The sequence below is a fragment of the Arthrobacter sp. 10T416 genome, from assembly GCF_056394165.1.
This window is the reverse complement of the sequence record NZ_JBFTHI010000001.1, coordinates 1-57671: the sequence shown is the minus strand read 5'-3', so window position 1 is coordinate 57671 and position 57671 is coordinate 1. Positions and strand designations below refer to the sequence as shown.

46 protein-coding genes (1 of these 46 running past the window's edge) are annotated in these 57671 nt (G+C 68.3%); 19 read left to right on the top strand and 27 right to left on the bottom strand.

All coding sequences use genetic code 11. The annotated features are described in order from the left end of the window. The 3 genes from AC1DBE_RS00230 to AC1DBE_RS00220 form a co-directional block, all read right to left on the bottom strand. Positions 1–275, bottom strand: the 5' end (the start) of a protein-coding gene (locus tag AC1DBE_RS00230; protein ID WP_476878800.1) for an alkaline phosphatase family protein. The gene continues 904 nt to the left of window position 1, outside the view; only the first 275 of its 1179 coding nucleotides appear in the window; the start codon lies at positions 273–275; the stop codon falls past the left edge of the window. Positions 276–366: 91 nt separating this feature from the next. Further along, positions 367–1110 carry a DUF5998 family protein gene (locus AC1DBE_RS00225; protein WP_476878801.1) on the bottom strand — a complete coding sequence of 248 codons (744 nt, stop codon included), beginning with the start codon at positions 1108–1110 and terminating at the stop codon, positions 367–369. Between the two features lie 33 nt (positions 1111–1143). Next, the gene (locus AC1DBE_RS00220) at positions 1144–3852 is read right to left on the bottom strand and encodes a bifunctional acetate--CoA ligase family protein/GNAT family N-acetyltransferase (protein ID WP_476969267.1); all 2709 of its coding nucleotides are present in this window, start codon (positions 3850–3852) and stop codon (positions 1144–1146) included. Between the two features lie 67 nt (positions 3853–3919). Between AC1DBE_RS00220 and AC1DBE_RS00215 the strand changes: the two genes are divergently transcribed. Further along, positions 3920–6442 (top strand): DNA gyrase/topoisomerase IV subunit A, encoded by a 2523-nt coding sequence (locus AC1DBE_RS00215; protein ID WP_476969266.1) that lies wholly within the window; start codon positions 3920–3922, stop codon positions 6440–6442. Between the two features lie 746 nt (positions 6443–7188). On the opposite strand, the gene AC1DBE_RS00210 is transcribed toward AC1DBE_RS00215, so the two are convergent. Continuing rightward, positions 7189–7572, bottom strand: coding sequence for a VOC family protein (locus AC1DBE_RS00210; RefSeq protein ID WP_476878804.1), 384 nt, complete (start codon positions 7570–7572; stop codon positions 7189–7191). Between the two features lie 64 nt (positions 7573–7636). Here AC1DBE_RS00210 and AC1DBE_RS00205 point away from each other — a divergent pair, with 64 nt between their 5' ends. Continuing rightward, entirely contained in the window at positions 7637–8155 is a 519-nt protein-coding gene (locus tag AC1DBE_RS00205) for a DinB family protein (RefSeq protein ID WP_476969265.1), read from the top strand. 97 nt (positions 8156–8252) lie between these two features. On the opposite strand, the gene cydD is transcribed toward AC1DBE_RS00205, so the two are convergent. Genes cydD through AC1DBE_RS00190 form a run of 3 tightly spaced genes read right to left on the bottom strand, consistent with a single transcriptional unit; the run spans position 8253 to position 14406 of the window. Continuing rightward, positions 8253–11717, bottom strand: coding sequence for a thiol reductant ABC exporter subunit CydD (gene cydD / locus AC1DBE_RS00200; protein ID WP_476969264.1), 3465 nt, complete (start codon positions 11715–11717; stop codon positions 8253–8255). Positions 11718–11723: 6 nt separating this feature from the next. After that, positions 11724–12773 carry a cytochrome d ubiquinol oxidase subunit II gene (gene cydB, locus AC1DBE_RS00195; protein WP_476969263.1) on the bottom strand — a complete coding sequence of 350 codons (1050 nt, stop codon included), beginning with the start codon at positions 12771–12773 and terminating at the stop codon, positions 11724–11726. A gap of 34 nt (positions 12774–12807) precedes the next feature. Continuing rightward, positions 12808–14406 carry a cytochrome ubiquinol oxidase subunit I gene (locus tag AC1DBE_RS00190; RefSeq protein WP_476969262.1) on the bottom strand — a complete coding sequence of 533 codons (1599 nt, stop codon included), beginning with the start codon at positions 14404–14406 and terminating at the stop codon, positions 12808–12810. 311 nt (positions 14407–14717) lie between these two features. Here AC1DBE_RS00190 and AC1DBE_RS00185 point away from each other — a divergent pair, with 311 nt between their 5' ends. Next, positions 14718–15104: a BlaI/MecI/CopY family transcriptional regulator gene (locus AC1DBE_RS00185; RefSeq protein WP_476969261.1), complete on the top strand. Its 387-nt coding sequence runs from the start codon at positions 14718–14720 to the stop codon at positions 15102–15104. A 6-nt stretch (positions 15105–15110) separates the two neighbouring features. Continuing rightward, positions 15111–16097: a M56 family metallopeptidase gene (locus tag AC1DBE_RS00180; RefSeq protein WP_476903458.1), complete on the top strand. Its 987-nt coding sequence runs from the start codon at positions 15111–15113 to the stop codon at positions 16095–16097. 7 nt (positions 16098–16104) lie between these two features. Here AC1DBE_RS00180 and AC1DBE_RS00175 read toward each other — a convergent pair whose 3' ends face one another. Further along, the gene (locus AC1DBE_RS00175) at positions 16105–18213 is read right to left on the bottom strand and encodes a DNA gyrase/topoisomerase IV subunit B (protein ID WP_476969260.1); all 2109 of its coding nucleotides are present in this window, start codon (positions 18211–18213) and stop codon (positions 16105–16107) included. A 216-nt stretch (positions 18214–18429) separates the two neighbouring features. Here AC1DBE_RS00175 and AC1DBE_RS00170 point away from each other — a divergent pair, with 216 nt between their 5' ends. After that, complete coding sequence (locus tag AC1DBE_RS00170) at positions 18430–18651, top strand: DUF7455 domain-containing protein (RefSeq protein ID WP_476878812.1); 222 nt, start codon at positions 18430–18432, stop codon at positions 18649–18651. A gap of 192 nt (positions 18652–18843) precedes the next feature. On the opposite strand, the gene AC1DBE_RS00165 is transcribed toward AC1DBE_RS00170, so the two are convergent. From AC1DBE_RS00165 to AC1DBE_RS00150, 4 genes are all read right to left on the bottom strand, one after another. After that, entirely contained in the window at positions 18844–20178 is a 1335-nt protein-coding gene (locus tag AC1DBE_RS00165) for an RNA polymerase sigma factor (RefSeq protein WP_476969259.1), read from the bottom strand. 268 nt (positions 20179–20446) lie between these two features. Beyond that, on the bottom strand, positions 20447–21763 hold the full coding sequence (locus AC1DBE_RS00160) for a DUF4192 family protein (protein WP_476969258.1): 1317 nt from the start codon (positions 21761–21763) through the stop codon (positions 20447–20449). Positions 21764–21890: 127 nt separating this feature from the next. Further along, complete coding sequence (locus tag AC1DBE_RS00155) at positions 21891–23222, bottom strand: MFS transporter (RefSeq protein ID WP_476969257.1); 1332 nt, start codon at positions 23220–23222, stop codon at positions 21891–21893. A gap of 34 nt (positions 23223–23256) precedes the next feature. Next, positions 23257–24195, bottom strand: coding sequence for a proteasome assembly chaperone family protein (locus AC1DBE_RS00150; RefSeq protein WP_476969256.1), 939 nt, complete (start codon positions 24193–24195; stop codon positions 23257–23259). Between the two features lie 308 nt (positions 24196–24503). On the opposite strand from AC1DBE_RS00150, the gene AC1DBE_RS00145 reads away from it, so the two are divergent. The 5 genes from AC1DBE_RS00145 (at position 24504) to AC1DBE_RS00125 (ending at position 30653) form a co-directional block, all read left to right on the top strand. After that, positions 24504–26030 carry a leucyl aminopeptidase gene (locus AC1DBE_RS00145; RefSeq protein ID WP_476969255.1) on the top strand — a complete coding sequence of 509 codons (1527 nt, stop codon included), beginning with the start codon at positions 24504–24506 and terminating at the stop codon, positions 26028–26030. 267 nt (positions 26031–26297) lie between these two features. After that, positions 26298–27683: a dihydrolipoyl dehydrogenase gene (lpdA, locus tag AC1DBE_RS00140; RefSeq protein ID WP_476903460.1), complete on the top strand. Its 1386-nt coding sequence runs from the start codon at positions 26298–26300 to the stop codon at positions 27681–27683. 119 nt (positions 27684–27802) lie between these two features. Further along, positions 27803–29578, top strand: coding sequence for a 2-oxoglutarate dehydrogenase, E2 component, dihydrolipoamide succinyltransferase (sucB, locus tag AC1DBE_RS00135; protein ID WP_476969254.1), 1776 nt, complete (start codon positions 27803–27805; stop codon positions 29576–29578). 165 nt (positions 29579–29743) lie between these two features. Beyond that, positions 29744–30094, top strand: coding sequence for a hypothetical protein (locus tag AC1DBE_RS00130; RefSeq protein WP_476879660.1), 351 nt, complete (start codon positions 29744–29746; stop codon positions 30092–30094). 130 nt (positions 30095–30224) lie between these two features. Then, a complete protein-coding gene (locus tag AC1DBE_RS00125; protein WP_476879659.1) occupies positions 30225–30653 on the top strand; it encodes an OsmC family protein in 429 nt (142 codons plus the stop codon). Between the two features lie 70 nt (positions 30654–30723). Here AC1DBE_RS00125 and AC1DBE_RS00120 read toward each other — a convergent pair whose 3' ends face one another. Next, positions 30724–34308, bottom strand: a complete 3585-nt coding sequence (locus tag AC1DBE_RS00120) for a S41 family peptidase (RefSeq protein WP_476969253.1) — start codon at positions 34306–34308, stop codon at positions 30724–30726. Between the two features lie 74 nt (positions 34309–34382). Here AC1DBE_RS00120 and AC1DBE_RS00115 point away from each other — a divergent pair, with 74 nt between their 5' ends. Then, positions 34383–35276 (top strand): TIGR01777 family oxidoreductase, encoded by an 894-nt coding sequence (locus AC1DBE_RS00115; RefSeq protein WP_476969252.1) that lies wholly within the window; start codon positions 34383–34385, stop codon positions 35274–35276. Here the strand turns inward: AC1DBE_RS00115 and AC1DBE_RS00110 are convergent. Then, positions 35273–37192: a protein kinase domain-containing protein gene (locus AC1DBE_RS00110; RefSeq protein ID WP_476903462.1), complete on the bottom strand. Its 1920-nt coding sequence runs from the start codon at positions 37190–37192 to the stop codon at positions 35273–35275. The two genes, AC1DBE_RS00115 and AC1DBE_RS00110, sit on opposite strands and share 4 nt — an antisense overlap. Before the next feature lie 107 nt (positions 37193–37299). Here AC1DBE_RS00110 and lipB point away from each other — a divergent pair, with 107 nt between their 5' ends. The 4 genes from lipB (at position 37300) to AC1DBE_RS00090 (ending at position 40379) form a co-directional block, all read left to right on the top strand. Next, positions 37300–37968 carry a lipoyl(octanoyl) transferase LipB gene (gene lipB, locus AC1DBE_RS00105; protein WP_476879494.1) on the top strand — a complete coding sequence of 223 codons (669 nt, stop codon included), beginning with the start codon at positions 37300–37302 and terminating at the stop codon, positions 37966–37968. After that, positions 37965–38972 (top strand): lipoyl synthase, encoded by a 1008-nt coding sequence (gene lipA, locus AC1DBE_RS00100; protein WP_476903463.1) that lies wholly within the window; start codon positions 37965–37967, stop codon positions 38970–38972. The genes lipB and lipA overlap by 4 nt, the downstream gene beginning before the upstream one ends. An 89-nt stretch (positions 38973–39061) precedes the next feature. Next, on the top strand, positions 39062–39823 hold the full coding sequence (locus AC1DBE_RS00095) for a DUF4191 domain-containing protein (RefSeq protein ID WP_476879492.1): 762 nt from the start codon (positions 39062–39064) through the stop codon (positions 39821–39823). 193 nt (positions 39824–40016) lie between these two features. Continuing rightward, the gene (locus AC1DBE_RS00090; RefSeq protein WP_476879491.1) at positions 40017–40379 is read left to right on the top strand and encodes a DUF3817 domain-containing protein; all 363 of its coding nucleotides are present in this window, start codon (positions 40017–40019) and stop codon (positions 40377–40379) included. A 976-nt stretch (positions 40380–41355) separates the two neighbouring features. Here the strand turns inward: AC1DBE_RS00090 and AC1DBE_RS00085 are convergent. Then, positions 41356–41793, bottom strand: coding sequence for an RDD family protein (locus AC1DBE_RS00085; protein ID WP_476969251.1), 438 nt, complete (start codon positions 41791–41793; stop codon positions 41356–41358). Between the two features lie 404 nt (positions 41794–42197). On the opposite strand from AC1DBE_RS00085, the gene glnA (AC1DBE_RS00080) reads away from it, so the two are divergent. Beyond that, positions 42198–43622: a type I glutamate--ammonia ligase gene (gene glnA, locus AC1DBE_RS00080; protein ID WP_476969250.1), complete on the top strand. Its 1425-nt coding sequence runs from the start codon at positions 42198–42200 to the stop codon at positions 43620–43622. A 156-nt stretch (positions 43623–43778) separates the two neighbouring features. Here the strand turns inward: glnA (AC1DBE_RS00080) and AC1DBE_RS00075 are convergent, their stop codons facing one another. From AC1DBE_RS00075 to glnA (AC1DBE_RS00040), 8 genes are all read right to left on the bottom strand, one after another. Next, positions 43779–43979 carry an AsnC family protein gene (locus AC1DBE_RS00075; RefSeq protein WP_476969249.1) on the bottom strand — a complete coding sequence of 67 codons (201 nt, stop codon included), beginning with the start codon at positions 43977–43979 and terminating at the stop codon, positions 43779–43781. 56 nt (positions 43980–44035) lie between these two features. After that, the gene (locus AC1DBE_RS00070) at positions 44036–44677 is read right to left on the bottom strand and encodes an MBL fold metallo-hydrolase (protein WP_476969248.1); all 642 of its coding nucleotides are present in this window, start codon (positions 44675–44677) and stop codon (positions 44036–44038) included. 153 nt (positions 44678–44830) lie between these two features. Beyond that, on the bottom strand, positions 44831–45358 hold the full coding sequence (locus AC1DBE_RS00065; RefSeq protein WP_476969247.1) for a DinB family protein: 528 nt from the start codon (positions 45356–45358) through the stop codon (positions 44831–44833). A gap of 24 nt (positions 45359–45382) precedes the next feature. After that, positions 45383–45898 carry a GNAT family N-acetyltransferase gene (locus tag AC1DBE_RS00060; protein ID WP_476969246.1) on the bottom strand — a complete coding sequence of 172 codons (516 nt, stop codon included), beginning with the start codon at positions 45896–45898 and terminating at the stop codon, positions 45383–45385. A 62-nt stretch (positions 45899–45960) separates the two neighbouring features. Then, positions 45961–46710: an amino acid ABC transporter ATP-binding protein gene (locus AC1DBE_RS00055; RefSeq protein ID WP_476969245.1), complete on the bottom strand. Its 750-nt coding sequence runs from the start codon at positions 46708–46710 to the stop codon at positions 45961–45963. Then, positions 46707–48164 (bottom strand): amino acid ABC transporter substrate-binding protein/permease, encoded by a 1458-nt coding sequence (locus AC1DBE_RS00050; RefSeq protein ID WP_476969656.1) that lies wholly within the window; start codon positions 48162–48164, stop codon positions 46707–46709. Before AC1DBE_RS00050 ends, AC1DBE_RS00055 begins: the two co-directional genes overlap by 4 nt. Positions 48165–48365: 201 nt before the next feature. After that, positions 48366–51377, bottom strand: coding sequence for a bifunctional [glutamine synthetase] adenylyltransferase/[glutamine synthetase]-adenylyl-L-tyrosine phosphorylase (locus tag AC1DBE_RS00045; protein WP_476969244.1), 3012 nt, complete (start codon positions 51375–51377; stop codon positions 48366–48368). A gap of 9 nt (positions 51378–51386) precedes the next feature. Continuing rightward, positions 51387–52727: a type I glutamate--ammonia ligase gene (glnA, locus tag AC1DBE_RS00040; protein WP_138769615.1), complete on the bottom strand. Its 1341-nt coding sequence runs from the start codon at positions 52725–52727 to the stop codon at positions 51387–51389. Between the two features lie 275 nt (positions 52728–53002). Here glnA (AC1DBE_RS00040) and panB point away from each other — a divergent pair, with 275 nt between their 5' ends. Next, the gene (panB, locus tag AC1DBE_RS00035) at positions 53003–53938 is read left to right on the top strand and encodes a 3-methyl-2-oxobutanoate hydroxymethyltransferase (RefSeq protein WP_476969243.1); all 936 of its coding nucleotides are present in this window, start codon (positions 53003–53005) and stop codon (positions 53936–53938) included. Positions 53939–53977: 39 nt separating this feature from the next. Here panB and AC1DBE_RS00030 read toward each other — a convergent pair whose 3' ends face one another. Together AC1DBE_RS00030 and AC1DBE_RS00025 are read right to left on the bottom strand one after the other, a co-directional pair. After that, positions 53978–54550 (bottom strand): YceI family protein, encoded by a 573-nt coding sequence (locus AC1DBE_RS00030; protein ID WP_476969242.1) that lies wholly within the window; start codon positions 54548–54550, stop codon positions 53978–53980. A gap of 80 nt (positions 54551–54630) precedes the next feature. After that, on the bottom strand, positions 54631–54795 hold the full coding sequence (locus AC1DBE_RS00025; protein ID WP_476878710.1) for an SPOR domain-containing protein: 165 nt from the start codon (positions 54793–54795) through the stop codon (positions 54631–54633). 74 nt (positions 54796–54869) lie between these two features. On the opposite strand from AC1DBE_RS00025, the gene map reads away from it, so the two are divergent. Together map and ppgK are read left to right on the top strand one after the other, a co-directional pair. Continuing rightward, positions 54870–55748 (top strand): type I methionyl aminopeptidase, encoded by an 879-nt coding sequence (gene map / locus AC1DBE_RS00020; RefSeq protein ID WP_476969241.1) that lies wholly within the window; start codon positions 54870–54872, stop codon positions 55746–55748. A gap of 53 nt (positions 55749–55801) precedes the next feature. Next, positions 55802–56605: a polyphosphate--glucose phosphotransferase gene (ppgK, locus tag AC1DBE_RS00015; RefSeq protein WP_476878708.1), complete on the top strand. Its 804-nt coding sequence runs from the start codon at positions 55802–55804 to the stop codon at positions 56603–56605. Positions 56606–56673: 68 nt separating this feature from the next. Here the strand turns inward: ppgK and nrdR are convergent, their stop codons facing one another. Continuing rightward, complete coding sequence (gene nrdR / locus AC1DBE_RS00010; protein WP_476878707.1) at positions 56674–57165, bottom strand: transcriptional regulator NrdR; 492 nt, start codon at positions 57163–57165, stop codon at positions 56674–56676. Between the two features lie 179 nt (positions 57166–57344). Beyond that, a partial coding sequence (locus tag AC1DBE_RS00005) for a histidinol dehydrogenase (RefSeq protein ID WP_476969240.1) occupies positions 57345–57671 on the bottom strand: 327 nt, incomplete at its 5' end.

Genomic DNA, 57671 nt, shown 5'->3' with positions numbered 1-57671 from the left:
CTGGCCAGCGATGCGGCCGTGGTGGTCGGGAACGCGGCGTCCAGTGCCACCGGCACGGGCCCCTGGCCGGCCTGCAGGACCGAGCGCAGGAACGGGGTGTGTGCGGACTTCTGCTTCAGGAGCTGGCGGCCCAGGCCGTCGGCCAGGACCACACACACGTGCTTCGCGGCGGGCAGGTTCAGCCGGTTCTCCAGACCAGGTACGCCGAGGCTGGCCGCGGCACTGCTGAGCACCTCCGCGATGGACCGCTCGCCGTAGGCCGGGGCAGCGGGCATCCCGTCGGAACCGCCGGGCGTCCAGCCGGACGGGGCGGAAGAGGCGGACGGGGCGGATTGCTGGGAATCGGAAGCGCGGACCTGCACCATCTCAGCGCTGGTGGCCGCGGCTGAGTCGGTTTCCGAACACACCGGAGCGGGCCCGCTGCGGCAGCGCGGAGACGCCGTGCGGGGCGGGGGCGGTGGATCCGGTGTTCACGGCCCGCAGCGCCCGGGCGAAGAGCTTCGCGTCCTGGACGGCCTGCAGACCGTCCGCTTCGGCGCTGATCCGAAGGACAATGTCCTCCTGCGCGATGGTGCCGCTGTAGCCGTGGTCGGCCTCGCACTGCGGGTCCCCGCAGCTGGCCGGTCCCATGTCGAGGCGCTGCCCGCCGGACCAGGCGATGGACAGCGTCAGTTCGCGGACCGGGTCCGAGGGCTTGTAGTCCTGCGGCTGGGCGTAGACATAGCTGAGCACCACGGAGCGGATCTGCGTCACCGGGACCGACTCGGTGGAGACCTGCGCGACGGTCTGCTCGCCCGCCTCATCAAGCTGCTGGTCATCGACGTGGGTAATGACCAGCATGTCGTCGGTGAGGACCAGCACGGTGATGTGCCGGCGCACCTCGGCGCGGTCGAAGTGGGTCTCAAGGTGGACCAGGTGGGCCACGCAGTCCCGGCCATCCAGGGCGTCCGCGACGACGTCGGCCACCAGGCGGGGGTAGAAACCGGCCTGCTGAAGGGCACCTTCCAGGCTCTGGCCCTGCGCGCTGTGGTCGTGCAGGCCGTGGTGCTGCGAGCCGGGGCGGCCCGAAACGGACGCCTGGGGCTGGGATGCGGGAGGCTGGGAGGTCATGGCTTCCATTTTCACAGATCGGCTGGGGACACGCTAACTGCGCATGGCACGCCGGGCGGTGTCGGTGCGCTGGGCGGCGTTGGCAATCCGGACGTCGGCCGCCAGGATCACCGCACCGTCCGGGCCGGCCAGGACGGGGTTGAAGTCCACCAGGGCGATCTCCGGGTGGTTGTCCTTGAGCCGGGTCAGCCGGGCGGCGAGGTCCTCGAGCGCGGCGGTGTCGACGGCGGGCAGGCCCTGGTAGCCGAAGAGTTTGCGCGAGGCCCGCGGGGCACGGATGAAGTCGTGCACGTCCGAGCCGGACAGCGGCGGGACGCGGTGGGCCCAGTCATCGAGCAGGTTGACGGCGTCGCCGGCCAGCCCGAAGGACACCACCGGCCCCAGGAGCGGGTCCTCGATGGCTCGGAACGTGCAGGCCTGTCCCACCGGCGCCATCGACTGGACCTCCAGCGACGGTGACCCGTAGCGCTGCAGGGACTTGCGCATGTGGGCGATGTTGCGGCGCAGCGAATCGGCGTCCTGGATATCCAGGCGCACCCCGCCCAGGTCCAGCCGGTGCCGCAGCGCCGGGTCCGTAGTCTTCAGCGCCACCGGCCAGCCGAGGCGCTCAGCGGCGGCAACGGCGTCGTCGTCCGTCTCGAAACCCTCGGACGGCAGCACCCGGATGCCATAGCGGCCCAGCAGGCTCGCGGCGGCGGCGGGCTCCAGCCGGACGAGTTGTTCGCCGTCCACCGGACGGAGCAGTTCCTCGAGTTCCTCGTGGGCTCCCTCCGGGTCGCACCCCTCGGGCTCCACAAACAGTCCCTGGTCACGGACCACCCATTCGGCGTACCGGACCACCGCGGCGAGGGCGGCGACGGCGGCGCCCGGGTTGGAGTAGCAGGGCACCCCGGCGGCAGTCTCCAGCGCGGCGTCGTCGGCGGCCGCTCCGACCATGCCCTCCACGTAGATGGACGGGTCCAGGAGGCCGGTGAAGGCGGCCACCACCGGCTTGCCGGCGGCCGCCGAGCACTCGGCCAGGACCGCGCCGATCTTCTCCACGGTCAGTCCGCGAGCCGGCAGCAGCGCCACCACCACGGCGTGGACCGATTCGATGGTCAGCGTCTCCTGGAGGCTGCGCCGCAGGGCCGGCAGCGCGCGGGACATGCCGGTGTCCAGATCGACGTCGGCCACGACGCGTTCGACGCCCAGCCCGGCCGCGGCCGCGTTGTCCGCCACCACCTTGCCAAGCGCTCCGGAGTTGCTGAACACGGCGACGCCGGGCCCTTTGGGCAGGGGCTGGCTGGAGACGATCTGGGCGACGTCCATAAGCTGTTCGATGGTCCCGACCCGGATCACTCCGGCCTGCCGCATCATGGCGTCCAGGGCCTCGGACGGCGCCTGCGTGGTGCGCACGGCGTGGCCCGGCGGCAGGTTCAGGCCCATGGCATCGGACTTTGCCACAATCACGGGCTTGGTCCGGGCGAGGCGGCGGGCCAACCGCGAGAACTTACGCGGGTTGCCGATCGATTCGAGGTAGAGCCCCACGGCGGTGGTGTCGGCGTCGTCCTCCCAGAACTGCATCATGTCGTTGCCGGAGACGTCGGCGCGGTTGCCCGCCGAGAGGAACGTGGAGATGCCGACCCGGCGGCGGCTGGACGCGGCGTAGAGCGAGACGCCGATGGCCGCGGACTGGCTGAACAGGCCGAGGCCGCCGCGGCGGGCCAGCGCCGGCGCCATGGAGGCGTTCAGGGAGACGGCCGGGTTAGTGTTGACGATCCCGAGGGAGGAGGGGCCGATGACGCGCATGCCGTTGGCCCGGGCCTGCCGGACCAGTTCGCGCTGCCGGGCCAGGCCGCGTTCGCCGTCTTCGGCGTAGCCGGCCGAGGCGACCACAATCCCCTTAACCCCGGCGGCACCGCATTCCTGGACCACCTTGGGAACCTCGTCGTACGGGACCGCGATGATGGCGAGGTTGACCGGGCCCGGAACCTCGGAGAGTTTGGCGAAGGAGAGCATGCCGGCCAGTTCCAGGGCCTCGGGGTTGATGGCGTAGACCGGTCCGGTGAAGCCGCCCTCGATGATGTGCTCCAGCAGCTGGTAACCCACGGTCCCCCATTTGCGGCTGGCGCCGATGACCGCCACCGAGGACGGGGCGAGGAGCTCCTGGATGCTCCGCGCCTCGGCACGGTGCTCACGGGACTCCATCACGGCCCGGGATTTGTCGGTGGGGTCGATGTTGAACTCCAGGCTGACCACGCCGTCGTCGAAATGCCGTTTGACGTCATAGCCGGCGTCGGAGAACACCATCAGCATCTTGCGGTTCTCCGGGAGGACCTCGGCGCTGAATTTGCGGATGCCGTTCTCCCGGGCGGCGGCGGCCAGGTGTTCGAGCAGGATGGAGCCGATGCCGCGGCCCTGGTGCGCATCGGCGATGTTGAAGGCCACCTCGGCCTCTTCGGGATCGTCGAGCCGGTCGTAGCGGCCGATCCCGATGATGTCGCCGCCGATGGTGATGACCAGGGCTACCCGGTCCTTGTAGTCGACCTCGGTGAAGCGCTTGAGTTCCTTGGCCGAAAGCTTGGATTTGAACGCGAAGAAGCGCATGTAGATGGACTTTTGGGACTGCCCGACATGGAAGGACTGCACGGCATCGGCGTCGTCGGGGTGGATGGGGCGCAGGTGCGCCGTACCGCCGTCGCGCAAGACGACATCGGCTTCCCAATGTTCCGGATATACGCCGCCTACGGGCTGATCCACCATAGGCTTAGCCTAGCCATAAACTTACGCAGTACCCGTTTAGCACCCCGCAGAAGGACCCACTCGCCTCATGGCACGCCGCCAAACCACGTCCCCGGCCGGGGAAGCAGACCAGGACTACACCGAGAACATCGTCGACATCGACGTCACTTCCGAAATGGAAGGTTCGTTCCTGGAGTACGCCTATTCGGTCATCTACTCCCGGGCCCTGCCCGATGCCCGGGACGGCCTCAAGCCCGTGCAGCGGCGCATCCTCTACATGATGAGCGAGATGGGCCTGCGCCCGGACCGCGGCCACGTCAAGAGCGCCCGCGTGGTGGGCGAGGTTATGGGCAAGCTCCACCCGCACGGCGACACGGCGATCTACGACGCCATGGTCCGGATGGCGCAGGACTTCTCGCTCCGGCTGCCGCTGATTGACGGGCACGGTAACTTCGGCTCGCTCGACGACGGCCCTGCCGCCCCGCGGTACACCGAGGCCCGGCTGGCGGCGGCGGCGCTGACCCTGACGGACCACCTCGACGAAGACGTGGTGGACTTTGTCCCGAACTACGACAACCAGCTCACCCAGCCGGACGTGCTTCCGGCCGCCTTCCCGAACCTCCTGGTCAACGGCGCCACCGGCATCGCCGTCGGTATGGCCACCAACATGGCCCCGCACAACCTCAGCGAAGTGGTCGCGGCGGCGCGGCACCTGATCGCGCACCCGGACGCCACGCTCGAGGACATCATGAAGTTCGTTCCGGGCCCGGACCTGCCCACGGGCGGCCGGATCGTGGGACTGGACGGCATCCGCGACGCGTACGCCACCGGCCGCGGCTCGTTCAAGACGCGGGCCAAGGTGGATGTCGAGCAACTCTCGGCCCGGCGCACCGGCCTGGTGGTCACGGAGCTGCCGTACATGGTGGGCCCGGAAAAGGTCATCGAAAAGATCAAGGACGCGGTCAACGGCAAGAAGCTGACCGGCATCAGCGACATCGTGGACCTCACTGACCGCAAGCACGGCCTCCGGCTCGTGATTGAACTGAAGAACGGTTTCAATCCCAACGCCGTCCTTCAGCAGCTCTACCGCTTCACGCCGATGGAAGATTCCTTCGGCATCAACAACGTCACCCTGGTCGACGGCCAGCCGCAGACCCTGGGGCTGCTGGAACTGCTGTCCGTCTACGTGAACCACCGCATCAACGTGGTCCGCCGCCGCACCGCATTCCGCCTGGCCAAGAAGCAGGACCGCCTGCACCTGGTGGAGGGCCTGCTGATAGCGATCGTCGACATCGACGAGGTCATCCAGATCATCCGTTCCTCGGACGAGGCCGCCGCGGCCCGCACCCGGCTGATGTCCATCTACGACCTCTCCGAAGTCCAGGCCAACTACATCCTGGAACTGCGGCTCCGGCAGCTGACCAAGTATTCGCGCATTGAACTGGAGAAGGAACAGGACGAGCTGCGCCGCGAGATCGCCGAGCTGCAGGCCATCCTGGACTCGCCGGAACTCCTTCGCGGGCTGGTCTCCGACGAACTCGGCGAACTGGCGGAGAAGTACGGGACACCCCGCCGGACCGTCCTGCTGGAGTCCGAGGCCGTCTCCCCCACGGTCGCTGCTGCCCTGGCCGCGGCCCCCGGCGGGAAGGGCAAGGCGGCGCCGCTGGCCCTGGAGATCGCCGACGACCCCTGCTGGGCGGTCCTCACCGCGTCCGGGCAGATCGCGCGGACGGCCAACCAGGACAGCCTGGCCGAGTCCGGTCCGCGGACCAAGCACGACGTCTTCCGTTCCGTGGTCAAGACCTCGGCACGCGGGGAGATCGCCGCGGTCACGTCCCAGGGCCGGATGCTGCGGCTCCAGGTGATGGACATGCCCGTCCTGCCGCCGACGTCGGGCACCCCCAACATGGCCGGCGGCGTCCCGGCCAAGGACTTCATCACCCTGCTCAAGGGCGAATCCCTCGTCGCGTTCGCGCCGCTGGACCAGGTCCTGGCCATCGGAACCGCCCAGGGCGTCGTCAAGCGCGTGCAGCCGGAGTACCCGCTGAACCGTGAGGACTGGGAGGTCATCGCCCTCAAGGACAAGGACACGGTGGTAGGCGTCGAGCCTGCCGGTTCCGACGACGTCGAACTGGTTTTTGTGACCCGCCAGGCCCAGTTGCTGCGCTTCAGCGCCTCCGCGGTCCGGCCGCAGGGCCGCACCGCCGGCGGTATGGCCGGCATCAAACTGGCCGCCGGCGACCGCGTACTGCACTTCGGCACGGCCCGTTCCGACGACGACGCCGCCGTGGTCGTCACGATCGCCGGCACCGAGGGAGCCCTTCCGGGGACCGCCCCGGGCGCGGCCAAGGTCACGGCGCTGGCCGAATACCCGGCGAAGGGCCGCGGAACAGCCGGCGTCCGTGCGCACCGCTTCCTCAAGGGCGAGGACACCCTGCTCCTCGCGTGGGCCGGACACGGGCCGGCGAAGGCGTCGTCCCTGGCCGGGGTGGCACGTTCCCTGCCGGGCGAGCACGGCCGCCGCGACGGGTCCGGCATCCCGCTCTCCCAGGCTATCGAAGCGATCGGCCCGAGCATGGCATGGGCGGAGCCCGGGGTCCCGGAGACGTAGGGGTTCTGGCGCGGCTGCTGGGCGGGGCGGCCTCGCCGCATGAACCGCTCTGACCGCACCGATTTGCCACAATTGGCCGCTACCGGGGCACCCAATGCGGCCATTTGTGGCGAATCGATGACGACGTGGCGGGGCGGATCTCGGCTCGTGGGGCCCAGCCTTCAGCCCCACGCCGGTGACTAAGCTCCAGTCCCGCGCACGTGCCCAAGCTCCACGACTGCTGGGACCCAGGCTTCAGCCCCACGTATGTGACCAAGTTCTCTGCCACCCCTGCGCCGCCATCTGGACTCGCCACCACGCCGCGCCTGCTACCCGCCATATCCAGTCGCGTGCGTCGCCGGAACCGCATCCACTTGCCGCAAATGGCCGCTTCGGGCCCACCAACCCGGCCATTTGTGGCAAATGGGTGGCAATTGGCCGCAGTGGAGCACGACAAGAGCGCGGTGGAATGCCACAAGGGCGGGCGCAAATTCCCTTCACCCCTCGGCGCAGCAGAGACGTCTCCCGATACCGCCGCCTCGGCACCACCACCTGGGCCCTTCGACACGTGGCACCCTCTGCCGACACGTCCGGGCACAGCCGCCACCTCCACCGCACCCAATCACCAGAAAAGGCCGCTTCCAAGGCCACCAATCCGGCCATTTGTGGCAAATGGGCGGGGCGCGCCGACGCCCACAGCACAGCCAGCCAGCCCCGGGCCGCCGACGTGTGTCGCAGCCCGGAGCCAAGCCGCGCCAGAGCGCCAGCTACATGCCGGAGTTGATGTTCAGGATGTTGCCCTCGCTGTCCAGGAACCAGGCTGCGGAACTTCCGTCCGGCAGGGTGGCGACGCCGTTTTCGGTCTTCAGGCCCGGGAAGTCGTATTCCTCGAACACGACGCCGGCCGCGCGCAGTTCCGCGACAGTGCCCGGCAGGTCCGTGACCATCCACCCCATCTGGGTGTTCTTGGCTGATCCGGCGTTGGACGTCTGGTAGAGCAGGAACCTGCTCCCGGCGCCGCACGTGTACATCAGGTTGTCGTCGGCACTCGCATTATCCGGTTCGAGTCCGAGTTTGTCGCGGTAGAAATCGCGCGCGCGGGCGAGGTCCGCGGCCGGCAACACGGCGCCGACCGGCTGGTCTTTGAGCATGGCTATGTCCCTTTCCAGGCCCTTCCCCCGAGAGGCATTTTACTCCTTCCCCTAGACTGCACACATGCCTATCGTGCCCGATCAAAAAGACTGGACCTGGGTGCTGTCCCGGCCGTGCCCCGAGTGCGGATTCGACGCCGCCACTTGCACGCCCGCGACGACGCCGGGGATGCTCGCCAACATGCTCCCCCGCTGGCGTTCCGTGCTGCGACGCCCGGATGCAGCGGCCCGTCCCGATGAGGACACCTGGTCACCGCTCGAATACGCGTGCCACGTCAGGGATGTGTTCAGCCTCTTCGACCACCGGCTCGCCCTGATGCTCTCCGACGACGACGCACGCTTCGAGGACTGGGACCAGGACCGCACCGCGCTCGAACAGGATTATGCCAACGCCGATCCCGCGGACCTCAGCGCCGCCCTAACGGCCGAAGGCGAGCAGATCGCGGACTCCTTCGGCCGGGTCCCCGAGGAGGAGTGGGGCCGGCGCGGAACCCGCAGCAACGGCTCGGAATTCACGGTGCTCACCTTCGCGCAGTACTTTATGCACGACGTCGTCCACCACCTCCACGATGTGGACGGCTAACGCCTGACCCGGCTAGGGCCTAACCCGGCCACCGCAGCTCCCCACCCGTTCCGGGGCCGCCCTCGCCCGCGGCTGACGGTCCCCCGCCGCCCCGGACCTAGCCCCGCGCCAACACCGCTTCCGGCTGCGGCCGGGCGGCCCGGTCGAGGTCCAGCCGGGCATCCGCCGGGCTGACGTCGTCCGGGTTGTGCGTCACCAGGACCACGGTGCGCCCCGCCAGGCCGCTGCGAAGCTCGGCCAGCAGGAGCTGGCCGGCTTCGGCATCGAGGTGGGCGGTGGGCTCGTCGAGCAGAATGACGTCGGCGCCGGTCAGCAGCGTGCGGGCTACCGCCAGCCGTTGACGTTCGCCGCCGCTAAGGAATGCCCCCGCCGGCCCGATGGGAGTATCGAGGCCCCGATCGAGCCGGGCCAGGAGCTGGTCCAGCCCGACGGCGGCCAAAGCATCGAGCAGCCGGTCTTCCAGGACCGGGTCCCCGGCCGCGTGGCGTTCCCCCTCGGGTAGCCCCAGCATCAGGTTGCCGCGGATCGTGGAGTCGAACAGGTGCGCCTCCTGGGGGCACCAGGCCGCCCGGCCGGTCAGCTCAAGACGTCCGCCGCCCGGCGGCAGGAAGCCCAGCATCACGGCCAGCAACGTGGACTTTCCGGAGCCGGACGCCCCGGTGACGGCCAGCCACCGGCCCGGTTCAGCGGTGGCGGACAGCCCGGTGAACACCGGGGCACCCCCCGGCCACGCCGCCGACAGGTCCTCCAGCTCCAGCCCCGGCCGGACGGCGTCCCGGGCGGGAGGCCGGGCGGGAACTCCCACGGGTCCGCGGGCCGCCTCCGCCGTTGCGGGCGCCAGCACCCCGGAGTCGCTGATGCGCTGCAGCACCGAGCGGAGGGCCGGGTACTGCCGGACCGCCGTCGTCGTCGCCGAGTAGGGCTCCACAAGTGCCAGTTGCAGCAGCACGACGACGGCGACGATCGCCGGCTGCGCGGCTCCGGCCAGGGCCTGCGGCCCCACAAGGACGGCGCTGGCGAGGGCGGCGCCCCCGCAAGCCAGGACCGTGAGCGCATGCCCGAGGCCCTCGGCCAGGGCCGACCTCTGCGACGCTGAGGTGGCGGCGCGGTCCGCCCGCTGGATGGCGGCCAGGACCGGGGTGGCCACGCCGTTGGCGTGCAACTCGGCGCGGGCATCGAGCGCTGCAGCCACCCGGCGCAGCACGCCGGAGCGCAGCTGCTGTTCCGCGCGGGCCGACATCCGGTCCGCCAGCAGGGCGAGGCCCGGCGCGGCCACAAGGCTGACCACCGCGGCGGCGATCGCGGCCGGGAGGGCAACCGGGAGCAGCAGCCCCACCCCGGTGACGACGGCCGCACCCACTGCCAGGGCGGTCAGTGGTGGAAGCACCACACGGGGCAGCAGGTCGCGGACGGTGTCGACGTCGTCCACGACGGCGCCCAGGACATTGCCGCCCTGCAGGAGCCGCCGCAGCGACAGGGCCCGCCCGCTCAGCGACTCCCAGAGCTGCCCGCGGAGGCGCGTCAGTGCGGTGAAAATGGCGTCGTGCGTCAGCAGGCGTTCGGTGTACCGCAGTGCGGCCCGGCCGACGCCGAAGAATCGCACACCCACGATCGCCGTGAGCAGGTAGAGGATGGGCGGCTGCTCGCTGGCGCGGATTATCAGCCAGCCGGACAGGCCGGCGAGGGCGACGGCGAACAGGGCGGCCAGCACGCCGACGGCACCAGCCGCGGCGAATTTCCCGGCCACGGGGGCGAGGAGGCGGCGCACGTGGGCTGCCGCCGACCCGCGCCCGGCCGAGGTGTCAGCATCGGCAGCCCCGACGCCGGCACTGGCGCGGATACTCGGAGTACGCTGGCTGCCCAGCGGGACGACCCCCGCGGCCGTGCCCCCCGCTGCCGTGCCCCCAGCGCTGGGTTCGGCGCCGGATTCGGCAAGGGGCTGGGCGGCGGGTTTCCCTGCGGTCCCGATCGGCACCACCCGGTCGGCCAGCTCCCGGGTCTGCCGGTCGTGGGCCACCAGCAGCACGGTTGCCTTTCCCCGGAGTCCTGCGATGGTGCGGGTGACGGCGTCGGCGGAGGCGCGGTCCAGGTGGGCGGTGGGCTCGTCCAGCAGCAGCACCGTGGCGCCGGCCTCGATCCGGGCCAGGCCGCGGGCCACAGCCACCCGGCGCAGCTCACCCGGGCTGAGCTCGGCGGGATGCTTCGCGGCCAGGTGTCCGGCGGCGCACGCGGCGAGGCAGCGCCGGGCGGCGGCGTCGTTATGCTCCGGTGAGCGGCCGGCGCCGGTGCCCAGGTAAAGCAGCACTTCGCCCAGCACAGTGTCCTCAACCATCACCGGGTGCTGCGGGACCCAGGCGTGGTCCGCCGTCGTAAACCCTTCCACCCGGCCTGTGACCTCGGTACCGCCGCCGGTCCCGACAGTGCCGGCCAGGACCCCCAGGATGGTGCTCTTGCCGGCCCCGCTGCGGCCGTCCAGCGCGGTGATGCCGCCCGGCGCGGCACTGAAGCTGAGCGGCCCGACGGCGGCGTCCCCGCGGCCGGCGTACCGGACGGCCAGTTCCGTCACGGTGACGGCCGGAGGCACCACCACGGCTGTTAGCCCGGCGGATTCCGGGGCCAGGGGCACAGCCGGCCGGGCGTCGAGGACCTCAGTGGTGTCCGCGAGCGCCGCCCGGCCCTCGTCGCTGGCGTGGTGGGCGGTACCGAGTTCACGCAACGGCAGGTAGCAGTCCGGCGCCAGGATCAGGGCCAGGAGGCCCGCCTCCAGTGCCATGTCCCCGTGGACCAGCCGGACGCCGATGAAGACGGCCACAACGGCGACTGAGATCGTGGCTATGAGCTCGAGGGCCAGCGCCGAGAGGAACGCCGTGCGAAGCGTGGCCATCGTCTTGGAGCGGTATTCGTCGGAGATGTCCTCGAGGGCTTTGCGCTGGGCGGCGGCCCGGCCCAGGCCCACCAGCACGGGCAGTCCCTTGGCCAGTTCCAGCATGTGCCCCGAGAGCCTGGCCAGGGCCGACTGCGCCTCCCGGACCCTGTCCTCGGTATAGCGGCCGATCAGGACCATAAAGAGCGGCACCAAGGGGACGGTCAGGACGATCACGACGGCGCTGACCCAGTCGGCGAAGAGAATCCGTGCGCCGAGCAGCAGCGGGATGGCCGTGCAGTTCACCAGGGCGGGGAGGAACTGGGTGTAGTAGCTGTCCAGTGCGTCCAGCCCCCGGGTGGCCAGGACAGCCAGGCCGCCGTCGGCCGGTCCCGCCGTGCGCGTTCCCGAGTGCAGGGCACGCTCCAGCAGTTGCGAGCGGAGTTCCTCCTTGACACCCAGGGCGGCGCGGCGCGACGCCACCGCCTGCGCCCACACGGTGAGCGAGCGCAGCACCACACCGGCCAGCCCCCAGGCCAGCTGCTCTGACCAAGCGGGGTTGTGGACCATGAGGCCTGCCAGCATGGCGGCGACGGCCTGCCCCATGAGCACCAGGGACAGGGCTTTCAGTGCCGCCAGTAACCCCAGCAGGTAGAGCGCGGAACGGGTGGCGGGGCCGGTGGGGAACTGCGGTCTCATCGGCGGCTAGTCCTTCGGGGCCAGGGCCTTGGCGGCAATGGCGGGCAGGAAACTGTGCGCTTCCGGGATGTGGTGGACGCTGACCCTGCGGCGGAACACCCAGTACGTCCAGGCCTGGTATGCCAGAACAAGGGGCAGCCCGATGCAGGCCACCACGGTCATCAGGCCCAGGGTGTAGTCCGAGGAGGAGGCGTTGGCGACCGTCAGGTTGAACTGCGGGTTCAGGGTGGAAGGCAGCACCACCGGGAAGGCCGCGCCAAAAATGGACGCGCTGCCCAGCAGCAGGAAGGCACCGAGCGAGAGGAAGGCCTTGCCTTCCGCGCCGCGCCGGGCGAAAGTCCAGGCCAGCGCGGCCGCCACTACGGCGGCAGCGACGGCGGCCACGGTCCAGGCCTTGCCGCTCTGCACCTGCAGGGCAATCGCCCAGCCCGCGATGGGGAGGAGCAGCACCGGGAGCAGCCGGACGAACCATTGCCGGGCGCGGTGGCGGATGTCGCCGTCGGTCTTCAGCGCGAGGAAGGCCAGGGCGTGCAGGAGGGAGAAGCCGACGACGGCGAGGCCGCCCAGCACGGCGTAGGCGCTGAACCAGGAGAACGGGCCGCCCTCGCGGTCGCCGTTAGCGTTCAGGGGCAGGCCTGTGGTGGTCAGTGCCAGGGCCGCGCCCACCCCGAAGGCTGCGACGGCGGAGCCCAGCACAATGGCCCAGTCCCAGCGGGCACGCCACTGCGGGGTGTCCACCTTGCCGCGGTACTCAAAGGCCACGGCGCGGAAGATCAGGGCCACCAGGACCAGCAGCAGCGGAAGGTAAAGGGCGGAGAACAGGGAGGCGTACCAGAGCGGGAAGGCCGCGAAGGTGGCGCCGCCGGCCGTGAGGAGCCATACTTCGTTGCCGTCCCAGACGGGGCCGATGGTGTTGAGCAGTACGCGGCGTTCGGTGTTGTCCCGGGCGAAGCCCCTCATAAGCATTCCCACGCCGAGGTCGAACCCCTCGAGGAAGAGGTAGCCCGTCCACAGCACCGCGATGGCAATGAACCAGATGGTCGGTAGCAGTTCCATGCTGAATATTTCCTCTGCTTCTTGTGGAGGGCCGTTAGTAGGCGAAGGCCAGGACGTCGTCGGCGCCTGGTGTGCCGGGAGTGCCGCCGGAAGGGGTGTTGTCCTCGTTCTCGTCCGGCGGGACGTGGGTGAGCTCGGGCATCGCCGAGACCACGCCGCCGCGGATGTACTTCACCAGCAGTTTCACCTCCACCACCAGCAGCACCGCATACACCGCGGTCAGCACCACGAGTGAGGTCAGCAGCTCGCCAGCTGAGACGCCTGGGGAAACGGCCGCCGCGGTGAACATAAAGACCTGGTCGATGCCGCTCGGGTCCGGGTTGGGGGCAACCACAAAGGGCTGCCGGCCCATCTCGGTGAAGATCCAGCCGGCGGCGTTGGCGCCGAAGGGGGCCAGGATCCCGAACACCGCAAGCCGCATCAGGCCGCGGGAGGCCGGCACGGTTCCCTTTCGGGTCGCCCAGAGGGCCACGAGGGCGGCAAGGGCAGCCACACCGCCAAAGCCGATCATCATGCGGAAGCCCCAGTAGGTCACTTCCATCACGGGCACGTACTGGATTTCCTGGCCGGCACGGTCGCCGTAGATCGGGTTGTTGGGCAGGTGGGTGCCGTAGTCGGCCTTGTACTGGTCGAGCAGGCTGTTGACGCCTTTGACCTCGGTGGTGAAGTCGCCCTTGGCCAGGAACGACAGGATGCCCGGGACTTCGATGACGGCGACGACGTCGTCGCAGTTCTTCGAGCCGACGTTGCCGACGCTGAGCACCGAGAAGCCGGTGCCGTCATGGCAGGCAGCCTCGGCGGCGGCCATCTTCATGGGCTGCTGCTGGAACATCAGTTTGCCCTGCAGGTCCCCGGTGATGGCGGTGCCGGCGAAGGAAATCATCGCGACGACGGCGCCGATCCGGAGGGAGCGGATCCAGACGGCGTGATCCGCGCGGTCGCGGCCGGGGACCTCCGACTCGCCGGGGATGACTTTCCCGTCGGCGCCCACGGTGTCGATGCCGTCGTGGCGGCGGCGCCACAGGTGGTACCAGGCGATGCCGAGCAGGAACGCCCCGGCGACGGCCAGGGCCCCGAAGAGGGTATGCGGCACGGCGACCAGGGCGGTGTTGTTGGTAAAGACGGCCCACGCATCGGTCATAACCGGCCTGCCGTTGATCATTTCGACGCCGACGGGGTGCTGCATCCAGCTGTTGGCCACGATGATGAAGTAGGCGGAGAAGACAGAGCCGATCACTGCCACCCAGAGGCAGGCCAGGTGCACGCCGCGCTTGAGCTGCTTCCAGCCGAATATCCAGAGGCCCAGGAACGTGGATTCGACGAAGAAGGCCAGCAGCGCCTCCATCGCCAGGGGTGCGCCGAAGACGTCCCCGACGAAGCGGCTGTATTCGCTCCAGGCCATGCCGAACTGGAACTCCTGCACAATGCCGGTGGCCACGCCCATGATGAAGTTGATCAGGAAGAGCTTGCCCCAGAACTTGGTCATCCTGAGGTACTCGGGCCGGCCCGTGCGGTACCAGAGCGTCTGGATCACCGCCACCACCAGGCCCAGGCCGATTGTGAGCGGCACCATCATAAAGTGGTAGACGGTGGTGATACCGAATTGCCAGCGTGCGATTTCCAAGGCGTCCAAGGCAGTCCCTTTGGCTAGGTTCCCGAGATTTCTACGTTGCGTAGAAGTACTACTTCTACAGAGTGTAGAACAATTTCATGCCCTCCCGCACCCAGCGTGGCACGGCACACCCGGGCCCGCAATGGACCTGTCGCCGCCCGAAGGCTGCCCGGACGCCCCGCAGCCCGGCGTGGCGGGCGACACGCCGCGGACTCCTTGTTCTACCTCATGTAGAAACTGGGCGGATTTCGCGGTAAATTTAATGCTGAAGTATTCGGCACCTCACCCGGACGGCATCGGCATCCGGGTGGCATTCAAGAAGGACGTACGGAATGGCAAGTCTCGGCGAACTGGAACGGGCAGTGATGGACCTGCTCTGGGCAGGCCAGGAGGCTGCGACTGCGAACACCCTGCGTGACCTGCTGGCGCAGAGCACCCGGGCTGCGGGCGGCTCGGCCGGGCATGAGGGCAAGGATCTGGCCGTCACCACTGTGCTGACCGTGCTGTCCCGGCTGGAGCGCAAGGGCCTGGTGGAGCGCGAACGCGGCACCCGCCCGCACCGCTACCAGGCCGTCTCGAGCCGCGCGGACCACACGGCGGAACTGATGCACGAGGTGCTCGGCTCCGCCCCGGACCGCGAGGCCGTCCTGGCCCGCTTCATTGGTTCAGTGTCCGCCACCGAGGCGGAGACGCTGCGCAAACTGCTGGGCCACAGCTAACACCGGATGTTCTGGACCTCATACTTTCTGGCGGTCCTGGCGATAGTACTGGCCTGGCCGGTACCTATCCTTCTTTCCCGCGCCCAGTGGCCGGCCCGGTCCCCGTTTACGGCCATGCTGCTCTGGCAGGCCATCGCCCTGGCCGGCGGGCTGTCGATGATCGGCGCGATGCTCGTTTACGGCCTGGAGCCGGTGGGCGAGAACCTGCTCGCCGGGCTCCGGTCCCTGGCCGGCATGGTCCTGCGCGACGAGCCCACCACAGCCCTCGGCTTCTGGCACATTTTCGCGCTCTCCGCCGCGGCTCTCCTCAGCGCCCACCTGGTCTTCACCCTGCTGCTGACCTATTACAAGATCCAGCGCCAGCGACGGCGGCACCGCGAGTTGCTCGCGCTGCTGGCCTCCCCCTCTGCGGACGGGCCCGCAACCATGGTGATCAGCCATGACTCCCCCGTGGCATACTGCCTGCCCGGCGGGGCGCGTTCGGTGACGGTGCTCTCCGACGGGCTGATGGCAGCCCTGGAACCCGGGGAACTCCGGGCCGTCCTCATCCACGAAAACGCGCACCTCAGCCAACGCCACCACCTGCTGCTCTGGGCCTTCGCGGCCTGGCGCCAGGCCCTGCCCTGGCTGCCGACCACCCGGCTCGCGCAGGAGGCCGTCAACTCGCTGATTGAGATGCTGGCCGACGACGTGGCCCTGAAGACGGAAAGCAAGGCCACGCTGATCAAGGCGATCGCGATCGTGGCGAGCGGTTCCACCGGCGCGGCCGGCGCCCGGATGGCCTTCGGCGAGGCGGGCATGGAGTCCGACGCCGGTCAGCCCGGTGCCACCGGTGGCGCCGGCTCGGCCGTGACCACCGTTTCGCGCGTCAGCCGGCTGCTGTCGCCGCAGCCGCCGTTGCCGGAGGCCGCCCGCCTCGGCGTCCTCGGAGCCTGCCTGCTGCTGCTCGCCCTGCCCACGGCCCTGCTGATCGTGCCGGGCCTGCTCGGCTAATCCGCGCTCAGGCGTCGATCCGTTCCCGGTCCAGGCTGGCCGCCCCGGCGATGATGAAGTCCTTGCGGGGCGCCACGTCTGAGCCCATCAGCAGGTCGAAGGTTTCCTCGGCCTGCTTGGCATTGTCGATACCGACCTTCCGCAGGGTCCGGTGCCGCGGGTCCATGGTGGTCTCCGCGAGTTGCTCGGCGTCCATTTCGCCCAGGCCCTTGTACCGCTGGATCGGTTCCTTGTAGCGCTTGCCTTCCTTGGCGAGGCGGGCCAGCAGCACGTGCAGCTCCGCTTCGGAGTAGGTGTAAATCATCTCGTTCGCCTTCTGGCCGGCGTTGATGACCTCCACCCGGTGCAGCGGCGGGACCGCGGCGAAGACCCGGCCCTCGTCGATCATCGGGCGCATGTAGCGGAAGAACAGCGTAAGCAGCAGCGTCCGGATGTGGGCGCCGTCGACGTCGGCGTCGGTCATCAGGATGACCTTGCCGTAGCGGGCTGCCCCGATGTCGAAACTGCGGCCGGAGCCGGCGCCGACCACCTGGATGAGGGCGGCGCATTCGGCGTTGGAGAGCATGTCACCCACCGAGGCCTTCTGCACGTTCAGGATCTTGCCGCGGATCGGCAGCAGGGCCTGGAAGTCCGAGGAGCGGGCCAGCTTGGCGGTACCCAGCGCCGAGTCACCCTCCACGATGAAGAGCTCGGAGCGGGCGACGTCGTCCGTGCGGCAGTCCGCGAGCTTGGTGGGCATCGAGGAGGTCTCCAGCGCGTTTTTCCGGCGCTGTGTTTCCTTGTGGACGCGGGCCGAGATCCGCGACTTCATCTCGCTGACGACCTTTTCCAGCAGCAGCGCCGACTGGGCCTTGTCGTTGCGGTTGGAAGAGGTGAGCTTGGCGTTGATCTCCTGCTCCACCACCTTGGCCACGATGGCGCGGACCGCCGAGGTGCCGAGGATTTCCTTGGTCTGGCCCTCGAACTGCGGTTCGGCGAGCCGGACGGTCAGCACGGCGGTCAGGCCGGCGAAGATGTCGTCCTTTTCGATCTTGTCGTTGCCGGCCTTGAGCTTGCGGGCGTTGGTTTCGACGGCTTTGCGGAAAGTCTTCAGCAGTGCCTGTTCGAAGCCGGACTGGTGGGTTCCGCCCTTGGGGGTGGAGATGATGTTGACGAAGCTGCGCACGGTGCTGTCGTAGCCGATGCCCCAGCGCAGGGCGACGTCGACCTCGCAGTCGCGCTCCACTTCGGCCAGCTGGCTGTGGCCGCGCTCGTCCAGGACGGGCACGGTTTCCTTGAACTTGCCGGCGCCGTGCAGCCGCCAGATGTCGGTGACGGCCGGGTCGGCGGCGAGGAAGTCGACGAACTCGGAGAGGCCGCCGTCGTGGTGGAAGATTTCCTCGTGCGGGCCGAACTCCCCGGGGGTGCCGGGAACCTTGCGCTCGTCACGAACGGTCAGCTTCAGTCCCGGGACCAGGAACGAGGTCTGCCGGGCGCGCGCGGCCAGCTCCTCGTAGGAGAATTTCGCGTCCGGGGTGAAGATCTGGCGGTCGGCCCAGTAGCGGATCCGGGTGCCGGTGACGCCGCGCTTGGCTTTGCCGACGACGTCGAGCACGGAGCCGTCGACGAACGGCTCAAACACCGCGGCGGGGTCCGGTTTGGTGCCGGGGTCCTTAAAGCGGCCGGGCTCGCCGCGGCGGAAGGACATCTTGTAGGTCTTGCTGCCGCGGTCCACCTCGACATCAAGGCGGGAGGACAGGGCGTTGACCACGGAGGCGCCGACGCCGTGCAGGCCGCCGGAGGCCGTGTAGGACCCGCCGCCGAATTTGCCGCCGGCGTGCAGTTTGGTGAAGACCACCTCGACGCCGGTGAGTCCGGTTTTGGGTTCGACGTCGATCGGGATGCCGCGGCCGTCGTCGTGGATTTCCACCGAGCTGTCGGCGTGCAGGATGACCTTGATGTCGTGGCCGAAGCCGGCGAGGGCCTCATCGACCGAGTTGTCGATGATCTCCCAAAGGCAGTGCATCAGGCCGCGGGAGTCCGTGGAACCGATGTACATGCCCGGGCGCTTGCGGACGGCTTCGAGGCCTTCCAGCACAGACAGATGCCGGGCGGTGTAATCAGAGCTTGGTGCCACGGGTCGGAAACTCCTTCGGGGATGGAACGTAAAGACGCTCTTCCTAGGTTAGTCGGCTTGGAGCCCTACGCCGGGTTGCCACTCCCCCGCACGGACGGCCGGACCCGGGGCGTTATGGAGCCGTGATACGCGGACAGCGAAAGTGTCCCATCCTTGCCATGGAATGGTGACGAATGCTGGTTATATAGATGTATCGATCTACCAAGGAGGCCGAACATGACAACAGCAGTTGCGGACCGCACACTCACCACCGTTGACCGGTGCGACCGTTGCGGAGCTCAGGCATACGTCCGGGTTGTTCTCGGAGCCTCCGGCGGTGAACTGCTCTTCTGCGCTCACCACGCACGCGCCGTAGAACCGAACCTTCGTCCGCTCAGCTCGGACTGGCACGACGAGTCGGGCCGCCTCCTGGAGAAGGAACCGGTTTCGGTCGACTAGACGTTCAACCAGGGACCCCCGGCCGGGGTTCCGCGAAAGGCCCCTCCGTTGCGGAGGGGCCTTTCGGCGTTAAACGGTGGGTGGATAACCGCTTAGACGACCAACGCCTTAAACGACCAACGCGGGGTCACTTCACGCCCGTGGATCCGTGGATCGCGGGCGGGAGGTGACCCCGCGTTGGCTGGAGGATGTTTAGTCCAGGTAGTCGCGCAGGACCTGTGAGCGCGACGGGTGCCGCAGCTTGGACATGGTCTTGGATTCGATCTGGCGGATGCGTTCGCGCGTGACGCCGTAGACCTTGCCGATTTCGTCTAAAGTCTTCGGCTGTCCGTCGGTCAGCCCGAACCGCATGGCAACGACGCCGGCCTCACGCTCGGAGAGCGTGTCCAGGACCGAGTGCAGCTGCTCCTGCAGGAGGGTGAAGCTCACCGCGTCGGCCGGGACCACGGCCTCGGAGTCCTCGATGAGGTCACCGAATTCGGAGTCGCCGTCCTCGCCCAGCGGGGTGTGGAGCGAGATCGGTTCGCGGCCGTACTTCTGGACTTCGACGACCTTTTCCGGCGTCATGTCCAGCTCGAGAGCCAGCTCTTCCGGCGTGGGTTCGCGGCCGAGGTCCTGCAGCATCTGGCGCTGGACGCGGGCCAGCTTGTTGATGACTTCCACCATGTGCACCGGGATACGGATGGTGCGGGCCTGGTCGGCCATAGCGCGGGTGATCGCCTGGCGGATCCACCAGGTGGCGTAGGTGGAGAACTTGAAGCCCTTGGTGTAGTCGAACTTCTCGACTGCACGGATCAGGCCCAGGTTGCCTTCCTGGATGAGGTCCAGGAACAGCATGCCGCGGCCGGTGTAGCGCTTGGCCAGCGAGACCACCAGGCGGAGGTTGGCCTCCAAGAGGTGGTTCTTGGCGCGCTTGCCGTCGTGGATGACGAACTCGAGCTCACGCTTGAGCTTGGGCTCCATGGAGCCGTCGTCGGCCGCGATCTTCTCTTCGGCGAACAGGCCGGCCTCGATGCGGAGGGCCAGGTCAACTTCCTGCTCGGCGTTCAGCAGGGCGACCTTGCCGATCTGCTTCAGGTAGTCCTTAACGGGGTCGGCCGTGGCGCCGGCGGACATAACCTGCTGCACGGGGGCGTCGTCGTCGTCGGCGTCTGAGTAGACGAAGCCGGAGCCGGTGGCGGCGGTCGCGGACTTGCCTGCGGCCTCGTCACCGTCCTCCGTCAGTTCGGCGGCGTCGGGGGCCGCCTCATCGAGGTCCTCGTCGGCGTCGACGTCGTCGGAGTCCTCATCGCGGGACTTGTTTGCGGCTTCTGCCGCGGCTTTGGCGCCGGGCTTGGGCCCGCGCTTCTTGGGCTCAGGCTTGGCGACTGCCGAGTCGGTGTCATCGCCCGCTGCGGAGGCTGCGTCTTTTGCTGCCTTGTTGGCTGCACGCGTGGCGGCACGCTTGGCGTTAGCCGCGGCCTTCTTCTCCTCGGGAGACAATACGGCCTGGTCGGCGGGTTCCTTCTTCGCGGAAGACGGGGTCACAGAAAACCTTTCTAGCGGCGGTCTGTGGAATCACCATACGGGCAACACCACTATGACCCTGTCAAGTCCGCGTTTGACATCAGGCGCAAATCACGTCCGGCAGGGCCACTTAGTAGAACTGCCGGGGCGACCGTAATGTTCCCTGTTTCCAAGGTTCGCTACACGCACTCGATACACGGACCCAACCGGGTCTCGCCAACCATTGTCTCACGATTTTCCGGATCGGGCCCTCGGGCGGTCCGCCTCCACGGAATATGTCCGCTCCGGCTCAGGCGGCATCGGGGTCGAACTTCTGCCAGGCCGCTTCCTTCCGCCGCGCCCATCCGCACAGCGTCCCCCTGCGGCCGAGCTCGGCCAGCAGTTCCGCCAGGCGGTACCCGGGCAGCTCCACGACGGCGCCGGCGAAGAGGGCGTCCGCGAAGGATCCCCGGCCCCGGCACCATTCGATCCATCCCCGGGCGGTGAGGGCCGCGGCGCGGGCTTCTCCCCCGCCGCTGTTGCCCAGCCGGACCAGGGTCCGCTCAAGCTGAGCCAGCCGGGTCCAGTCGGGTACCCGGGGCTGGAGCCCGAGGAGCACATCCCCGTAGCCGGGCGGGTCCATTCCCGGTGCTGCCGGCCCCGCGGGCGCATCCCGCGGCGCCGCCATGGCCTCCGGGAATCCCGCGAAATCCGGCGTCGGTCCGGGCAGGCCGGGGCCCGAATCGAACATGCCGAACTGCTCGGCACCGGCTTCGGCGGCGTCACGCCCGGCCGCGGCCATCACCAGGACCGCGTCACGCCAGGCCGCGACGCACAAGGTGGCCCGAAGGTATCCGGCGAGCCCCGCCGGCAGCGCGGGCGGGATTGCCGGCGGCTCCGTCCCGCCGCCGAGAACGCGCTGCCACACATCCAGTACGGCGCCGAACTGCGCACGGTCCCGCCATCTCCCTGAGAACTCCTGTGACCACCGGTCCTCGGCCGCCAGGTCGTCCGGCTCCTCCGCGGGCGGGCGGGCCGGCACGGAGGCCCCGGGCGCGGCCCCGGGCGGGGCGCCGACGCTGCTGCCCCGGAAAACCATCTCGGCGTTGAGGGGGCTGTTCCTGATGTCCTCGACGGGCCGCCCCGGCGGTGTGCAGCAGGAGGGGTCCGTGCAGAAGGCGTTGCGCCAGTACCGCTCGCCGACCACCCAGGCGTCCCGGACAGGGAGACCGGCCCGGCCGAGGGTTCGGTCGAGTGCCCGAAGGAGCCGGTCCAGCGCCGCGGCATCGGGACGGTCCCCGCCGTCGTTGTCTGGAGCATCCCCGGCCTCGTCCGCAATACCGTCAGTTGACGTGCTGCCGGGCGCGCCTTCAAAGACAGCCAGCAGGCTGCCGTCGGCGTCCTCATCCGCCACCAGGTAGTCGCGGACCGTCCTGGCAAAGGCGGCCGGGCCGCCGCCCCGGCAGCGGGAGGCCGGCGGGAGGTCGACGCGCAGTGTTGCCCCCAGGCGATTGCCCTGCAGGGTCATGGCGACCAGGCTGTTGGCCGGCCAGTAGCCGAGGGAGTGCGGAATGAACCCCAGGATGTCCTCGGGGCCGCTGATCTTCAGATGGTCGGGAGCTGTCATAGGGCCAGCCTCGTCCGGGCCGTCCGGCCGCGTTAGCCACGAGCTGCCGTATGTGGACAACCGCCCTCACCGGACTAGAGGGAGCAACACGGCCAGCGCCCAGGCGCGTCCGCGCGAGTACACCGAGTCAGGGTGTGCGGCGGCGTTCCGCGGCAACCCGGCGCTGCTCGGCCAGCGCCTTCAGCAGCGGCGGGACAACGACACCCTGCGCCGCCATCTGCCGCCGCACCTTGCGCCGGATGATGAGGATTGCCACGGCGCCCCCGCCGAGGATCAGGAACTGCACACTCAGCGCGATCCGGAAGGCGTCCAGGCTGTAGAGTCCTTCGGGCGAGAATCCGCCCAGGTGCAATGCGTCGAGTGTTAGCCCGATCAGGAAGATGGACATCAGGGCCGCGATGAAGCCACCCACGTTCACGATGCCGGTGGCCGTCCCGATCCGGTGCGCCGGGTTGAAGGTCCGGGCGAAGTCGAAGCCGATCATCGAGCCGGGGCCGCCGATGGCCAACACCACCACCAGACCGGCCAGCAGCCAGAGCGGCGAACGGCCGGGCTGGAGCAGCACGGCGGCCCACGCAGCTGCCGTCGCGGCGGAGATCAGCAGCACCATGGTGGAGCGCCGCAGCGGGTGCCTGGCCACGAACCGGCCCATCAGCGGTCCGGCCGCGATCGCCGCAGCCACATAGAGCGCCATCAGCGCGGACACGGTGGCCGGGCTGAGTTTCTGGGCCGAAATCAGGAACGGGTAACCCCACGTCATGGCGAAGACGGTGCCGCTGAACTGGACGGTGAAGTGGCTCCACAGGCCCAGCCGGGTGCCTGGCTGCTTCCACGCCCGGGCCAGCGAGACGCCGGTCGCGCGCAAGCCCTGGGACGGTTCCGGCGCGGGGTGGCCCGGCGGCAGGTCCTGCAACAGCAGGACCACCAGCACGACGGCGAGCCCTGACATTCCGGCCAGGGTCAGGAAAGCCGGGGTCCAGCCGGCTGAGTGCAGGATGAGCGCAAACGGCACCACGCTGAACAGCTGGCCGAGCTGGCCCGACATGCCGGTCAGCTGGGTGAGCAGCGGTACGCGGGACGGCGCGAACCACAACGGAAGCAGCCGGATGACGGCGATGAAGGTCATGGCATCACCGGCGCCGACGAGGACACGGCCCAGGACACCCGCGGGGATGCCGTCGGCGAAGGCGAGTTGCAGCTGGCCGAGGCCCATCAGGAGGGCGCCCCCGGCAATCATGGCGCGGGAGCCGAACCGGTCCACCAACACCCCGACCGGGATCTGCAGGCCGGCGTAAACCAGCAGTTGCAGGACGGTGAAGAAGGAAATTTGGGCGGCACTGGCGTGGAAGCGTGCGGTGGCTTCCAGGCCCACCACCCCGAACGAGGTGCGCTGGCTCACAGCCACCAGATACGCGAAGACCCCGACGATCCAGATGAGCCAGGCGCGGGGGGAAGTCACTCCCCCATTATGCCCCCCGCGTCATAAATAGTATTTATTCGCCGGGATCTTTACGGGCAAGGTAGGCCTCGACGGCGGCCCCGAGCGCATCGGCGTTCGGCAGCTGGTCGTTTTCGTCCGCCAGCAGGGACCGGCGCACCGTTCCTTCGGCTTTCTCGTCGTAGCGGGTTTCGAGCCGGGAGACCACCTGCTGCACTTCTTCGGAGGCGTTGATCTGTTCGGCGATCTGTCGGCCGACTTCCCGTCCGGCCTCCCGGAGCCGGTCTGTCGGCAGCATCAGCGCGGTGGCCGCGCCCAGGTATTCCAGGCCGGCGACGGCGGCGGTGGGGTACTCGGCTTCGGCCAGGTAATGCGGGACGTGGATGACGTAGCCGGCGATGTTGCGCCCCGCTTCGACCAGCCGCAGTTCGAGGAGATGGCCGACGGCGGAGGGAACCTCCACTGTGGGCTTCCAGACTGAGATGCCTTCGATCAGTTCGGGCCGGTTGCCGTGGACCGTCACCCCGACGGGGCGGGTGTGCGGGACCGGCATCGGGATGGAGTGGATCCAGGCCGCCATGTTGACGTCCAACTCCTTGACGATGCCCACCACGGCGCGGGCAAACCGTTCCCATTGCAGGTCCGGCTCGGACCCGGCCAGCAGCAGGAACGGATTCCCGAGCCCGTCCGTCAGCCGGTGCAGGGCCAGCCGCGGTGCCTGGTAGTCCTGCAGGTGGTCTTCGACGAAGCTCACCTGCGGGCGCCGGGACCGGTAGTCCATCAGCTGGTCGGCGTCGAACTCGGCGACGAGTTCGGAATCGAGGGTGTCAAGCAGTTCCGCGGTGATCTGGCTGACCACGTGCCCGGCGTCCGCGAAGCCGGTAAAACCCATCAGCAGGTTCAGCCCGCGCAGTTCGGGGCTGCGGAACAGCGCGTCATCACGGACGTAGAGCGTTTCAGGGTCCAGCAGGGAGCCGGAAATCCGTTCCATCACGACGTGTTCCTCTCTCGGTAGCAAGGGGGCGGCAGTGCCGCCGCGGCGGGCACCGTGGCCGCTGCGGGCCGTGTGCCGATACCACCTACAACGCGCGGCCGGCCGGGGTAATTCCTGCCCCAACTGTGTGCCAGCTCTCATTAAATTGAACTCCGGCGCCGGGGAGAGACTACGATCGGAACTGGCCTTACAGCTGGCCTTGCAGACACCGGGATGCGTGCAACGCCGACGGTGGCGCAGGTACCCATGGCAGGGCGCCGAACATGCAGTTCCTGCCGAAATATCACAGAGAATTGAGGACTGTCCTCGTGGTCAAGAATACCGAAGTCAAACTGAGCGCGGTCAGCGGAGACCTGAAGAAGTCCCCGTCCGATGCCCTCGTCGTGGGCGTGGGACAGGGCGCCGACGGCCCCGTCCTGCTGGAGAACCCGCTCACGGCCAAGGCCGCGGAGGCGCTGGCCGAATCCCTCAATGTCCTCGGCCTGACCGGCGCCGCAGACCAGGCACACCGGCTTCCCGGCCTGCCCGAGGCCGGCGCACCCGTCCTGGTCCTTGCCGGTGTCGGCAAGGTCTCCGCGGGCACCCCCATCGCGGAAGAGGCCCTGCGCCGCGCGGCCGGCTCGGCTGTGCGCCAGCTTGCCGGCGTCGCCACCGTCACCCTTGCGCTTCCGACGCCGGACCTCGGCGCCGTCGCCGCCGTCGCCGAGGGCGCCGCCATGGGCGCTTACTCCTTCAATGAGTACCGTTCCACCAAGGACGGCCTCAAGGACCCGGTCAAGAACGTCCGGATCCTCACGGACTTCGCCACGGACAAGGCCCTGGCGCCCGTCCTGGAGCGCGCCTCCCTCATCGGCAAGGCCGTCAACGCGACCCGCTCGCTGGTGAACCAGCCGCCGAGCCACCTCTACCCCGAGACGTTCGCCGACGCCGCCAAGGAACTCGCCAAGGGCCTGCCGGTCAAGGTGACGGTCTGGGACGAGAAGCGCCTGGAGAAGGACGGCTACGGCGGCATCCTCGGCGTCGGCAAGGGCTCCACCCGGCAGCCGCGCCTGGTCAAGGTCGAATACGCCCCCGCCAAGGCCACCGCCAAGATTGCCCTCGTGGGCAAGGGCATCACCTTCGACACCGGCGGAATCTCGCTGAAGCCGCACCTCGGTATGGGCGAGATGAAGAGCGACATGGCCGGCGCCGCCGTCGTACTCAACACTGTCCTGGCCCTCGCCGAACTGGGCCTGCCGGTCAAGGCCACCGCGTGGCTCTGCATCGCCGAAAACATGCCCTCCGGTGCCGCCCAGCGTCCCGCTGACGTCCTGACCATCTTCGGCGGCAAGACCGTCGAGGTCCTGAACACCGACGCCGAAGGCCGCCTGGTCATGGCCGACGGCATCGTCGCGGCGAGCCAGGAATACCCGGACGCRATCATCGACGTCGCCACGCTCACCGGCGCGCAGCTGATCGCCCTCGGCGACCGCACGGCCGGCGTGATGGGTTCGGATTCGGTCACTGGCGCGCTGAAGTCCGCCGCGGACCGCGCCGGCGAGCTGGTCTGGCCGATGCCACTGCCCGAGGAGCTGCGCCCCAGCCTGGACTCGCAGGTGGCGGATATCGCCAACATCGGCGAACGCCACGGCGGCATGATGACCGCGGCGGTGTTCCTGCGCGAGTTCGTCGGCAAGGGCAAGGACGGGGAGCAGATCCCGTGGGCCCACATCGACATCGCCGGGCCGTCCTTCAACACCGGCAGCCCGTACGGCTACAACCACAAGCAGGGCACCGGCAGCACGGTCCGGACCCTGGTGGCGTACGTCGAGGACATCCTCGCCGCGACTGTCTAGTCCGCCACGCGGGCCTGTGGCGGCGGGAACTGATCCCCCCGCCACAGGGCCGCGTGACACTGGACACAAGCGCTCCACAAACGCCATCACAAGGTGGAGCATGTATTAGTGGTTCGCTAAGGTGAACCGTAGTTTCACAGCAAAGAGCTTCACAGAAGTAATTCCAAACGATAGGGAACCAGCGCTGCTGGCATAATCGCGGCAGACAGGTTCCAAGACCAGATGATGCGTACTCTCGTGTCATCGTTCACGCGAGGGAGCGTTTTAGTGGCCGATCAGGCAACTGCGCAAGAATTCGACATCCTGGTACTCGGCGGCGGCAGCGGCGGCTACGCGACTGCGCTCCGCGCCGTCCAGCTTGGCCTTACCGTCGGCCTCATCGAAAAGGGGAAGCTCGGCGGCACCTGCCTGCACAACGGCTGCATCCCCACCAAGGCACTGCTGCACTCCGCGGAACTGGCCGACCACGCCCGTGATTCCGCCAAGTACGGCGTCAACGTGACCCTGGACAGCATCGACATCACCGCCGTGAACGCCTACAAGGACGGCATCATTGCCGGTAAGTTCAAGGGCCTCCAGGGACTTATCAAGGGCAAGAAGGGCATCACCGTCATTGAGGGTGAGGGCAAGCTCCAGGGCAATGACACCGTGGTCGTAAACGGCACCGCGTACAAGGGCAAGAACATTGTCCTCGCGACCGGCTCCTACTCCCGCACCCTGCCGGGCCTCGAAATCGGCGGCAAGGTCATCACCTCCGACGAAGCCCTCACCATGGACTTCATTCCCAAGAGCGCCATCATCCTCGGCGGCGGCGTCATCGGCGTCGAGTTCGCCTCGGTATGGAAGTCCTTCGGCGTCGATGTCACCATCGTCGAAGGCCTGCCCTCCCTCGTTCCGAACGAGGACGCCACCATCGTCAAGAACTTCGAGCGTGCCTTCAAGAAGCGCGGCATCAAGTTCTCCACGGGCGTCTTCTTCCAGGGCGTCGAGCAGAACGACGACGGCGTCAAGGTCACCCTTGTTGACGGCAAAACCTTCGAGGCCGACCTCATGCTGGTGGCCGTCGGACGCGGCCCCGTCACGGCCAACCTCGGCTACGAGGAAGCCGGGCTGACCATCGACCGCGGCTTCGTGATCACCAACGAGCGCCTGCACACCGGCGTCGGCAACATCTACGCCGTGGGCGACATCGTCCCGGGCGTCCAGCTTGCCCACCGCGGGTACCAGCAGGGCATCTTCGTCGCCGAGGAAATCGCCGGCCTCAAGCCGGTGGTGGTCGAGGACGTCAACATCCCCAAGGTCACCTACTCCGAGCCGGAAATCGCGACCGTCGGGTACACCGAGAAGGCCGCCAAGGCCAAGTTCGGCGACGATCAGGTCGAGACCCAGGAATACAACCTGGCCGGCAACGGCAAGAGCTCCATCCTGGGTACCTCCGGCCTCGTCAAGCTGGTCCGCCAGAAGGACGGCCCCGTCGTCGGCGTCCACATGATCGGCGCCCGCATGGGTGAGCAGATCGGTGAAGCACAGCTGATCGTGAACTGGGAAGCCTACCCGGAGGACGTGGCCCAGCTGGTCCACGCCCACCCGACGCAGAACGAGTCCCTGGGCGAAGCCCACCTCGCCCTCGCCGGCAAGCCCCTGCACGGCTAATCCAGCCAGCACAAGCATTACCCCGTGCCTAGTGCACCCGGCCCGAAAGCCGGGTGCACTAGGCTCGAAGACACGGCAGCAACCATCCGCACTACATCAATAAGGAGAACGGGGACGACATGTCTGAATCCGTTAACTTGCCCGCCCTCGGTGAGAGCGTCACCGAAGGAACCGTCACCCGCTGGCTGAAGCAGGTCGGTGACCGGGTGGAAGTGGACGAGCCCCTGCTCGAAGTGTCCACCGACAAAGTAGACACCGAGATCCCCTCTCCGATCGCCGGCGTGATCGAGGAAATCCTCGTCGCCGAGGACGAGACCGCCGAAGTCGGCGCCCCGCTGGTGCGCATCGGTGACGGCTCGGGCTCCGCCGAAGCTGCCCCGGCCGCGGCTCCGGCCGCCGAAGAAGCACCCGCCGAGTCGCCCTCCGCCGCTGAAGCACCGGCCGCCGAAGCCGAAACCCCCGCTGAGGCTGCCCCGGCCGCCGAGGCCGCCGAGGCCGCACCCGCGGCGGACGCCGCTCCGGCCGGCGAGGGCCACGAGGTCACCCTCCCCGCCCTTGGTGAAAGCGTCACCGAAGGAACCGTCACCCGCTGGCTCAAGAGCATCGGCGACACCGTCGAGGTCGACGAGCCCCTGCTCGAGGTCTCCACGGACAAGGTCGACACCGAGATCCCGTCCCCGGTCGCCGGCACCCTGCAGGAAATCCGCGTTGCCGAGGACGAGACGGCCGAGGTCGGTTCCGTCCTGGCCGTCATCGGCTCCGGTGCCGCGGCTCCGGCTGCCGCCCCGGCACCCGAAGCCCCCAAGGAAGCTCCCAAGCAGGAAGCACCCGCCGCTCCGGCTGCTGCTCCCGCCCCGGCCGAAGCCCCCAAGCAGGAAGCACCGGCTGCGCCGGCTCCGGCCGCAGCCCCGGCCCCCAAGCAGGAAGCACCGAAGCAGGAAGCCCCCGCGGCATCGGCTTCCGCTGAGTCCGGCTACGTCACTCCCCTGGTCCGCAAGCTCGCCAACCAGCAGGGCGTGGACATCTCCTCGCTGACCGGCACCGGCGTCGGCGGCCGCATCCGCAAGCAGGACGTGCTCGCAGCGGCCGAGGCCAAGGCAGCCCCGGCTGCCGCCGCCGCACCGGCAGCTTCTTCCGCAGCCCCGGCCGCGGCGTCGACTGATGTTTCCTCGCTGCGCGGCACCGTGCAGAAGGCCCCGCGCATCCGCCAGGTCATCGCCCGCCGCATGCGCGAGTCGCTGGACATCTCCACCCAGCTGACCCAGGTGCACGAGGTGGACATGACCAAGGTCGCCAAGCTGCGCGCCAAGGCCAAGAACTCCTTCCAGGCCCAGAACGGCTCGAAGCTGACCTTCCTGCCCTTCATCGCCAAGGCGGTCGCCGAGGCCCTGAAGCAGCACCCCAAGGTTAACGCCTCCTACGACGAGGACAAGCAGGAAATCACCTACCACAACGCCGAGCACCTGGCGATTGCGGTAGACACCGACAAGGGGCTGCTGGTACCGGTCATCGCTGATGCCGGGAACCTGAACCTGGCCGGCCTGGCGGGCAAGATCGCCGACGTCGCGGACCGTACCCGCAACGGCAAGATCGGCCCGGACGAGCTCTCCGGCGGCACGTTCAGCATCACGAACATCGGCTCCGTCGGCGCCCTCTTCGACACCCCGATCATCAACCAGCCGCAGGTGGCCATCCTCGGCACCGGTGCGATCGTCAAGCGCGCCGTGGTTGTTTCCGATGAGAACGGTGACGACTCGATCGCCATCCGCTCGATGATGTACCTCTCCCTGACCTACGACCACCGCCTGGTGGACGGCGCCGACGCAGGACGCTTCCTGCAGACCCTCAAGGCCCGCCTTGAGGAAGGCGCCTTCGAAGCCGACCTCGGCCTCTAGCAGCAGGCAGTCCCCGGGTCCGGGGGCCACACAGTACCAACGGCGACGGGGGTGCGGGCAGCAGTGGGAAACCACCGCAACGCCCGCACCCCCGTCGCCGTTCTGCGTCCAACCCACCCGCCGGTCCTACTACGTTCCGTAGAAATCTCTGGTTAGACTGAAGCCATGAAAATTTTGTTCGACATCCTGGTCTTCCTGCACATCATCGGCGCGACCATGATCGTCGGCATCTGGATCGGCCAGATGAAGAAGCCCACCGTCCACCCCCGCCAGTTCGATGGCGCCGTCCTGCAGCTGATCACCGGCATTGCCATGATGGGCCTGATCCCGGCCCTCGACATGGACGCGAACTACGCCAAACTCGGCGTGAAGTTCACGGTGGCCCTAGTCGTGGCCGTGCTGGCCTTCATCGGCCGCCGCAAGTACAAGAAGGACGAGCCGATCAGCAAGGGACTCGCCCACAGCGTCGGCGGACTGGCCCTGCTCAACATCGCGATCGCGACCCTCTGGCAGTAGCCTCCGCTTCTCCACCACGACGGCGGCGCACCCCACACGGGGTGCGTCGCCGTCGTCGTTCACCCTAGGATGGACAAGGCAGGATCCGCCGCCAGGCAGGATCCTGATTCAACGACGCTGAGGAGTGGACATGGCAACGACACGCACCGCACACACTGTATGGAACGGCGACCTGATGTCAGGGGCGGGCAACACCACCCTGGACAGCTCGGGGCTGGGCAACTTCGACGTCACCTGGAAGGCGCGCGCCGAAGCCGCCGAGGGCAAGACCAGCCCGGAGGAACTCATCGCCGCCGCGCACTCGGCCTGTTTCTCCATGGCCTTCAGCCACGCCCTGGCCCAGGCCGGCCACACGCCGGAGGAAGTCAACACCAAGGCCGACGTCACCTTTGAGCCCGGCACGGGGATCACCGGAAGCCACCTGACCCTGAACGCACGCGTACCCGGCATCTCCGAGGACGAGTTCCAGCGCATCGCCGAGGAAGCCAAGACCGGCTGCCCGGTGTCGGCCGCCCTGACCGGCATCAAGATCAGCCTGGACGCGACGCTCGCTGCCTAGTCCTGGCCTGCCCTGCACGCACAACGGCCCCCGTCCGGAGATTCCGGACGGGGGCCGTTATTCATACTGGCTAGTTGCCTGGCTGGCGGGCGGGAAGCGGGGCAGGCCGCACCCGGCGGTACCCTTCGCGCAGCGGCGGCCGGTCGGTCGGCAGCTCCTGGATCATTTCCTTTAGCGCCCCGATGCCGTACTCCAGCTGCGGATCGGCGCCCGCGGCGTAGGCGTGCGGCGGGAAGGCCACCTCAATGTCGGGAGCAACACCATAGTTCTCGACGCCCCAGCCCACACCCCCGGTGAACCAGGTGGCGTAGCGGGGCTGGGTGACCCCGGTGCCGTCCGCGAGGGCGAACCGGTTGTCGATCCCGACGACGCCGCCCCAGGTGCGGGTGCCGATGACTGGTCCGATCCCGCGCAGCTTGGACACCTGGGTGATGATGTCCCCGTCGGAGCCGGCGAATTCGTCGGTGAGGATGATGACGGGTCCGCGCGGGGCGTGGTGCGGGTAAGTGCGCGGACGCTCGCCCCGGGGCATGCTCCAGCCGGTGACTTTGCGGCCGATCAGCTCGGCGACAAGCTGCGACGTGTGACCGCCCCGGTTCCGGCGGACGTCCACGATCAGGCCGTCCAGCGACGTTTCCGTGTCCAGGTCGCGGTGCAGCTGGGCCCAGCCGTTAGCCATCATGTCCGGGATATGCAGGTACCCGAAGGTGCCCTGCGAGGCTTCCCGCACAGTGCGCCGGTTGGAGGCGACCCATTCCTGGTAGCGCAGCCGTTCCTCGTCCTTGACGGGTACGACGGCGACGCGGCGCTGGTTGCCGGCCTGCGCGCCGTGGCCGGCGCCGTTGCGCAGGGTCAGCTCGACGGCCCGGCCGGCGGCGCCGGCCAGCTGCACGGCGGGCGTCAGGTACTCTGTCAACTCAACACCGTCGATGGCCAGCAGGACATCGCCGGCGCGGGCGTCGACGCCGGGCCGGGTCAGCGGTGAAGTCGCCAGCGGATCCGAAGACTCCCCCGCAAGGACGCGGGTGATCTCCCAGCCTCCGGCGGTGAAGGCGAGGTCGGCGCCGAGCCGGCCCTGGCCGTTGCTGCCGTTCTCCGTGACCATAACGGGGCGGACATAGGCGTGTGAGGTTCCCAGTTCGCCGTGCAGTTCCCACAGCAGGTCCACGAGGTCATCGTGGGAGCCCAGCCGGTCCACGATCGGCCGGTACCGTGCGTGCACCGAGTCCCAGTCCTGGCCGGCCATGTCCTCGGTCCAGAAGAAGTCCCGCTGCAGGCGCCAGGCCTCGTCGAAGGCCTGGCCCCAGACGCTGACCGGGTCCAGCCGGACCCGGATGCGGGTCAGGTCGACCTTCACCAGCTGGCCGGCGTCCTCGTCGGCCTTCGAGGCCGACGGCGAGACGCGGATCTGCTTGTCCTGAACCAGGACAACCTTCTCGCCGTCGCCGGTCAGCCGGTAGCTGTCCAGCGCCTCGACGATGGTCGTGGTGCGGCGTTTGGCCAGGTCGAAGCGGACTAGGCTCGGTGCCGCATTTTTGTCTTCCAGGCTGGCGCGGCCGTCGCCGGTCACGCCGGCCAGCTCGTGGTCCAGCCACAGCAGGGCGCCGCCGGCGGCGGAGAGGTCCGTGTAGTTGCCCTGCGGCACGGGAACGCTGATGACGCGGTGCGCCAGGCCCTCGGCGTCGACCCGCACCCGGACGCGACTGTCCGTGCCGTTGGCGGCATCACCGTCGGCGTCGTCGCCGTTGGCGTCCCCGTCGGCGCCGGTCGTGGCGGCAGTGCCGGCCGTGTCGGGGAGGGCGACGCTCGGGCCGAACGGCGACGGCGTATCCGCCGCCAGGGCCACGAGGTACGGCTTGATGGGGCTGGGGAAGGAGAGGTCGAAGGCGTGACCGTCGTAGACCGGGTCGAAACTGCGGTTGGACAGGAAGGCCAGGAACTTGCCGTCAGGGGTGAAGGCAGGCGATTCGTCGCGGAAGCGGCCGTCGGTGACGTCGATGATGGTCGGCTTGGACTTTTCACTGCCCGCCGCGGCGTCCCCTGCTGCGGGTTCCGCGATCGGCGCCAGCCGGAGCCGGGTCCGCGATCCGAAGGAGGTGACGGGTTCGGCCCAGCCGAGCCACGCCGAGTCCGGCGACCAGCTGAAGCCGTCGATGCTGCCGTCGCCGATGCTGCTCAGCAGGGTGAGGGCACCGGTGCGGGTGTCCGCCAGGTAGATATCGCCGAAAGAGGTCCCGATGGCAATCCAGTTCCCGTCCGGGCTTGCCTCCATGGCGCTGGCACGGCTCGGCTTCGGGAAATCGATCCGGGTGAGCCCGGCCTCAGCGGCGTGTTCCTGCGCGGGTCCGGTTCCTGTCGCGGAGTCGTGGCCTGCACCGGGGGCGGTGTCCGCGGTGCCGGCGGCTGGGGCGGCAGTTTCCGCCGCGGCGCCGGCCTCGGCGGGCCGGGTCAGGGCTGCTGCGGACACGGGGCGCGGCAGCGGCGTGCCGCCGTCGGCGTCGTGCCCGGCCTTGGCGGCGGAGTCCTGGGACGGCACCGGGGCAACTGCGCCGCGGATGCCTGCCACGGGGGCGGCGATGGCTTTCAGGTAGAGCGCCTCGATGCCGTCGTGGTCAGCAATGTATGCGATGCGCCCGGCTCCGAAGGGCCTCGGCAGCCTGGCGCGGACGCCCGGGGTGGCCTCAAGGATGCGCGACGGACCGTCCTTGTGCCGCAGCCAGTGCAGGGTGCCGTGCGCTTCAACTGCGCTGGCGTCGCCGGTAGTGTCGGGGATGACATCGCCGAGGTGGCGGGACGGCTTCAGCGCGGCCGCGCGGCGTGCCTGCGAGGCGGAGCCCAGGGTGATGTCGAGCTTGACGGCCTCGGCGTCCAGTCCGGAGAGGAGCCAGAGTTCGCCGGCCGATTCGAACACCACGCGTTCGCCGTCGGTGGCCGCATGCCGGACGTAGAAGTCCTCGTGGTCCGTGTGGCGGCGGAGGTCGGTCCCGTTGGGCAGCACGGAGTACAGGTTGCCGTAGCCCTCATGGTCGGACAGGAAGGCGATCCGGCCGCGGACCCACATGGGGTCGGTGAGGTTGCCGTCGAGTTCGGCGGCGAGCCGCTCGAACTCGCCATTGCCGTCAGCGTCGATCCACAGCTTTCCTGCCGTTCCGCCGCGGTAGCGCTTCCACCAGGCCGGTTCACGGGAGAGGACGCTGGCAAGGACGACAGGGCGCTCATCGCCGACCACCGTGCCGTAGGCGACGGACTCGACCGGTCCGAATGGCAGTTCCTCGGCCCAGCCGCCGTCCACCGGCAGGCTGTAGGCGTTCGTCAGGCGGCTGTCCGCCTGCCGGAAGGCGCTGGTGACCACAATGTCGCCGTCGGGCGTGAAGCCTTTGACCTTGGTGGAGGCGTGGCCGAAGTAGCTGAGCTGGCGGTATCCGCCGCCGTCGACGGCTGCGGTGACGACCTCCGGTGCCGTGCCTTGGACGACGGTCCAGACCAGGTGCCGGCCGTCGGGCGTGAAACGCGGGTTGCGGGCGGGAAGCTGGAGCGAGGAAACCCGCCAGGCGCGGCCGCCGTCGAGGGGCGCGATCCACACGTCGTCCTCGGCCACGAAGGTGACCAGATCGCCGTGAAGATGCGGGAAACGGAGGTAGCTCGAAGAGGTCATCGTTCGATCATAGTCAAAGAGCGCCGCGCCCCCGGGGAGGTTTCCCTGCCGTGCCGGGCATGGTGAGATGGATCATGCGCATCCTCATTGCCGGAGCCTCCGGGCTGATCGGAACCGCCCTGTCCAGCACCCTCCGCGAGCAGGGGCACGACGTCGCCAGCCTGGTTCGGCGGCCGCCGGCCTCCCCCGCTGAGTTCCAGTGGGATCCGGCCGCGGGGCGCATTGACGACACGGCGCTGCAGGGTGTGGACGCCGTCATTAACCTTTCGGGCGCCGGCATCGGCGACCGGCCATGGACCCGGCGACGGATCAATGAACTCAGCGCCTCCCGGCTGGGGCCGACGCGGACGCTGGCAGCCGCAATGGGCCGCACGGACACTCCCCCGCAGGTCTTCCTGAGCCAATCGGCCTCCGGGTACTACGGCACCGCCGGTTCAACGGTCCTGCGGGAAAACGCTCCCTCCGGGAGCGGGGTGCTGGCACGGATCTGCTCGGACTGGGAGGCCGCGGCCCACGAGGCGCCGGCGGGGGTTCGGGTGGTCACGCCCCGCACCGGGGTGGTCCTCAGCCGCAGCGGCGGAGCCATCGGACGGCTGATGCCGCTGCTGCGCCTGGGCGTAGGCGGACCGCTGGGCTCCGGGCGGCAGTACTGGCCGTGGATCACACTCCCCGACGTGGCAGGCGCGTTCTCCTTCCTGCTGACCGCGCCGGTGGAGGGACCGGTCAACGTGTGTGCGCCCGAAGACGCGGACGTGAACTCCCTGATCGCGCGCCTGGCCGAGGCGCTGCACCGGCCGGCCCTGCTGCGTGTTCCGGCTCCGGTGCTGCGCCTGGTGATGGGCGAGCTGGCCAATGAACTCCTGCTCGCCAGCCAGCGGATGGAGCCTGCCGTCCTCGCGGAGGCCGGGTACCGGTGGCAGCACCCGTCGCTGGCCGAGGCAGCAGCCTGGGTGGCCGCCCGCGGTTAGCCCGGTGCGACTGGGAGGATCTCCTGGATCCGCCATTGTCCCTGCACCCGGACGAGCACCAGGCGCAAATGCTGCCCGACCGCTGCGGCGCCGTCGGCCACCACCGTCCCCGCGGCGTCGCGTTCCCGATAGGCCGGGGAGGCCACGGTGACGGCCACCACGGCCCGCGTACCGGTGCTTTCCGGTTGGCGCAGCACCCCGGACAGGTGCGCCTCGAATCCGTCGAGGGCGTGCCCGGACGCCGCCAGCCGGGAGCCGATCAGGGCATCCGCCGCCGCGGCAGGCGACGACGGCGCGTTCACCTGTGCCAGCAGGCCGACGTTGCCCGTGCTGAGGGCATAGGACCGGAGACCGGCGAGACCGCGGACCGCCTCCTCGGGCCGGGGCGCCGCAAGCAACCCCCGCAGGTCCTCGGGCACAGAGCCGGGGGTTTCCGGGCGGACGGCCGGTGGGTTCGGGACGGCCGGTGGGTTCGGGCCCGCCGGTGTGGTGCGGCCAGTAAGCGGGGGCGCGGTGGCGGAAGCCTGCCGGCCGGCCGAGCCGTCCGGCGCCCGCACTTCCGCAGCCCATTCTCCCGCCGCCAGCTTTCCGGCAAGGAACAGCGTTCCGAACACTCCGGCCGCAAGGACGAGGACTGACACAACACCGGTGGCCAGCGCCCTGCGGATCTCCGGACGCCGCCGTCGGGTCGACCTCACAGCTGGAGCCCGGCCCGTCCCCACACTTGGAGCCCGGGTCCGGCCGGAGTTTCGGCTAGGGCCGACTCGGCCACCCCGGGTCCAGCGGCCGCCCCACGTGTCCCGCCCGCCCAGGCGCCGCCGGGAGCGGGAGGCATGCCGTGCCGACGAGGCGGGGCCGGCTGCGGCGGCACCTGCCGGAACCGGCGAACGTCGCGGCGCGGAATGCGCCAGGGCGTTGTGCCCGCGATTCCGTCCGGGCAGCATCCGGTGCCGCAAGGCCCTCAGCCGCGCGGCCCGCCGTTCCCGTGCGCTCATCGGGAACGAGCGGCGGGTCAGGAGCTGCGGTAGGACGCTGGCATGCACGGAGACGGAGAGGTCCACGGGTGTGGCGGCGGCACTGCGGTAAATCGATGTTGCCAGCTCCGCGGCGGAGGGCCGTAGGCGGCGGTCAGCGCTCAGGCCGGAATCCAGGGCGTCAGCGAGTTCGGCGGGGACTCCGGGCACCAGCAGCGTCAGGGGCGGCCGCTCAGGCTCCGGACCGGGCGCACTGCCGGTGAGGCAGAACCAGCCCACGGCCGCCAGGGAGTAGACATCGCGCTCCGGCTGCAACCCGGCCCGGACGGCGTCCACCGGCGCGGGGTCGCTGAAGCCCTTGGTGCCCTCCCGGCCCTCCGCCGGCGGATCGACCAGCATCCGCGCCACCCCGAGGTCCGCCAGCAGCGGCTTGCCATGGGCAGTGAACAGCACGTTTCCAGGCGACACATCACCATGCGTGAAGCCCTGCCCGTGCAGGTAGGCAAGGACCTGCGCGATCGGCGTCAGGACGGTGACGGTCTCCCCGGCCGTCACCCTGCCCCGCGCCGCAAGGAGCTGCGCCAGCGATCCGCCGGGGGCATAGTCCAGAACCAGCCCCAGGCCGAGTCCTTCCCGGCCGTACCGTGCCCGAACAACACCATGTGCCCGGACCAGGTGCTCGTGGTCGAGAACTGAGAGAATCCGGACCTCCCGCCGCAGCGCGTCCTCCGCGTCAGCGCTCCGGGCTGCGTCCTCCGGCGGGCCACCGCCGGCAATGGCAGCTGTCAGGCACTTCAATGCCACCTCCTGCCCGGAAGCAAGGTCCGTACCGAGCCACACCTCGGCGCTGCCGCCCCGCCCCAGCCGCCGTCCGACGTCGTACCCGGGAACCTCCGGCGTCTGGCCGGGGAATAGGGAATTGGCGGGCACGTTGTTGTCCATACCTCAGGGATAGCCGATCCGCGGGATTTCCGCAGAAGTTATCCACAGGTGTGAGAGCTTGGCCACACAATCGGTTCGCTGGAGCGCCGGGGACTAAGCTGGATGCCATGACTCTTGAGTTCTCCCAGCTGGGTCTCGCTCCGGAATTCGTCGACTACACCCGCGGCTGGGAAATCCAGCGCGAACTCCACGAGAAGGTCGTCGCCGGAACCGCACCCAGCACCGTTCTTTTGCTCGAACATTCCCCGGTCTACACCGCTGGCAAGCGCACCGAGGACCACGAACGCCCCTTCGACGGGACGCCTGTGGTGCCCGTGGACCGCGGCGGCAAGCTCACCTGGCACGGCCCCGGCCAGCTGGTGGGCTACCCCATCATCAAACTGAAGAACAAAGCCGGGATCCGCGACTATGTTGAACGCCTGGAAGCAGTCATGATCGCAGTCCTCGCTGATTACGGCATCGACGCCGTGCGAATCAAGGGCCGGGCCGGCGTCTGGATCGAACAGGACAGTAAAGGACCCGACCGGAAGATCGCCGCGATCGGCATCCGCGTGCACGAAGGCGTGACCATGCATGGATTCGCCATCAACTGCAACAACGATCTCGCCCCCTACGGCCAGATTATTGCCTGCGGCATCACCGACGCGGGGGTCACCACCATCGCGCAGGAGACCGGCCGGGACGTCGCTCCGGCCGACATCGTGTCGCGGGTCATCGAGGAATTGCGCAACAATGAAGAAGCCCTAGTTGCAAACCATGAAGGAGCCCTACTGTGACACTGGCACCAGAAGGCCGCAAGATGCTGCGGATCGAGCAGCGCAATGCGGCCACCCCGGTGGAGCGGAAGCCCGAGTGGATTAAGGCCAAGGTCCAGATGGGCCCGGAATTCGTCCAGCTCAAAAACCTCGTCAAAAAGGAAGGCCTTCACACCGTCTGTGAAGAGGCCGGCTGCCCCAACATCTTCGAATGCTGGGAAGACAAGGAGGCTACCTTCCTGATCGGCGGCTCCGAGTGCACCCGCCGCTGCGACTTCTGCCAGATCGACACCGGCAAGCCCTCCCCCGTGGACATGTTCGAACCCACCAAGGTGGCCCGCTCGGTCCAGTCCATGGCCCTGCGCTACGCGACCGTGACCGGTGTGGCCCGCGACGACCTCGCAGACGAGGGCGTCTGGCTCTACGCCGAAACCGTCCGCAAGATCCACGAACTGAACCCGGGCACCGGCGTCGAACTCCTCATCCCGGACTTCTCCGGCAAGCCGGAGCACATCGCCGCGATCTGTGACTCCAAGCCCGAGGTCTTCGCGCACAACGTCGAGACCGTCCCGCGGATTTTCAAGCGCATCCGTCCCGCGTTCCGGTACGAACGCTCGCTGGACGTCATCACCCAGGGCCGCAACCTCGGCATGGTCACCAAGTCCAACCTCATCCTCGGCATGGGCGAGACCCGCGAGGAAATCTCCGAGGCCCTCCGTGACCTGCACGAGGCCGGCTGCGACCTGATCACCATCACCCAGTACCTGCGCCCGTCCGAACGCCACCTCCCCGTGGACCGTTGGGTCAAGCCGCAGGAATTCGTGGACCTCCAGCAGGAAGCGGACGAGATCGGCTTCCTCGGTGTGATGTCCGGTCCCCTGGTCCGCTCCTCGTACCGTGCGGGCCGCCTCTGGGCCACCGCAATGCGCAAGAAGGGCTGGGAAATCCCCGCCGAACTCGCCCACATCGAGTCCTCCGGCAGCACCCGCCAGGAAGCCAGCTCGCTGCTCGCGGCACACTCCTGACCGACCCCGCACACCCTTGCCGCCCAGGGCCGGCTCCGGACCATCAGGTGTCCGGCCCTGAGCCGTGCATCACGTAGAATTAAGGCACTATGGCGAATTTCCCTGACTCCAGCACGTCCACGTCTTCTGCAGACGAGCCGAAGCGCGGCCTCTTCTCCCGCAAGCCAAAAGAGGCCAAGGCGAAGAAGCCCAGCCGGCTGAAGCAGATCCGCGAAGTCTTCCAGATGACCCGCCGCCACGATCCCATGGTTCCGTGGCTTATGCTTCTGGCCTTCCTCGGCGTGGTCGCGGTCAGCTTCCTGGTGGGCTTCCTGCTGGACAACTGGATCACCGGCCTGATCATCGGTATTCCGCTGGGCATCCTGGCCGCCACACTGATCCTGTCGCGGCGCGCCGAGCGTGCCGCGTTCGCCCAGATTGAGAACCAGCCGGGCGCCTCGGGCGCCGCGCTGGGCACCCTGCGCCGTGGCTGGATCACGGAAGACCAGCCCGTGGCGGTCAACCCCCGGACGCAGGACGCCGTGTTCCGCGCCGTCGGACGTCCCGGCGTCGTGCTGGTCAGCGAAGGTCCCAGCCACCGCGTCAAGCCGCTGATCGACGGCGAACGCAAGCGCCTCTCGCGCATCCTGCCCAACGTCACCATCCACGTGATCGAGAGCGGCCGCGGCGAGGGCCAGGTGCCGATCAGCCAGGTCGCCAAGAAGATGGGCAAGATGAAGAACGAGCTGACCAAGACCGAGGTCAACACCGTTTCGAAGCGCATCTCCTCCCTCGGCAACCGCCTCCCGATCCCCAAGGGCATCGATCCCTACAAGGCTCGTCCCGACCGCAAGGCCGCCCGCGGCCGCTAGCCGGATCGCGCCGAGCCAGCTTTCCAGAACCGCCCCAGGGTACCGGCATCACGCCGGCAGCCGGGGCGGTTTTGTTTAGCGGCGGACGGGCCTTCCGCGCGGGTCCGGCTCGGTGCGGTCCGCCGCAGCAACCCGTCACCTGCCCCCTGCCCCGTGCCACTTCCACAGCCACCACCGACCCTGGAGACTGTCCATGAAGCTCCCCGCAAAGTCCGCCGTCATCAAGACCTTCCGGATCCTTGCCGTTGCCGAGGCCTGCAGCTGGGCGGCGCTCCTGGTAGGAATGTTCCTCAAGTGGGTGCTCCGCAGTACGGAGCTGGGCGTGCAAATTGCAGGGCCGGTCCATGGCGCGTTCTTCATCGGCTACGGGATCGCCGCCCTGGTGCTCTGGCGGCAGCAGCGCTGGCCCTTCCGGGTGGCACTGTTCGCCGGACTCTCCGCCGTGCTGCCGTTCACCACCATCTGGTTCGAGCACTGGGCAGCCCGCCATGGTCACCTGGGAGCGGAGCCGCGTGGAGTCGCGTCGACGCCGGTCGAGGAATCGGCCCGGGTCTAGGGGCAGGGGTCCGCCGGACTTGAGGCCAGCCTCCAAGGCCGCCGGGCTTTGAGCCAGCATCCAGGTCCGCCGGGCTTGAGGCCAGCCTCCAAGGTCGACCGGCCCACAACCTCCAACGCCGACCTCAGCACCGTCGCGCTTCCGACGCCGGCCCCTTGCTTAGTCCCGTCGCCGTCGGCGGTTGCGCGACTCCTATCCGATCACCACAAATGGCCGCTTTGAGGGCGCTATAGCGGCCATATGCGGCAAATCGACGTCGGAGGTGCGTCCCCGCGAACGCGGCAGCCAGGTTCGGGGTGCTGTGCAGGCACAGCGGCGCGGTTGGGCAATTCCCAGACACCTGGTTGGTTTCTTGGGACGACGACGTCGGTCGAGTCCCCCGTAGCCCACCCACGCCTCAGAAACGAGACGCTTCGCCACAAATGGCCGCTTCGACGGGTGTCATAGCGGCCATATTCGTCAATTCGGCGTCGCAAGTGCGTCCCAGCGGCGCGGTTGCGCATTCCTCGCACCTGATTGGTTGCGCGGGACGACGATGTTGTCCGACGCCCCCGGAGAGCTCATACGTCAACGGACGCACACCATTCGCCACAAATGGCCGCTTCGACGGGGGTCATAGCGGCCATATACGGCAGATCGACGTTGTAGGTGCGTCCCCCGGCGACGCTGCAGCCACATTTGGGCTGCGGTCCAGGGCACAGCGGCACGGTTGGGCAATTCCCGGGCACCTGGTTGGTTGCTTGGGACGACGACGTCGGTCTAGTCCCCCGTAATCCACCCACGCCTCAGAAACGAGACGCTTCGCCACAAATGGCCGCTTCGACGGGTGTCATAGCGGCCATCTTCGGCAAACCGACGCGCTTTGGACACGCACGGCGGCGATGACTTGCCTATCGGAGTGTCGGTATCGCGCCAAGAGTGGCACCGGGCCGCCAAGCAAGGCCCCCTCACCCTCGCCGGCACAAAACGTGAGAAGCTACCGGCGGACGAGCACCGTGTTCATGGCCTTGTCGTGCAGACCCCGGTGATCCGGGTCGAAAATAACAGCCGGGATCACCAGGCACAGCAGCACGCTGCGGACCAAGCCCGGGAGCGGTCCGGCCGGGCCACCGTCAAGCCGGGTGACGTGGATGCCCATGATGCGGTGGCCGATGCTGTAGCCGAGGGTCCCGACCAGCAGCGCCTGTTCGACGGCGAACACGGCCAGGGTGGCCCAGGAATCCCCGGCGAAGGCAAAGTTGCTGATCAACATAGCAATGCCCCAGTCGATGCAGATGGCGACAATCCGCCGGCCCGCGCGGGCGATCGACCCCGGGCCGGACTCGGGCAGGCCCAGCCGCTCGCCCGGGTATTTGGAGATGCCGGACGTGTCCGGTCCGCTGAGCCAGGAGCCTATGTCTTTACGATCAACCACACCCCAAGCCTATCGGTTCCCGGGCCTCAACCCCGCGGCGGCCGGGAGGCACCGGGCCTCAACCCCGCGGCGGCCGGAAGGCACCTGGCCTCATGCGGACCTCATTCGGACGTGTCCCGGCCAGGCCCGGACCGCAAGGACCACATGTTCACATCGTGGACGAAAGTAGGTCACACAGCGGACGCGGATAGGCCACACTGTGGACAGCGTCTAGGTTTAACACGTCAGTGCATTCTGTAACCTGCCCGAAACAAAGCGGACACCGAGGGGAAATCCCGTGTCCTTAGGGTGGTAACAGTTGCTAGGGCATCGCTGGCAGGGTGAACTGCGTTCGCCCGGCGGGTGTACTGCGCTGGACCACACGGCCTGACGGCCAGATCTTTTTATATGCGTAAGGAGCATAGATGTTCAAGACTGCGGACGAAGTCCTCAAGTTCATCAAAGACGAAGACATCAAATTCGTTGATATCCGCTTCACCGACCTGCCGGGCGTTCAGCAGCACTTCAACGTTCCCGCCAAGAGCGTGGACGCGGACTTCTTCGTCAACGGCCAGCTCTTCGACGGTTCGTCGATCCGAGGCTTCCAGGGCATCGCCGAGTCGGACATGCAGCTCATCCCGGACGTGACGACGGCGTTCGTTGACACCTTCCGCATTGAGAAGACCCTCGCGCTGAACTTCTCCATCGTCAACCCGCGCACGGGCGACCCGTACCACCGCGACCCGCGTGGCGTGGCCGAGAAGGCTGAGGCCTACCTGGCCTCCACCGGCATCGCCGACACCGCGTTCTTCGCTCCGGAGGCCGAGTTCTTCGTCTTCGACAACGTCCAGTACCAGTCCTCCCCGCAGGGCAGCTTCTACAAAATCGACTCCGAGGAAGCACACTGGAACTCCGGCCGCGAGGAAGAGGGCGGCAACCTCGGCTACAAGACCCCCGTCAAGGGCGGTTACTTCCCAGTGGCCCCGACGGACAAGCAGGCGGACCTGCGCGACGCCATGTGCATCGCCCTGGACGAGGCCGGCCTTGATGTCGAACGCAGCCACCACGAGGTCGGCTCCGCCGGCCAGGCTGAGATCAACTACAAGTTCACCACGCTGACCCACGCGGCAGATGACCTGCAGAAGTTCAAGTACGTCATCAAGAACACCGCCGACGCCTGGGGCAAGTCGGTCACGTTCATGCCGAAGCCGGTCTTCGGTGACAACGGCTCGGGCATGCACTGCCACCAGTCGCTGTGGAACGGCGGCGAGCCGCTGTTCTACGACGAGAAGGGCTACGCCGGCCTGTCCGACACCGCCCGCTGGTACATCGGCGGCCTGCTGAAGCACTCCTCCGCGGTCCTGGCCTTCACCAACCCGACGGTGAACTCCTACCGCCGCCTGGTCAAGGGCTTCGAAGCCCCGGTCAACATGGTCTACTCGCAGGGCAACCGCTCCGCCGGTATCCGCATCCCGATCACGGGCTCCAACCCGAAGGCCAAGCGCATCGAGTTCCGCGCGCCGGACCCCTCCTCCAACCCGTACCTGGCGTTCGCTGCCCAGCTGATGGCCGGTATCGACGGCATCCGCAACCGCATCGAACCCCCGGCTCCGATCGACAAGGACCTCTACGAGCTCCCCGCCGAGGAAGCCAAGGACATCCCCAAGGCCCCGGGCACGCTCGAGGAAGCCCTGGATGCCCTCGCCGAGGACAACGAGTTCCTGCAGGCCGGCGGCGTCTTCACCCAGGACCTCATCGACACCTGGATCGAGTACAAGTACGAGAACGAAATCCGCCCGCTGTCGCTGCGCCCGAACCCGTACGAGTTCGAGCTCTACTACGGCGTCTAGCCAAAGCGTGCGGCCGCCCCGGCTTTAGCCCGCGGCGCGCCTGCACGGCCCTGGTCCATTGGACGGCGAGCCGTAAGCACAAAGACCGGCCCGGGAATTACCCCGGGCCGGTCTTTCTTCGTTCCGGGCGCCCAGGCAGCACCTTTACCGGCCGGCCTATCGACGTCCGTACTTCTTGTGCACCGCCTGCTTGCTCACGCCAAGACAGACGGCTATGGCTTCCCACGAGAGTCCGGCCTGGCGCGCCCGCAGGACCGCCTCGGTTTCTGTTCGAGCCAGCTCCTTGCGGAGTTCGGCAACCGCGTTGAGTGCCTCGGCGGGACCTTTGCCGCCCATCGCTCCGATTAATGTCTCCATCGCGCACCTCCGGCGTCAACATTAGTTGACGACGGCGGCGGAGGTCAATGGCGGCGTCAACGCCTGCCCTGCAGCAGTCCACTCAGCTCGCCGGCGGGGTCGTGGACCTCGGGTCCGTGCGCGAAGAGCCACCTCCCGGCGGTGAGTGATTCGAGCCGCCGCAGGGATTTTTCGGCCTCTTCGGCGTCAGCTGTGAACACCTTCGGCGCCCGTCGCATGGTGCCCCCGACGGTCGCGACGGCGTCGCCGACGAAGAGGATGCCGTCGTCGTGCAGCAGGCTGATGTGCCCCGGCGTATGGCCCGGAGTTGCCAGCACCTGGAGATCCCGGACCCGGTCGCCGTCATTCAACGGCTGCACCGCGGCGCCGGCGGCAATGGCAGCGCAATCCGCCGCGCCCGCCCAGACCCGCGCAGTGGGGCACTCCTCGAGCACCTCGCCGAGGCCGCCCGTATGGTCCGGGTGGGAGTGGGTGAGCACAACGTCTGAAATATCGCTCCAAGCAGCACCAAGTCTGGCAAGGGCCGCCACTATCGGCCCTGCGCTTCCCTGCGGACCCGCATCGACCAACAGAAGCCCCTTGGCATGCGGGACCAGGAAGCAACGCACGTCGACGGCTATCGCATCCGGCCCCGCCAAGCCGGCCGGAAGGTGCAGCTCCTGCACAATCGGTTCGACGGTCGTCCCGGCGTTGCCCATGGCGCACCTCTCCCTGTGGGTCAGGTCTTCACTATCGGCGGACCGGGCTTCCCCCGTCAAGGGCTGCCGGCCTCCCCTGTGCGACCCCGTGACCGCGTGGCCCGACCGTCCGGCCCGCCCTGGCCCCCAGACCCCGCCCCCCCCCCCCCCCCGTCACTCCCCCGTGCTGCCGTCGATCTGTTCCCGGAGGAAGTCGGCGTGGCCGTTGTGGCGGGCATACTCCTCGATCATGTGCACCAGCACCCAGCGGAGCGAGATCGGACCGCGCCGCCGGTCGGTGCCGGTAAAGCCAAGGTCCGGCGTCGAGGCGACAAACGAGTCCGCAAAGTCCACGGCCTCGCGCCAGGCCTGCCACCCCTCCGCCACGCCCGCGGCCGTGGGCTCTGCGCCGTCGAAGTCGCCGTCAGGGTCGGCGGCAGAATGAAACCGTGCCGGGACATCCTCGCCAGCCAGCACCTGCTGGAACCAATACTGCTCGACGTCGGCCAGGTGCCGCACCAGGCCCAGGAGCGAGAGGGTGGACGGGGGAACGGCAGCAAGGGCCAGCTCATCGGGGGTCAGGCCGGCACACTTCAGCTCCAGGGTCTGGCGCTGCCAGGTCAGGAAACCGGTGAGGGTGGTGCGCTCATCGGCGTGCTGTAAGGGCTCGGTCCGGGGGTCCACTTCCGCGTCTGCTGTCATGGGCGCCAGTCTACGGCCGGCCCTTCAGAACCCCCGGTACATGGTCCGCTGCGGCCCCGCGTCGCCGCCGAGGTACTGCCCGCGGTCTTCGAAGCCGCCCTTGCGGTAGGCGGCCTGCCCGGCCGGGTTTGCCTCGTTGACGGAGAGTACGACGCCGCGCTGGTCACCGCCCAGCGTGGCGGTCAGCCGGGCCGCTTCCCGGACGGCCGCCACCGCGGCCGCGGTGCCGAATCCCTGCCCCTGTTGCCGGTGGTCCACGAGGAAGCCGCGCAGCAGCCAGGCGGATCCGTCATCGGCCCACCCTGCGGCGCGCCCGGCACCGGACTGCAGGGTCACGACGCCGACGGCCGAGCCGTTGGAGTCCATGACGTAGGGGTGGCGGCTCTCCTCTTCCAGGCCCAGGAGCATCATCCGCAACGGGTCTCCGACAAACCGGCGTTGGCCTGCCCCAAGCTCAAGGCCGGCGACCTCGCCGAGCTTGATGGCGCGGGCGTCGTCGTCGAGGTTCTTCAGGGCGATCAGCCACACGTGTCCTGCCATCACACCAGCTTAACCGCGTCCGGGCCGCCCCTTGGGGACGGCCCGGACAGCAGGAACAGCGCCTACAGGACCTTGGAGAGGAACTCCCGGGTCCGCTCCTGCTGCGGGTTGCCGAAGAGTTCCTCCGGTCCGCCCTGCTCGCAGATGACGCCGTCGGCCATAAACAGGACCCGGTCGGCCACTTCGCGGGCGAAGCCCATCTCGTGGGTGACCAGCACCATCGTCATACCCTCGCGTGCGAGGTCCTTGATGACCTGCAGGACCTCGCCCACCATCTCCGGGTCCAGCGCCGAGGTGGCTTCGTCGAACAACATAATGTCCGGGTTCATGGCCAGGGCCCGGGCGATCGCCACGCGCTGTTTCTGGCCGCCGGAGAGCGACGCCGGGCGGGCGTCGGCCTTCTCCGCGAGCCCGACGCGGTCCAGGAGCTTCAGGGCATTCTCGCGGGCCTGGTCCTTACTCTGCTTCCTCGATTCCACGGGTGCCAGCATGATGTTCTCGATGACGGACATGTGCGGGAACAGGTTGAAGTGCTGGAAGACCATACCGATGTGCCGGCGGACCTCGTTGATGTCCACCTTCGGATCGGTGACATCGAAGCCGTCCACCGTGACGTGGCCGCCGGTGATGTCCTCCAGCTTGTTCAGGCAGCGCAGGAACGTGGACTTGCCGGAGCCCGAGGGACCGATCACACACACCACCTCACCTTCGGCCACTTCGGCGTTGATGCCTTTGAGGACCTCGTTGGAACCGAAGGACTTCTTCAGCTCCCGGACCGAGATCTTGCTGGGTGCAGTGACTGCCGTGCTCATTTGTTGAACCTCTTATCCGCGACGTTGGCCAGCTTGGTCAGCAGCATGATGACAACGAAGTACATCACCGCGACGATCAGCAGGGTTTCGGTGATCCTGAAGTTGCCGGCGTAGATCTGCTGGCCCTGGTAGAGCAGTTCGGCGAAGCCGATTGCGAGCAGCAGCGAACTGTCCTTCAGCATGATGATCAGCTGGTTGATCAGCGAAGGTGTCATGATCTTAAAGGCCTGCGGGACCACCACTTTCTGCATGGACTTCGCGTAGCCCAGGCCCAGGCTGCGGCTGGCTTCAAGCTGGCCCGGGTCCACCGACTGGATGGAGCCGCGGACGATCTCCGTGATGTAAGCGCCGGAGTTGAGGCTGAGCGTGAGCACGGCGGCCACCCAAACGTCGATGGGCTGGCCGGTGAGCTGCGGGATGCCGAAGTAGAAGAAGAACGCCCAGACCAGCAGCGGGGTCCCCCGGAAAACGCTGACGAAGGTGGTGGCGATCCCGCGCAGGATGACGCTGGTGGAGATCTTGAAGAACCCCATAAACAGGCCGATCAGCATGGCCAGGGCGAAGGAAATCGCGGTGACCAGGACGGTGTTGCCGAGGCCCTTCATCAGCGCAGGGAAGCTGTTGGCCAGCAGGTCCCAGAAGCTCGTCTGGGCGGCCTGGGTGGGGTCCTTGAGGTACTTGTCCAGGATTTCCTGGTACTTGCCGCTGGACTTGAGGTCTGCCAGGCCGGTGTTGAAGGCCTTCAGCAGTTCCGGGTTCTTGCCCTTGTTGACCGCAAAGCCGTAGGAGCCGCCTTTCTCCTTCTCGGAGACGGCCTTGAGGCCGTTGTTCTGGCTGATGCCGTAGGCCAGCACCGGGTAGTCATCGAAGACGGCGACGGCGTTCCCGGACTTCACGAGTTCGTACATGGTGGCGGACTGGTCCAGGGACTTGACCGTGAAGCCGTACTTGTCCGCGATCGACTTGGCGAAGGTTTCCCCCTCGCTGCCGGTCTTCGCGGCGACGGTTTTGCCTCGAAGGTCCTCGTAGCCCTTGATGTCCGAGTTGGACTTGGAGACCGCCATCTGCACGCCCGACTCGAAGTACGGGTCGGAGAAGTCGTAAGTCTGCCGGCGGGGTTCGGTGATGGACATCCCGGCGATCACGCCATCCACCTGGTTGGAGGAGAGCGCCTGGAGCGCGGCGTTGAAGCCGACGGATTTGATCTCGACGGCGAAGCCCTGGTTCTTGGCGATCTCACGGATGATGTCCATGTCGATGCCGGTCAGTTCACCGCCGGCATCCCGGAACTCGAAGGGCGCGAACGTGGTGTCCGTACCGATGACGAACGTCTTTCCGGCAAGGCTCGACGGCGGCGCCGCCGGCTGGGCGCCGTTGGCCTGCCGGTGCGCTGCGGTGGCGGCCGGTGGCGCGTCCGCGGGCGCCGCTGCGGCACCTGACGCTCCGAGAAGCATTGCGGCAAAGGCCAGCAACGCTCCAATGACCGTGACCGTCCGCGGCCTGGCGGTCCCGGTCTGCTGGAGTCTGGGCAAGGTAAACAACCCCTAGGTAAAGTGTGGCGGCCGGCCTCCGTGGCCGGCAAAGTACCCCTCGAGGCTACCCTCAATCGCCACGGCGTTCCTGCCCGCGGCGCCTGTTACGGCCGCCCCCGCACCCTACTGCCCGTAAAAGACCCGCTCGAAGACGGCCCGGGCCCGCCGGCTGAGGCGCAGGTAATCCTCTTCGAGCTCGGCCGCGTTGCCGTGCCCGTAGCCGCACCAGCGGGCGACGGCTTCCAGGTCCCGGCGGGAGGACGGCAGCAGGTCCGAGGCGCGGCCGGTCCAGATGACGTTGGCCGAACGGATCCGGCTCGCCAGCCGCCAGGCGCGCAGCAGCAGGACCACTTCCCCGGCCTCCAGGAGTTCCAGGGCGGCGGCGGCCTCGAGGGCCTGGACGGTGGAGGTGGTGCGCAGTTCCGGGTGCCGGCCGGCGTGCCGGAGCTGCAGGAGCTGGGCCAGCCATTCGACGTCGCTCAGGCCGCCGCGGCCAAGCTTCAGGTGCCGGGCCGGGTCCGCGCCGCGGGGCAGCCGCTCGGACTCCACCCTGGCTTTGACCCGCCTGACTTCACGGACGTCCTGGTCCGAGACGGCATCCGGGTAGCGGATGGGGTCGATCAGCGCCACGAAGTCCGCGGCGAGTTCGTCGTCGCCGGCCATGGGCCGTGCCCGCAGCAGCGCCTGGGCCTCCCAGATCAGCGACCAGCGCCGGTAGTACTCGGCGTAGGACTCCAGCGACCGGACCATCGGCCCGCTCTTGCCTTCCGGGCGGAGGTCCGCGTCGACCATCAGCACCCGTTCGGCCAGGATGGCAGGCTTGAGCGGCTGGGTCAGCAGGCTGGAGAGCTTGCCGACAATCTTGGCGGCCTGCTGCTGCGCCTCGTCCTCCGGGACGCCGGGCAGGCCGCGGTGGACGTACATCACGTCGGCATCAGAGCCGTAGCCGATCTCGCGGCCGCCCTGGCGTCCCATGGCCACCACAAGGACCCTGGTCTTGAGCGGTTCTTCGGCGGTGACGATCGTCTCGGCGACGCGGAGGGCGCCCAGCACGGCGGCACGGTCGGCGTCGGCCAGCGCAGCTCCCACCTGGTCCTGGTCGAGCAGCCCGGCGCTGTCCGCGATGGCGATCCGGAGGATCTCACGGCGGCGGATCAGCCGGATGAGCCGCATGGCGCTCTCCGGGTCTGAGTGCCGCGACATTTTGGAGGTGATCTCCAGCCATTGGGCTTCGTAGCTGAGCGGGACCAGGTCCTTGTCCGAGCCGAGCCAGGCCACCGACTCCGGCGAGACCTCCAGCAGGTCGGAGATGAGCCGGGAGTTCGCGAGCACATGGCACAGCCGCTCGGCAGCCGCCGTCGAATCCCGCAGCAGCCCAAGGTACCAGTGGGTGGTACCGAGCGCCTCGCTGACGCGGCGGAACGCCAGCAGGCCACCGTCCGGGTCGACGCCGTCGGCGAGCCATCCGAGCAGAATCGGCAGCAGCTGGCGCTGCAGGGCCGCGCGCCGGCTGACCCCTCCGGTCAGCGCCTCGATGTGCCGCATGGCACCGGGCGGGTCGAGGTAGCCAAGGGCGGCGAGCCGGCCCTGGGCGGCCTCCGGGGTGAGTTTGGCGTCCTCAGTGCTGAGCGCCGCGGCGGTGTTCAGCAGCGGGCGGTAGAAGATGCGCTCATGCAGTTCACGGACCGATCGTTTGGTCTGGCGCCACGCCTTGAGCAGGGAGTCCGGGTGCGGGCGTTCGTTGGAGAAGGGGCCCAGCACGGCCTTGGCGAGGGAACGCAGTGAGGCTTCCTTGACCGGCATCAGGTGGGTGCGGCGGAGCTGGAACAGCTGGATCCGGTGTTCCAGGAGCCGGAGGTAGCGGTAGTCGCGGTCGAATTCCTTGGCGTCGGCGCGGCCGATGTAGCCGCCCGCGGACAGCGCGGCGATGGCTGCGGTGGTGTCGCGGCAGCGCAGGGTTTCGTCGGACTTTCCGTGCACGAGCTGGAGCAGCTGCACTGTGAACTCCACGTCCCGCAGGCCGCCGCGGCCCAGTTTGATCTGCCGCTGTTCCTCTTCAGCGGGAATGTGGTCGGTGACCCGGCGGCGCATCGACCGGACCGATTCGACGAACCCCTCGCGGCCCGCGGACGACCAGATCAGCGGCCCGACGGCGGCCTCGTAGCGGGCGCCGAGCCCGGCGTCGCCGGCGATAGTGCGGGCCTTCAGGAGCGCCTGGAACTCCCAGCTCTCCGCCCAGCGAGCGTAGTAGGTTTCGTGCGAGGCGAGGGTGCGGACCAGGGGCCCGGACTTGCCCTCGGGCCGAAGGTTGGCGTCCACTTCCCACAGCCCGGGCTCGCGGCTGGTGGACATAATCGCGCGCGAAATCCCGGAGGCCAGGGCCGTGCCGATGGTGTTCGCCGTGGAGTCGTCGAGGGCGCCGGGATCGATGACGTAGATGACGTCGACGTCGGAGATGTAGTTCAGTTCCCGCGCACCGCACTTGCCCATACCGATCACGGCCAGTCCGACGTCGGCCACGTCTGCGGCGCTGAACTGTTCGGCCGCTTCGGCGCGGGACACAGCCAGTGCGGCTTCGATCGCCGCGCCGGCGAGGTCGGCGAGTTCGGCGCCCACGGCGGGCATAAAGTCCAGCGGGTCGGCGGCGCAGAGGTCCTTGACGGCCAACTCCACGAGTCCCCGGCGGTAGGCCGTGCGGAGGGCGGCGTAGCCTTCCTGGCCGGTCAGGGACGCGACGGGCCGGGCGGCCTTGGGATCGGCCCGGACAGACTGCAGGAGCCGGGTGCGCAGGGCGGCCGCGTCCGCGGGCTGCGGCTCGGGACTCACGGTGGTGTCGAACGCGTCCAAATGTTCGGGGTGGCGGATCAGGAATTCGCCGAGGGCCTCGGACGCGCCGAGCACCCGGTACAGCGGCTCGCTGCGGTCCAGTTCGGCCGCCGCCAGCCGGCGAAGGTCCGGGTGTTTCTCGATCAGCCGGACCAGGGATTGCAGGGCCGTGTCCGGGTTGGCGGCCAGCTGCAGCCCGGCGAACAGGGCGTCCTGGTCCACGCCGTCCAGTTCCGGGGCGGCCAGGAACCGCTCGCCCTTCTCCAGGTCGCTAAACCCTGCGGCGATGAGGCGCCGTGCCAGACTCACCGCAGCGGCCTAAAGGATGGCCAGGTTGCGCTGCAGTTCGTAGGGCGTCACCTGGAGCCGGTAGTCCTGCCACTCGGCGCGCTTGTTGCGCAGGAAGTGCTCGAAGACCTGTTCGCCCAGGATCTGCGGCATGAGCTCGGAGTCCTCCATGGTGCGGATGGCGTCGTGCAGGCTGGCCGGCAGCGGGTCGTGGCCCATCGCGCGGCGTTCGGCCGAACTCAGCGACCAGATGTCGTCCTCGGCCGCGGCCGGCAGCTGGTAGCCCTCCTCGATGCCCTTCAGCCCCGCGCCGAGCAGTACGGCGTAGGCGAGGTAGGGGTTGGCGGCGGAATCGATGCCGCGGTATTCGATCCGCGCGGACTGGCCCTTGCCGGGCTTGTACAGCGGGACCCGGACAAGGGCGGAGCGGTTGTTGTGGCCCCAGCTGAGGTAGCTGGGTGCCTCTCCCCCGCCCCAGAGGCGCTTGTACGAGTTGACGAACTGGTTGGTCACCGCGGTGAACTCCGGGGCGTGCTTCAGGATGCCGGCGATGAACTGCCTGGCCGTTTCGGAGAGCTGGAATTCCGCGCCGGCTTCGTAAAACGCGTTGGTGTCGCCCTCGAAGAGCGAGAAGTGGGTGTGCATGCCGGAGCCGGGGTGGGCGGTGAACGGCTTAGGCATAAAGGTGGCGTAGGTCCCCTGCTGCAGCGCGACCTCTTTGATCACGGTGCGGAAGGTCATGATGTTGTCCGCGGTCTGCAGGGCGTCCGCGTAGCGCAGGTCGATCTCGTTCTGCCCGGGACCGGCCTCGTGGTGGCTGAATTCCACCGAGATGCCAACGGATTCGAGCATGGTGACGGCGGTGCGGCGGAAGTCCTGGGCCACGCCGCCGGGTACGTGGTCGAAGTAGCCTCCCTCGTCCACGGGGACCGGTGCGCCGTCGGGGCCCGGCTGCTGGGACTTGAGCAGGTAGAACTCGATTTCGGGGTGCGTGTAGCAGGTGAAGCCCATGTCCGCGGCCTTCGCCAGGTTCCGCTTGAGGACGTTGCGCGGGTCAGCGGCGGACGGTTCGCCGTCGGGGGTCAGGATGTCGCAGAACATACGGGACGTTGCTTCCGTCTCGCCGCGCCACGGCAGGATCTGGAAGGTCGAGGGGTCAGGCTGCGCCAGCATGTCCGATTCGAACACCCGGGCCAGTCCCTCAATCGAGGAGCCGTCGAAACCGAGGCCCTCCTCGAAGGCGCCTTCGACCTCGGCCGGCGCCAGTGCCACGGACTTGAGCGAGCCTACGACGTCGGTGAACCACAGGCGCACAAATCGCACGTCGCGCTCTTCGATCGTCCGCAGGACAAACTCTTGCTGGCGGTCCATGGTGCCTCTTTCCGGGTCTACGTCCGTGCCCCGGACCCGCCCCGACTACTCGTCTCGGCTGGCGCCCGCAGCTGCTCTCGAATCACTCTACTAAGCATTCCCGGCGTTTGCTGGACTAGCGCCCCGGCGTAACACACCGTTAACACAAGGCCCCGCCAGGCGGTCCGGCCGGTGCCCCTGCTGACCCTTCCGGCGGCCCGGTTTGTGACGGGTTTCACCGGGCCCCTGGTGGCCTCCGGTAGCTAGGACCCCGGGTATCGCACTACGCTCGTGGCATGGCCCCCAGCAGCAGCCCCGAATCCAATGTGCCCGCCGAACTCGCCGCCCCGTACGGGAACGGCCCCGCCGCGGCGGCTCCCGCACCGGACGGCGGCGGAGGCCAGGACAGCGGCGCCAAAGCCGGCGCTACGAAGCCGGCGGCCCGGATCCGCACCCACCACCTGCGCCAGGCGAAGCTCAACGGCGATCGCTTCGCCATGCTGACGGCCTACGACCAGTACACGGCCGAGATCTTCGACCAGGCCGGCATCGAGGTGCTGCTGGTGGGCGATTCGGCGTCCAACAACGTCTTCGGCAACGAGACCAGCCTCCCGGTCACCGTCGACGAGCTGCTCCCGCTGTGCCGCGCCGTGGCCCGTTCCTCCCGGCGCGCCCTGGTGGTGGCGGACCTGCCGTTCGGCAGCTACGAGGTTTCAGCCGAACAGGCGGTGGCCACAGGAGTCCGCTTCCTGAAGGAGGGGCTCGCGCACGCCGTCAAGATCGAAGGCGGAAAGTTCTACGCCGGGACGGTCCGGGCCATGGTCCAGGCCGGGATCCCGGTGATGGCGCACATCGGTTTCACGCCGCAAAGCGAACACGCCCTCGGCGGCTACAGGGTCCAGGGCCGGGGCGACGACGCCCAGCGGCTGATCGACGACGCCGTCGCGCTGGCGGACGCCGGGGCGTTCTGCGTGCTGATGGAAATGGTGCCGGCACCGACGGCGGCTGCCGTGGACGCCGCCGTCGAGGTACCCACCATCGGCATTGGGGCCGGAAGCGCGACCACCGGCCAGGTGCTTGTCTGGCAGGATATGGCCGGGCTGCGCGGCGGGAAGATGGCCAAGTTCGTGAAGCAGTACGCTGATCTGCGGACCACGCTCTCCGACGCCGCCAAGGCCTACGGCGACGACGTCCGTTCGGGCCAGTTCCCCGGCCCGGAGCACTCCTTCTAGCGTGCGCCCCGGACCGGGGTCCCCTGTGATACCGGCGGGCTACGCGTCGTTGGCGGCGCCGTCGTCGACTTTGATGGCGGACACCTCAAATTCCAGCGTGATCTTGTCCGACACCAGCACGCCGCCGGAGTCCAGGGCGGTGTTCCATTTCAGGCCAAAGTCCTGGCGGTCAATGCGGCGCGAACCCTCAAATCCGGCCCGGAGATTGCCCATGGGGTCCTTCTCGACGCCGATGAAGTCCAGCGGGATCGAAATTTCCTTGGTCACGCCGCGGATGGTCACCTCGCCGCTGACGATGAAGTGCCCCTCGTCGACCTGGTCCACCCGGCTGCTCTTAAACACGATGGTGGGGAACTGCGGGGCGTCGAAGAAGTCGTTGGTCCGCAGGTGCTGATCACGGTCGGCATTACGGGTGTCGATGCTGGCCACCTGGACGGTGAGCTCGACTGCCGAGCGGTCCGGGTGTTCCGGATCCACGGTGATGAGGCCCTCGAAGTCGTTGAATGCTCCGCGCACCTTCGTCACCATTGCGTGCCGGGTGGAAAAGCCAATCCGGGTGTGGGTGGGGTCGAACCGCCACTTACCCGCATATTCCGGCATAAGGTCGGCCATGATGTGCCTCCTAGTGGGACCTGCCGTCCCGGTATTCGGATGTGGGTGGAAATTCCTGCGAACGGATTTCCGGCTGAAGCTTAGTCGTCGTCGCCCTTTTCCCAGGCGTCATTGCGGGCCTTGACCTTCTCGAGGGCATGTTCGGCTTCTTCGCGGGTCTTGTAAGGGCCGATCAGCTGGCTCCAGTCGGACATCGCGTCTTCCTCGATCTCGTGGGTGTTGACGTTGTACCAATACTCGGGCATTGGATCTCCTTCTGCGTAGGTGCTTTCCGGCCCCTCTTTTCCGGCCTGTGGCCGGGGGCTTATAGAATCAATCTATGCCTTCCCTCACCTCGACTGCACCCATTGGCACCCTCGTCCCGGGAACAGTCAGTCCCCAGCTTGCCGTGCCGGCTTCCATTGCGCGCCCCGAATACGTGGGTAAGCCCGCCCCGGCCAAGTTCACGGGCTCAGAGGTCAAGTCAGCCGAGACCGTGGAGAAGATCCGCATCGCGTCCCGGATCGCTGCCCAGGCCATTGTGGAGGTGGGCAAACACATCGCCCCGGGCGTCACGACGGACCAGTTGGACCGGGTGGGCCACGAGTTCCTGCTCGACCACAAGGCGTACCCGTCCACGCTGGGCTACCGGGGCTTTCCGAAGTCCCTGTGCTCCTCGCTGAATGAGGTCATCTGCCACGGCATTCCGGACAGCACCGTGGTTCAGGACGGGGACATCCTCAACATCGACATCACGGCCTTCATCGGCGGAGTGCACGGCGACACCAACTTCACGTTCCTCGTCGGCGACGTCGACGAGGAGTCCCGCCAGCTGGTCGAGCGCACTGAGGAATCACTGCGCCGGGCCATCCGCGCCGTGGCCCCGGGCCGGGAAATCAACGTGATCGGGCGGACCATCGAGTCCTACGCCAAGCGGTTCGGCTACGGCGTGGTCCGTGACTTCACCGGACACGGCGTGGGCGAGGCTTTCCACACCGGCCTGATCATCCCGCACTACGACGCCGCCCCGGCCTACAACACCGCGATGGAGGCCGGTATGGTGTTCACCATCGAGCCGATGCTGACCCTCGGCACCGTCGACTGGGACATGTGGGCCGACGACTGGACGGTGGTCACCCGCGACCGCAAGCGCACGGCGCAGTTCGAACACACGCTGCTGGTCACCGAGTCCGGCGCCGAGGTCCTGACCCTCCCCTGATCCACGCACCACCCCTTTAAGCCCACCCCTCCCCTGCCACGAACGGAATCCCATTGGCCAAGAAGGACGAGAAGTCGAAGAAGAACGCCCCGCTGATCGGCATCGACATCGGTGGCACCGGCATCAAGGGCGGCATCGTTGACCTCAAAAAGGGCAAGCTCGTCGGCGACCGGCTCCGCGTGCCCACCCCGCAGCCCTCCACCCCGGAGGCCGTCGCCGAGGTGGTGGCACAGGTGGTCAGCGAGCTGTCCAAGCGCTCCGGCGCCCCTGCCGCCGACACCCCAGTGGGCGTGACCTTCCCCGGCATCATCCAGCACGGTGTGGTCCACTCGACAGCGAACGTGGATAACTCCTGGCTGAACCTGGACATTGACGCCATGCTGACGGCGCGCCTGGGCCGCCCTGTCGAGGTCATCAACGACGCCGATGCCGCCGGCCTGGCCGAGGCCCGCTACGGCGCCGGTGAGGGCGTCCACGGCACGGTCCTGGTCATCACCCTGGGCACGGGCATCGGCTCAGCCTTCATCTTCAACGGCAAGCTTGTCCCGAACGCCGAGCTGGGCCACCTGGAAATCGACGGTTTCGACGCCGAGAGCAAGGCCTCCGCCGTCGCCCGTGAGCGGGACGGCCTGAGCTGGACCGAATACAGTGTGCTGCTGCAGCGCTACTTCTCCCACGTCGAGTTCCTTTTCTCCCCGGAACTGTTCATCGTGGGCGGCGGCATTTCCAAGCGGGCCGACGAATACCTGCCGCACATGTCGCTGCGGACGCCGATCGTCCCGGCGGAGCTGAAGAACGACGCCGGCATCGTGGGCGCCGCCATCGAGGTTGCGCTGACGCACAAGCTGGCTAAGTAGCCGGAAAAATTGGAGCCGGTGGTGGCCGCGGCTTCCCCTCCGCTGCCACCACCGGAACTTGGCTGAGCCTAGAGCGGGCTCTTTTGCGCGCTCTTGCCGTCGCGTCCCTTGGACTCGGCCTCACGGCGGAGCTGGGCGATGGCGGACTCAAAATCTTCCAGGGACTCAAACGCCTGGTAGACGCTCGCGAAGCGCAAGTACGCAACTTCGTCGAGGCGCTGCAAAGGGCTGAGGATTGCAAGGCCCACCTCGTGGGCGTCAATCTCGGCTGCGCCGGCGGCCCTGATGGTCTCTTCGACTTCCTGCGCCAGCATCGCGAGGTCGTCCTCGGTCACGGGACGGCCTTGGCAGGCTTTCCGCACACCGTTGATGACCTTGCTGCGGCTGAACGGCTCGCCAACGCCGGAGCGTTTGATCACGGTCAGGCTGGTGGTCTCCACAGTGGTGAACCGGCGTCCGCATTCGGGGCACTGACGGCGGCGGCGGATAGCCGAGCCGTCGTCGGCGATGCGGCTGTCCACCACACGGGAATCAGGGTTACGGCAGAACGGGCAATACACGTTGTTTCCTCCCCTGCCGCAACCTGGATCTCGGATCTGCCCGCGAGGCCCAAAGTAGTGGATTCCATGCGCGGCCGGCGCGCACTGCATGGCGCGTCCGGGATCAGTTTACGACTAGATATTGCTAAATAACAAGCCTGTAATTACTACATGTAGTGGTCTGGCGGGATAGTGGCCCTCTAGCTGCCCGCCGCGAAACGTGCGGTCACGGCCTCGCCGTGGGCGGGCAGGTCCTCGGCTCCCGAGAGGCTGACGATGTGGCCCCGGACTTCAGCGAGGGCGCTCTCGCTGTAGTTGATCACCTGGATGGCCCGCAGGAAGGTGGTCACGTTCAGCCCGGAGGAGAAGGCGGCCGTGCCGCTGGTGGGCAGCACGTGGTTGGACCCCGCGCAGTAGTCGCCCAGGCTCACCGGACTGTAGTCACCCACGAAGATGGCGCCGGCGTTGCGGATCCGGGCCGCCACACCGGCGGCGTCGGCGGTCATGATTTCGAGGTGCTCGGCAGC

What these genes read in the sequence shown, in the direction of transcription:
- AC1DBE_RS00070 (WP_476969248.1), bottom strand. Translation starts at nt 44,677, where the DNA reads ATGGGCAACGCCGGGACGACCGTCGAACCGATTGTGCAGGAGCTGCAC.
- AC1DBE_RS00125 (WP_476879659.1), top strand. Translation starts at nt 30,225, where the DNA reads ATGGCAACGACACGCACCGCACACACTGTATGGAACGGCGACCTGATG.
- AC1DBE_RS00120 (WP_476969253.1), bottom strand. Translation starts at nt 34,308, where the DNA reads ATGACCTCTTCGAGCTACCTCCGTTTCCCGCATCTTCACGGCGATCTG.
- AC1DBE_RS00055 (WP_476969245.1), bottom strand. Translation starts at nt 46,710, where the DNA reads ATGAGCACGGCAGTCACTGCACCCAGCAAGATCTCGGTCCGGGAGCTG.
- AC1DBE_RS00180 (WP_476903458.1), top strand. Translation starts at nt 15,111, where the DNA reads ATGTTCTGGACCTCATACTTTCTGGCGGTCCTGGCGATAGTACTGGCC.
- sucB (WP_476969254.1), top strand. Translation starts at nt 27,803, where the DNA reads ATGTCTGAATCCGTTAACTTGCCCGCCCTCGGTGAGAGCGTCACCGAA.
- AC1DBE_RS00065 (WP_476969247.1), bottom strand. Translation starts at nt 45,358, where the DNA reads ATGACAGCAGACGCGGAAGTGGACCCCCGGACCGAGCCCTTACAGCAC.
- AC1DBE_RS00060 (WP_476969246.1), bottom strand. Translation starts at nt 45,898, where the DNA reads ATGGCAGGACACGTGTGGCTGATCGCCCTGAAGAACCTCGACGACGAC.
- AC1DBE_RS00110 (WP_476903462.1), bottom strand. Translation starts at nt 37,192, where the DNA reads ATGGACAACAACGTGCCCGCCAATTCCCTATTCCCCGGCCAGACGCCG.
- AC1DBE_RS00050 (WP_476969656.1), bottom strand. Translation starts at nt 48,164, where the DNA reads ATGCTTCTCGGAGCGTCAGGTGCCGCAGCGGCGCCCGCGGACGCGCCA.
- AC1DBE_RS00115 (WP_476969252.1), top strand. Translation starts at nt 34,383, where the DNA reads ATGCGCATCCTCATTGCCGGAGCCTCCGGGCTGATCGGAACCGCCCTG.
- lipB (WP_476879494.1), top strand. Translation starts at nt 37,300, where the DNA reads ATGACTCTTGAGTTCTCCCAGCTGGGTCTCGCTCCGGAATTCGTCGAC.
- AC1DBE_RS00095 (WP_476879492.1), top strand. Translation starts at nt 39,062, where the DNA reads ATGGCGAATTTCCCTGACTCCAGCACGTCCACGTCTTCTGCAGACGAG.
- AC1DBE_RS00160 (WP_476969258.1), bottom strand. Translation starts at nt 21,763, where the DNA reads ATGACAGCTCCCGACCATCTGAAGATCAGCGGCCCCGAGGACATCCTG.
- AC1DBE_RS00225 (WP_476878801.1), bottom strand. Translation starts at nt 1,110, where the DNA reads ATGACCTCCCAGCCTCCCGCATCCCAGCCCCAGGCGTCCGTTTCGGGC.
- AC1DBE_RS00130 (WP_476879660.1), top strand. Translation starts at nt 29,744, where the DNA reads ATGAAAATTTTGTTCGACATCCTGGTCTTCCTGCACATCATCGGCGCG.
- AC1DBE_RS00220 (WP_476969267.1), bottom strand. Translation starts at nt 3,852, where the DNA reads ATGGTGGATCAGCCCGTAGGCGGCGTATATCCGGAACATTGGGAAGCC.
- glnA (WP_476969250.1), top strand. Translation starts at nt 42,198, where the DNA reads ATGTTCAAGACTGCGGACGAAGTCCTCAAGTTCATCAAAGACGAAGAC.
- AC1DBE_RS00210 (WP_476878804.1), bottom strand. Translation starts at nt 7,572, where the DNA reads ATGCTCAAAGACCAGCCGGTCGGCGCCGTGTTGCCGGCCGCGGACCTC.
- panB (WP_476969243.1), top strand. Translation starts at nt 53,003, where the DNA reads ATGGCCCCCAGCAGCAGCCCCGAATCCAATGTGCCCGCCGAACTCGCC.
- AC1DBE_RS00075 (WP_476969249.1), bottom strand. Translation starts at nt 43,979, where the DNA reads ATGGAGACATTAATCGGAGCGATGGGCGGCAAAGGTCCCGCCGAGGCA.
- cydD (WP_476969264.1), bottom strand. Translation starts at nt 11,717, where the DNA reads ATGAGACCGCAGTTCCCCACCGGCCCCGCCACCCGTTCCGCGCTCTAC.
- cydB (WP_476969263.1), bottom strand. Translation starts at nt 12,773, where the DNA reads ATGGAACTGCTACCGACCATCTGGTTCATTGCCATCGCGGTGCTGTGG.
- AC1DBE_RS00030 (WP_476969242.1), bottom strand. Translation starts at nt 54,550, where the DNA reads ATGGCCGACCTTATGCCGGAATATGCGGGTAAGTGGCGGTTCGACCCC.
- map (WP_476969241.1), top strand. Translation starts at nt 54,870, where the DNA reads ATGCCTTCCCTCACCTCGACTGCACCCATTGGCACCCTCGTCCCGGGA.
- glnA (WP_138769615.1), bottom strand. Translation starts at nt 52,727, where the DNA reads ATGGACCGCCAGCAAGAGTTTGTCCTGCGGACGATCGAAGAGCGCGAC.
- AC1DBE_RS00170 (WP_476878812.1), top strand. Translation starts at nt 18,430, where the DNA reads ATGACAACAGCAGTTGCGGACCGCACACTCACCACCGTTGACCGGTGC.
- AC1DBE_RS00205 (WP_476969265.1), top strand. Translation starts at nt 7,637, where the DNA reads ATGCCTATCGTGCCCGATCAAAAAGACTGGACCTGGGTGCTGTCCCGG.
- AC1DBE_RS00025 (WP_476878710.1), bottom strand. Translation starts at nt 54,795, where the DNA reads ATGCCCGAGTATTGGTACAACGTCAACACCCACGAGATCGAGGAAGAC.
- AC1DBE_RS00215 (WP_476969266.1), top strand. Translation starts at nt 3,920, where the DNA reads ATGGCACGCCGCCAAACCACGTCCCCGGCCGGGGAAGCAGACCAGGAC.
- AC1DBE_RS00090 (WP_476879491.1), top strand. Translation starts at nt 40,017, where the DNA reads ATGAAGCTCCCCGCAAAGTCCGCCGTCATCAAGACCTTCCGGATCCTT.
- AC1DBE_RS00185 (WP_476969261.1), top strand. Translation starts at nt 14,718, where the DNA reads ATGGCAAGTCTCGGCGAACTGGAACGGGCAGTGATGGACCTGCTCTGG.